Origin of the sequence: Micromonospora sp. CB01531, from assembly GCF_001905095.1 — a bacterium.
Classification (GTDB): Bacteria; Actinomycetota; Actinomycetes; order Mycobacteriales; family Micromonosporaceae; genus Micromonospora.
The window spans coordinates 1-49814 of the sequence record NZ_LWLS01000100.1 but is presented as its reverse complement, the minus strand read 5'-3'; the positions used below and the strand labels follow the sequence as shown (position 1 = coordinate 49814).

General features: G+C 69.8%; 31 protein-coding genes and 1 pseudogene. 18 read left to right on the top strand and 14 right to left on the bottom strand.

The window, feature by feature from the left end:
- From A6A27_RS30735 to A6A27_RS30720, 4 genes are all read left to right on the top strand, one after another.
- The coding region (locus A6A27_RS30735) for an amino acid adenylation domain-containing protein (protein ID WP_143194259.1) at positions 1–3430 on the top strand (3430 nt) is incomplete at its 5' end.
- Positions 3427–4440 carry a 2,3-diaminopropionate biosynthesis protein SbnA gene (sbnA, locus tag A6A27_RS30730; RefSeq protein WP_073838139.1) on the top strand — a complete coding sequence of 338 codons (1014 nt, stop codon included), beginning with the start codon at positions 3427–3429 and terminating at the stop codon, positions 4438–4440. The genes A6A27_RS30735 and sbnA, both read left to right, overlap by 4 nt.
- A gap of 14 nt (positions 4441–4454) precedes the next feature.
- A complete protein-coding gene (sbnB, locus tag A6A27_RS30725) occupies positions 4455–5468 on the top strand; it encodes a 2,3-diaminopropionate biosynthesis protein SbnB (RefSeq protein WP_073838138.1) in 1014 nt (337 codons plus the stop codon).
- A 2-nt stretch (positions 5469–5470) separates the two neighbouring features.
- Entirely contained in the window at positions 5471–5662 is a 192-nt protein-coding gene (locus A6A27_RS30720) for an ATP-binding cassette domain-containing protein (RefSeq protein ID WP_073838137.1), read from the top strand.
- 83 nt (positions 5663–5745) lie between these two features.
- Here A6A27_RS30720 and argH read toward each other — a convergent pair whose 3' ends face one another.
- The gene (argH, locus tag A6A27_RS30715) at positions 5746–7221 is read right to left on the bottom strand and encodes an argininosuccinate lyase (RefSeq protein WP_083673000.1); all 1476 of its coding nucleotides are present in this window, start codon (positions 7219–7221) and stop codon (positions 5746–5748) included.
- 98 nt (positions 7222–7319) lie between these two features.
- On the opposite strand from argH, the gene A6A27_RS30710 reads away from it, so the two are divergent.
- The gene (locus A6A27_RS30710) at positions 7320–8456 is read left to right on the top strand and encodes an RNA-guided endonuclease InsQ/TnpB family protein (RefSeq protein WP_073838143.1); all 1137 of its coding nucleotides are present in this window, start codon (positions 7320–7322) and stop codon (positions 8454–8456) included.
- 124 nt (positions 8457–8580) lie between these two features.
- On the opposite strand, the gene A6A27_RS30705 is transcribed toward A6A27_RS30710, so the two are convergent.
- Genes A6A27_RS30705 through A6A27_RS30680 form a run of 6 tightly spaced genes read right to left on the bottom strand, consistent with a single transcriptional unit; the run spans position 8581 to position 17849 of the window.
- Entirely contained in the window at positions 8581–9783 is a 1203-nt protein-coding gene (locus tag A6A27_RS30705) for an ATP-grasp domain-containing protein (protein WP_073838136.1), read from the bottom strand.
- Positions 9780–10841 carry a pyridoxal-phosphate dependent enzyme gene (locus A6A27_RS46955; RefSeq protein ID WP_073838135.1) on the bottom strand — a complete coding sequence of 354 codons (1062 nt, stop codon included), beginning with the start codon at positions 10839–10841 and terminating at the stop codon, positions 9780–9782. The genes A6A27_RS30705 and A6A27_RS46955 overlap by 4 nt, the downstream gene beginning before the upstream one ends.
- The gene (locus tag A6A27_RS30695; RefSeq protein WP_083672999.1) at positions 10819–11772 is read right to left on the bottom strand and encodes a GHMP family kinase ATP-binding protein; all 954 of its coding nucleotides are present in this window, start codon (positions 11770–11772) and stop codon (positions 10819–10821) included. Before A6A27_RS30695 ends, A6A27_RS46955 begins: the two co-directional genes overlap by 23 nt.
- A complete protein-coding gene (locus tag A6A27_RS30690; RefSeq protein WP_073838134.1) occupies positions 11769–12353 on the bottom strand; it encodes an NADPH-dependent FMN reductase in 585 nt (194 codons plus the stop codon). The genes A6A27_RS30695 and A6A27_RS30690 overlap by 4 nt, the downstream gene beginning before the upstream one ends.
- 5 nt (positions 12354–12358) lie before the next feature.
- A complete protein-coding gene (locus tag A6A27_RS30685) occupies positions 12359–17632 on the bottom strand; it encodes a non-ribosomal peptide synthetase (protein WP_073838133.1) in 5274 nt (1757 codons plus the stop codon).
- Position 17633: 1 nt separating this feature from the next.
- Positions 17634–17849 carry an MbtH family protein gene (locus A6A27_RS30680; RefSeq protein ID WP_073838132.1) on the bottom strand — a complete coding sequence of 72 codons (216 nt, stop codon included), beginning with the start codon at positions 17847–17849 and terminating at the stop codon, positions 17634–17636.
- Between the two features lie 4 nt (positions 17850–17853).
- Between A6A27_RS30680 and asnB the strand changes: the two genes are divergently transcribed.
- Genes asnB through A6A27_RS30660 form a run of 4 tightly spaced genes read left to right on the top strand, consistent with a single transcriptional unit; the run spans position 17854 to position 24817 of the window.
- Positions 17854–19932 (top strand): asparagine synthase (glutamine-hydrolyzing), encoded by a 2079-nt coding sequence (gene asnB / locus A6A27_RS30675; RefSeq protein ID WP_338013323.1) that lies wholly within the window; start codon positions 17854–17856, stop codon positions 19930–19932.
- Positions 19933–19974: 42 nt separating this feature from the next.
- Positions 19975–21819, top strand: coding sequence for a non-ribosomal peptide synthetase (locus tag A6A27_RS30670; RefSeq protein ID WP_073838130.1), 1845 nt, complete (start codon positions 19975–19977; stop codon positions 21817–21819).
- Positions 21816–24083 (top strand): 7-cyano-7-deazaguanine synthase, encoded by a 2268-nt coding sequence (locus A6A27_RS30665; RefSeq protein ID WP_143194256.1) that lies wholly within the window; start codon positions 21816–21818, stop codon positions 24081–24083. The genes A6A27_RS30670 and A6A27_RS30665 overlap by 4 nt, the downstream gene beginning before the upstream one ends.
- Positions 24080–24817: an aspartate/glutamate racemase family protein gene (locus A6A27_RS30660; RefSeq protein WP_073838128.1), complete on the top strand. Its 738-nt coding sequence runs from the start codon at positions 24080–24082 to the stop codon at positions 24815–24817. Before A6A27_RS30665 ends, A6A27_RS30660 begins: the two co-directional genes overlap by 4 nt.
- On the opposite strand, the gene A6A27_RS30655 is transcribed toward A6A27_RS30660, so the two are convergent.
- Positions 24789–26516, bottom strand: a complete 1728-nt coding sequence (locus A6A27_RS30655; RefSeq protein ID WP_073838127.1) for an acyl-CoA dehydrogenase family protein — start codon at positions 26514–26516, stop codon at positions 24789–24791. The genes A6A27_RS30660 and A6A27_RS30655 overlap by 29 nt on opposite strands.
- Positions 26517–26795 carry an acyl carrier protein gene (locus tag A6A27_RS30650; RefSeq protein WP_073838126.1) on the bottom strand — a complete coding sequence of 93 codons (279 nt, stop codon included), beginning with the start codon at positions 26793–26795 and terminating at the stop codon, positions 26517–26519.
- Between the two features lie 189 nt (positions 26796–26984).
- On the opposite strand from A6A27_RS30650, the gene A6A27_RS30645 reads away from it, so the two are divergent.
- The 3 genes from A6A27_RS30645 to A6A27_RS30635 are packed head-to-tail and all read left to right on the top strand — an operon-like array spanning position 26985 to position 33601.
- A complete protein-coding gene (locus A6A27_RS30645) occupies positions 26985–28229 on the top strand; it encodes an LLM class flavin-dependent oxidoreductase (protein ID WP_073838125.1) in 1245 nt (414 codons plus the stop codon).
- Between the two features lie 7 nt (positions 28230–28236).
- Positions 28237–32787 (top strand): non-ribosomal peptide synthetase, encoded by a 4551-nt coding sequence (locus tag A6A27_RS30640; protein ID WP_073838124.1) that lies wholly within the window; start codon positions 28237–28239, stop codon positions 32785–32787.
- Positions 32788–32794: 7 nt separating this feature from the next.
- Positions 32795–33601 (top strand): CPBP family intramembrane glutamic endopeptidase, encoded by an 807-nt coding sequence (locus tag A6A27_RS30635; RefSeq protein WP_083672996.1) that lies wholly within the window; start codon positions 32795–32797, stop codon positions 33599–33601.
- Positions 33602–33921: 320 nt separating this feature from the next.
- On the opposite strand, the gene A6A27_RS30630 is transcribed toward A6A27_RS30635, so the two are convergent.
- The gene (locus A6A27_RS30630; protein ID WP_198940518.1) at positions 33922–34956 is read right to left on the bottom strand and encodes a nuclease-related domain-containing protein; all 1035 of its coding nucleotides are present in this window, start codon (positions 34954–34956) and stop codon (positions 33922–33924) included.
- Between the two features lie 179 nt (positions 34957–35135).
- On the opposite strand from A6A27_RS30630, the pseudogene A6A27_RS43615 reads away from it, so the two are divergent.
- Positions 35136–35258: pseudogene (locus A6A27_RS43615) on the top strand (IS3 family transposase); the annotation flags it as partial.
- Positions 35259–35536: 278 nt separating this feature from the next.
- Here the strand turns inward: A6A27_RS43615 and mraY are convergent.
- A complete protein-coding gene (gene mraY / locus A6A27_RS30620; RefSeq protein WP_073838122.1) occupies positions 35537–36640 on the bottom strand; it encodes a phospho-N-acetylmuramoyl-pentapeptide-transferase in 1104 nt (367 codons plus the stop codon).
- Positions 36637–36759 (bottom strand): hypothetical protein, encoded by a 123-nt coding sequence (locus A6A27_RS46950; RefSeq protein ID WP_274534604.1) that lies wholly within the window; start codon positions 36757–36759, stop codon positions 36637–36639. Before A6A27_RS46950 ends, mraY begins: the two co-directional genes overlap by 4 nt.
- A gap of 237 nt (positions 36760–36996) precedes the next feature.
- On the opposite strand from A6A27_RS46950, the gene A6A27_RS30615 reads away from it, so the two are divergent.
- The 3 genes from A6A27_RS30615 (at position 36997) to A6A27_RS30600 (ending at position 39071) form a co-directional block, all read left to right on the top strand.
- Entirely contained in the window at positions 36997–37227 is a 231-nt protein-coding gene (locus A6A27_RS30615; RefSeq protein ID WP_073838121.1) for a hypothetical protein, read from the top strand.
- 147 nt (positions 37228–37374) lie between these two features.
- Positions 37375–37920, top strand: a complete 546-nt coding sequence (locus tag A6A27_RS30610) for a hypothetical protein (RefSeq protein ID WP_073838120.1) — start codon at positions 37375–37377, stop codon at positions 37918–37920.
- Between the two features lie 788 nt (positions 37921–38708).
- Positions 38709–39071 (top strand): hypothetical protein, encoded by a 363-nt coding sequence (locus A6A27_RS30600; protein WP_073838119.1) that lies wholly within the window; start codon positions 38709–38711, stop codon positions 39069–39071.
- A gap of 107 nt (positions 39072–39178) precedes the next feature.
- Here A6A27_RS30600 and A6A27_RS30595 read toward each other — a convergent pair whose 3' ends face one another.
- Positions 39179–44026, bottom strand: coding sequence for a glycosyl hydrolase 115 family protein (locus A6A27_RS30595; protein ID WP_073838118.1), 4848 nt, complete (start codon positions 44024–44026; stop codon positions 39179–39181).
- Between the two features lie 206 nt (positions 44027–44232).
- Between A6A27_RS30595 and A6A27_RS30590 the strand changes: the two genes are divergently transcribed.
- A complete protein-coding gene (locus A6A27_RS30590) occupies positions 44233–45222 on the top strand; it encodes a LacI family DNA-binding transcriptional regulator (RefSeq protein WP_073838117.1) in 990 nt (329 codons plus the stop codon).
- 473 nt (positions 45223–45695) lie between these two features.
- Here the strand turns inward: A6A27_RS30590 and A6A27_RS30585 are convergent, their stop codons facing one another.
- Complete coding sequence (locus tag A6A27_RS30585; protein ID WP_073838140.1) at positions 45696–46832, bottom strand: RNA-guided endonuclease InsQ/TnpB family protein; 1137 nt, start codon at positions 46830–46832, stop codon at positions 45696–45698.
- A 95-nt stretch (positions 46833–46927) separates the two neighbouring features.
- Between A6A27_RS30585 and A6A27_RS30580 the strand changes: the two genes are divergently transcribed.
- The gene (locus A6A27_RS30580; protein ID WP_083672993.1) at positions 46928–49150 is read left to right on the top strand and encodes a hypothetical protein; all 2223 of its coding nucleotides are present in this window, start codon (positions 46928–46930) and stop codon (positions 49148–49150) included.
- The last annotated feature ends 664 nt before the right edge of the window (positions 49151–49814 follow it).

The following is a 49814-nucleotide window of genomic DNA, read 5'->3' as shown; positions in this document are numbered from 1 at the left end:
CCACCAGATCCTCACCACCTGGAACAACACCACCGCCGAGCATCGCCCGGGCACGCTGACCGCACGTTTCGAGCAGCAAGCCGCGCGCACTCCATACGCCATCGCGGTCACCGACGCCGCCACCACGCTCACCTACCAACAACTCAACGACCGCGCCAATCAGCTTGCTCACCACCTCGGCGCAGGCCTCGACACCACCGTCGCCGTCGCAGTGCCCCGCAGCACCCAGCTGCTCATCACCCTGCTGGCCATCGGCAAGACCGGGGCCGCCTACCTCCCCATCGACCCGGACCACCCCGCCACCCGCATCCAGCAGCTGCTCGCGGACGCCCGGCCCCGGCTGCTCATCACCACCACCGGCAACGGCGCGAAGGGCGTCCCCGTTCTCTACCTCGACGACCCGGAAACCGCTGCGGCCGTGGCCGCCCGGCCCACCACCAACCCGACGCCCGGAACCCACCCAGACCACACCGCGTACCTCATCTACACCTCCGGTTCCACCGGCCGACCCAAGGGCGTCATGGTGTCGCACCGGTCGATCGTCAACCGCCTCGACTGGATGCAGGCCGAATTCGGGCTCACGCCCGAGGACCGGGTTCTGCAGAAGACGCCGGCCGGCTTCGACGTCTCGGTGTGGGAGTTCTTCTGGCCGGTCCTCGTGGGCGCAACCCTCGTGATGGCCAAGCCGGACGGCCACCGCGAGCCCGACTACCTGGCCGCCCTGATCCAGCGTGAGCGGATCACGACCATCCATTTCGTACCGTCGATGCTCGCCACCTTCCTCCAGGAGCCGGCCACCACGGCCTGCCGCAGCCTCACGCGGGTCATCTGCAGCGGCGAGGCGCTGCCCACCCACCTGGCCGAGAAGTTCCACGCGACGCTGCAGGCCGGACTCTTCAACCTCTACGGGCCCACGGAGGCCGCGGTGGACGTCACCTTCGCCCCCTGCACCCCCGGCCGGCAAGGTGCCTCGGTGCCGATCGGCCGGCCGGTCTGGAACACCCAGGTGTACGTGCTGGACCGGCGCCTCCGGCCGCTGCCACCCGGCGTCCCCGGCGAGCTCTACCTGGCCGGCGTCCAACTCGCCCGCGGCTACCACAACCGCCCCGACCTCACCGCCGAACGCTTCACCGCCAACCCGCACGGCACCCCCGGCAGCCGCCTCTACCGCACCGGCGACCTCGCCCGCTGGCTCCCCGACGGCACCCTCGACTTCCTCGGCCGCGTCGACCACCAGGTCAAACTCCGCGGCATGCGAATCGAGCTCGGCGAGATCGAAAGCACGATCCTGGAGCACGAGGCAGTGGCCGAGGCCGTCGTGACGCTCGACGTCGACCAACGCGGCGAGCAGCGGCTGGTCGGCTACCTGGTGCCGGACGGGTCCAAGGCGGCCGCGGTCCGGGCGCTGTTAGCACTGGAGAAGGACGGCACCGCCGACGGCGTACCGCGCATGACCTTCCCGGACGGGATGTCGGTCTTCTACCGCAACCGGTCGGAAACCACGTTCTTGCGCGAGGAGATCTGGGAGAACGAGGAGTACCTGCGCAACGGCATCGTCATCGCGGAGGACGCGTGCGTGTTCGACGTCGGCGCGCACATCGGCATGTTCACGCTGTACGCCGCGGCGCGCGCCCCCAAGGGTGTGGTGCACGCCTTCGAGCCGATCCCGGACCTGTTCCACGTGCTCGCGCTCAACACCCGGTTGCACGGCGTCAACGCGCGGCTGCACCCGATGGGCCTGTCCGACGCCGACGGGACGGTGACGTTCGCCTACTACCCGGAGCTGTCCATCATGTCCGGGCGCTACGCGGACACCGACGAGGACCGGACGGTCGTCCAGGCGTACACGGAACAGACCTGGCAGGAGGTCACCGAGCCGGGAGTCGAGGGCCTGCGTGCGATGGTGGACGAGCTGGTCAGCGACCGGATGCGGCAGGAGATCGTGTCGACCCGGGTGCGCACGCTGTCCCAGATGATCCGCGAGACCAGGGTCGACCGCATCGACCTGTTGAAGGTCGACGCGGAGAAGAGCGAGGAGGACATCCTGCGCGGCATCGAGGACGCGCACTGGCCGATCATCGACCAGGTCGTCGCCGAGGTGCACGACGTGGACGGCCGCCTCGACGCGATCACCGAACTCCTCAAGGGGAAGGGCTTCCAGGTCACTTCCGGCGTTACCTCGGCGCTGCACCGCACCCGGCTGGTGACGCTGTACGCCGTCCGCGAGGTGCGCGGCGGCACCAATCCGCCACAGGCGACGCGATGGTCCGACCCGGACCGCCTGGTCGAGGACGTGCGCGGGCACCTGCGGGAGCAGCTGCCGCTGCCGATGGTCCCCGACGCCATGGTCGTGCTCGACGGGCTGCCGCTGTCGCACAACGGCAAGCTGGACCGGCGTGCCCTGCCCCACGCGGCCCGGGCGGACCGGGGACCGCGCCGTCCGCCGCGGACCGACCGCGAAGAGGCGCTGTGCCGGTTGTTCGGCCAGATCTTGGACGTGCCGGAGATCGGCATCGACGACGACTTCTTCGAGCTGGGCGGCCAGTCCTTGCTGGCGATCCGGCTGGTCAGCCGGGTGCGCGCCGAACTGGGTGGGGACGTGAGCATCCGGACTGTGTTCGAGTCGCCCACGGTCGCCGCGCTCGCCGAGCGGATCGGCGAGCGGACCGGCCGAGATGATGTCGCTGTGCTGCTGCCGATCCGGGCGTGGGGCAGCGAGCCGCCGCTGTTCTGCATCCATGAGCTGTACGGGCTGAGCTGGGCGTACCGCCGGCTCGCCGAGCACGTGCCGGCCGATGTTCCGGTGTACGGCCTGCAGGCCCGCGGGATCCTGGAGCCCGAACGGTTGCCCCGCTCGGTGGCGGAGATGGCGCTCGACTACGTGGAGCAGATCCGCTCGGTCGCGCCGCACGGGCCGTACCGTCTGCTGGGCTGGTCCTCCGGCGGCAATGTGGCACATGCCGTCGCCACGGCCCTACAACAAGAGGGTGAGCAGGTCAGCTTCCTGGCGCTGCTTGACTCGTACGTGCCCGACTGGCACCGCCGGCAGGGTGACGACGACGAGGACATGGTCCTGCGCCGGATCGTCGAATTCCTCGGGCGGGACGACGGCCGGCAGCGGGACCGGGAAGCTGTCCTGGCGCTGCTGCGGGAGGAATACGGCGGCTGGGAGCATCTCGGCGACTGGATCTTCCCGGCGTTCGTGGACGCCGCGATCAACACCCGCGCGATCGTCCGGGAGTCCAAGCCTGAGGTGTTCGAGGGTGACGTGCTGTTCTTCTCGGTCGAGGGTGACCAGCCGCACCTCGGCTGGGAGCCCTACGTGACCGGACAGGTCGAACAACACCCGGTCTCAGGCGCGCACAACGACATGATGGAGCAACCGGCGGTGGACCAGATCGGCGCCGTCCTCCGCCGGAGACTGCCATGACGAGCGGCAACCGGGACCGCAACGGGCTGATGCGGCACGTCGAGTCGCTGGCCGCGGCGATGATGCCGACACCGCTGGTCCCGCTGGCCGACGAGCGGCTGGACCTCTACGCCAAGCTGGAGTTCAGCAACTTCTCCGGCAGCGCCAAGGACCGGTCGGCCCTGTGGATCCTGCGGCAGGCGATCCTGCGCGAGCAGGTGACCCGGAAGTCGGTCCTGGTCGAGTCGTCCTCGGGCAATTTCGCCATCGCCCTTGCGTCGCTCTGCGCCTCGCTCGGTCTCGAGTTCGTCCCGGTGATCGACTCGAACGTCAACCGGAGCACCGAAAACTTTTTGCGGGCGCTCAGCAGCCGGGTGGAGCGGGTGCACGACATCGACGACACCGGCGGCTTCCTGAAGTCGCGGCTCCGACGGGTGCAGGACCTGCGCGCGGAACTGCCGGACTCTTACTGGCCCAACCAGTACGCGAACACCGACGGCGCGGACGCGCACTATCGCTTCACCGCATCCGAGTTGTGCGATGCGCTGGACCGCATCACCCACGTCTTCGTCGGTGTCGGTACGGCCGGCACCATCGCTGGTCTGTCCCGTCGTCTGAAGAAGACCGATCCGCGCGTACGCGTCATCGCCGTCGACGTCGAAGGATCGGTCATCTTCGGCGGCACCCCGGGCCGCCGGCGCATCCCCGGCATCGGCTCCAGCATCATCCCGCCGCTGCTGCAGCACGCGCTCATCGACGAGACCCTGCTGGTGTCCGAATACGCGAGCATCGTCGGCTGCATCCAGCTGTGGCAACGGCACGGCATCTTCGCCGGCGGGTCCAGCGGCAGCGTCTACGCGGCCGTCCAGCGCTACTTCGCCGGCTACCGCGGGCCCCGCCCGCGGGTGGTGTTCCTGTGCGCCGACCGCGGCAACGCCTATGCCGACACCGTCTTCAACCCACAGTGGGTCGCCGAGACCTATCCGGAGCGGATCGACGACGTGTTGATCTCCTCAACAGCATCAGTGTGATTGGAGGAGAGCGCATGCCCTACGCCCCGCCCGAAGCACTGCTCGTCGTCCGCGGCGCCGAAGTCGCCGAGCAGATCGAAGGGAACCGGGAGACGGTTCAGGACATCGTGCGTGAGGCCTACCTGACGCACGCCCGTGGCGACTCGTCGCTGCCGCACAGCAGCTTCCTGCGCTTCCCGGACCGGGAACGGGACCGAATCATCGCGCTGCCCGGTTACCTGGGCGGGCAGTTCCGGGTCTCGGGCGTGAAGTGGATCGCCAGCTTTCCCGGCAACATCACGCACGGATTGGCGCGGGCGTCGGCCGTCCTGTTGCTCAACGACGCCAGGACCGGGTTCCCGTACGCGTGCCTCGAGTCCTCGCTCATCTCGGCCGCCCGCACCGCCGGGTCCGCCACGCTGGCCGCCGAGGAACTGATCGGCGGGCGGCGTGCCGGGCGGGTGGGATTCGTCGGCACCGGCTTGATCGCCGAGCACATCCGGCGCTTTCTCACCGAGCTCGGCTGGGAGATCGGCGGGTACCGGCTGTTCGACACCGACCCGGCGGCGGCCGAGCGGTTCGCGCAGACGCTGCGCGAGACCGGCGCACCCGACGTCAGGGCCGTCGGCGACGTCCGCGAGGCGTTCTCCGCGTGCGACCTGGTGATCCTCGCGACCGTCGCGGGCACGCCGCACCTCGCCGACCCGCAGCTCCTCCGGCACGCCCCTGTCGTGCTGCACGTCTCGCTCCGCGACCTCGACCCGGCGCTGATCGCCGCGGCGCAGAACGTCACCGACGACATCGGGCACGTCGTGCGCGAGCGGACCTCGCTGCACCTCGCGGCGGAGCGGTTCGGACACCAGGACTTCATCGACGGCACGCTCGCCGATGTGCTGACGGGCGGCTTCACCCGGGACCCGGTGCGAGCCGTCGTCTTCTCCCCGTTCGGGCTGGGCGTGCTCGACCTGGCCGTCGGCAAGCACGTCTACGACCGGGTGGCCGGACTCGGCGGAGGAAGCCCGGTGGCCGGCTTCTTCCCCGTGCGTTAGCCATGGACGAGCCGTTCCTTGACATCAACTCCCTTACCCGTACGTACCGGAGCAAGGGTGGTGCCCTGGTGCACGCCAACGTCGACATCGACCTGGCCGTCGCGCCGGGTCAGGTGTTCGGCCTGCTCGGCGCCAACGGCGCGGGCAAGACCACCATGGTCATGCAAATCCTGGGGCTGCTCACATGCCGCTGACCGTCGATCTCGTCGTTCTCACCGGGATGGCGCTGCTCGGCCTGATCGGGTCGGCCCGCTGGTTACGCTGGCGGCTGTGAGTCTTACGCCGTCGGCGTGCCGGTGACGATCCCCTGCACGGCGGCGGCCAGCCGCTCCTCTCCCGCTCTCCATCCCGCCGTCCAGCCGAGTAGGCGGCGCCGGTGGGCCACCGCGCGCTCACCGGCCTCGGCGATCGCCCGGGCTCGGGACCGGGGACCCGGGCCGCCGCCGTACTCGGCCGCGGCGCACACCTCCGCCGGTTCCGTCGGCACGTCCTCGATGCGGTCCTTCAGCGCCTCACCCATCGACGACGCCTCCGCGTCTAGGACGAGCCGCACGGCCCGGCCCACCTCGTGGTGGGCGCGCCGGAACGGGACGCCGCTGCGCACCAGCTCCTCGGCGATCGCCGTCGCGACGGTCATGCCGTCCCGGGCGCGCCGCTGCATGGCCGCGGGGTTCACTGTGGTCCGGGAGAACACCTTGACCAGGATCGCGGCGGCGTCGCTGCTCTCGCGCAGCGCGTCCCATATCGGCTTGATTCCCTCGGTGCCCACCGAGATCGAGTTGGTGTACGGTTCGTTGCGCATCGCCGCGGCCGCGGTCACGAACGCCCCGAGCGCCGCCGAGGACTTGCCGCGTACGTTTTCAAGGACGAACGGATTGCGTTTCTGCGGCATCATGGAACTCGAGCCCACCAGGTCATCGGGCACCGTCAGCAGGTCGAACTCCTGTGACGACCAGAGCAGCAGGTCGGTCGCGGCCCGGCTCAGCAGCACACCCAGCGTCGCAGCCGCGGCCACGATTCGCAGCACCACGTCCCGCGCGGCTACCGCGTCGATCGAGTTGCGCAGTGGGCCGGCGAAGCCGAGCAGCTCGGCGGTCCGATCCGCGTCGATCGGGATCGAGGTGCCACCGACGGCACCGGCACCTAGCGAGCTGTACGCCAGCCCCTCGCCCGCTGCCAGCAGCGCGTCCACCTCCCGGGCCAGACCGCCGGCCAGGCCGGTCAGGTAATGCCCGTACGTGATGGGGGTCGCCGGCTGGAAATGGGTGTAGGCCGGCATGACGCACTCGCCGTACCGCCGGCTGCGGTTGATCAGGACGAGTTCCAGCCGGATCAGGCGGTGGATCAGCTCGGCCAGCGGCTCGCGCAAGCCGAGCCGCAGGCAGGTGGCGTTGAGGTCGTTGCGCGAGCGGCCGGTGTGCAGCAGGCCGCCCACCCCCTCGCCCAGCGTCTCGATCAGGTGGCCCTCGTAGGCAAGGTACAGGCCGCGCGGCGCGGGCCGGCCCTCGATCGGCCGGAAGTCCTGCCGGCGCAAATCGGTGACGGCCGCCAGCAAGGCCGCGGCCGCGGCCCGCCCGACGATGCCCCGCTCGGCGAGCATGACCACGTGCGCCAGGTCCACCCGGGCGATGCGGTCCAGCTCGGCCTTCCACGGCGCGGTGACTTTCCAGCGGGGTTCCAGCAGCATGCGCTGAAGCTCGGGGTCCAGGCCGGTGGTCAGCCGTCCGGTGTCCGCCCCTCCTGTCGCCGTCATCGGATTTGCGGCGTGGAAACCCGGCCGTTTACGGCCGGGAGGAAACGCCGCTTCCTCCCTTCGGATGATTGTCTTACGTGGACGGTAAAATGTGGGGCGTGGGTGAGGTGGTGAAGCGGGCGTACAAGTACCGCTTTTATCCGTCTCCTGAACAGGCCGAACAGTTGTCCCGGACGTTCGGGTGTGTGCGTCTGGTGTACAACCGGGCGTTGGAGGCGCGGACCCGGGCGTGGGCGGTTGACCGGCAACGCACCACCTATGTGCAGTCGTCGGGGTGGCTGACGGGGTGGAAACGCACCGATGACCTGGCGTTCCTGAATGAAGTGTCCTCGGTGCCGTTGCAGCAGACGTTGCGGCATCTGCAGGCGGGGTTCGTGGCGTTCTGGGACAAGCGGTCCCGGTATCCGAGGTTCAAGTCCAAGCGCAAGTCCCGGGCGTCGGCGGAGTACACCCGCTCCGCGTTCCGGTGGCGTGACGGCCGGCTCACGTTGGCGAAGATGAACGCGCCGCTGAACATCGTGTGGTCGCGGCCCCTGCCCGAAGGGGCGGAACCCTCCACGGTCACGGTGTCCCGGGACGCCGCCGGCCGCTGGTTCGTGTCCATCCTGGTGGAGGACCCGGCCGTGAAGCCGCTGCCGCCCGCCGCGGCCGAGGTTGGCGTGGACGCGGGCATCACCAGTCTGCTCACCCTGTCCCACCCGATGCCCGGAATCAGCGACGAGGAAGGCAAGGTGGCCAACCCGCGGTACGGGCAGGCCGACCGGCGCAAGCTGGCCAAGGCGCAGCGGAACCTGGCCCGCAAACAGAAGGGCTCCAACAACCGGGCCAAAGCCCGAATGAAGTTGGCCCGCATCCATGCCCGTGTCGCCGACCGGCGGCGGGACCATCTGCACAAGCTGACCACTCGACTCGTCCGTGAGACTCAAACGGTCGCGATCGAAGACCTCAGCGTGCGGAACATGCTCCGCAACCGCCGCCTCGCTCGTGTCATCTCCGACGCGGCCTGGGGCCAGTTCCGCAGCATGCTGGAGTACAAAGCCCAGTGGTACGGGCGTGAGGTGATCCCCGTCGACCGGTGGCTGCCCTCGTCCAAAACCTGCTCGATGTGCGGGCGGATCAACACCACCCTCGCCCTCAACGTGCGCGCCTGGACGTGCCCGGGTTGCGGGGCCGAGCACGACCGGGACATCAACGCTGCTAAGAACATTCTCGCCGCCGGGCTGGCGGAGAGGTAAAACGCCTGCGGAGCTGATGTAAGACCTCAAGGGAAACCTCCCGGAAAGGCAGTCGGCGATGAAACAGGAAACCTCACGGGCGACCGTGAGAATCCCGGCCCTTCAGGGCCGGGAGGATGTCAAGTCAGGGTTCCTTCCGGATCTCCGGTGTGAGCTTGTGCAGCGCCGCCTCGGCGGCCGCGCCGGACTGCGCGACGACGTGGCCGATGCGGTCGCGGAAGTCGCCGTTGCGGGCCAGCAGGGCACCCGGCTCGCGGTAGATCTGCACCTCGACGACGCCGAGGATCGCCGCGGCGTCCTCGACGCCGTGCACGGCGACCAGCTCGCCCTCGGCGTCTGGGATGAGGAAACGGATCGAGCTGGGTCGCGGTGCGACGTCCTGGGACAGGCGCGGCGCCAGGCCGGCGAACCCGCGGACGGTCTCCAGCACCAGGTCCAGGCCGGTCGCCTCCTGCACCAGGCGGGGAATCCAGCCGCCCGCCAGCCGCGGGTTGACCTCGATGAGCACCGGGCCGTCCGGGCCGAGGCGCAGCTCCACATGCGCCGGGCCGAAGGACAGCCCGAGCCGCAACACCGCCCGCTGGGCGGCGTCTCGCAAAGCGTCCTCGTCGGGCGGGGAAAGCGTCGCCGGAAAGTCGTGGCCGGTCTCCACGAAGGACGGCGGTGCGCCGAGATGCTTGCGCGTCAAGCCGACCGGGACACCGCCGAAGAGCTCGACGGAGAACTCCGTCCCTGGGACGTATTGCTCCAGCAGGATCCGCTGCGGCAGCGGCCGGCCGCGCTCGTCGACCCGCTCGCCCAGCAGCTTGCCCGCGTACCGGACGGCCTCCTCCGCGGTGCCGCACAGGCGCACGCCGCGGCTGCCGCTGCCGGAGACCGGCTTGACGACGACCGGCGTGCCGAGCCGGTCAACCGCGGCCGCCGCTTCGTCCACACCCGAGATGCCGGCGAAGCGCGGGACCTGAACGCCAGCGGCGTGCAGCCGCTCGCGCTGCCGTTCCTTGTCCCGGGTGACCTCGACCGCGGCCGGGTCGGCGCCGGGCAGCCCGAACCGGCCCGCGGCCGCGGCGGCGATGCCCACGTAGTACTCCGAGCTGGTGCCTACCCCGGCCAGATCGCCGGCCAGGTTCGCGCACGCGCGTACCACGTCGTCGAGGTCGTCGGTCCGGGCCGCGACGACGTCCGGCTCGTCGTCTCCCCAGTGATAGCGGGACGCGTTCTCGGTGAGCAGCACGGGCCTCAGGCCGCTCGCCCGGGCGCGTCGGACGAAGAGCCGTCCGGTGCCGGAGGTGTTGCTCTCCACCAGGACGAGGATGCGGTCGCTCATCGCGTGCCCACCGCCGCCCGTAGGTCGACGACCTCGTCGCGGGTGCGCCGCCGCCAGGCGTACCGGCTCCAGCGGTCCTCCAGGTCGCCCGGATGGGCGATCTCCGTCGGTTCGCGGGGCGTCTCGACGCCGGCCAGCCCCTCCCGCCGCAGCCACGCGTCGTGGAAGACGGTCCGCTGGTAGCGGTGCCCCTCGTCGGGCATCACGGCCAGCACCGTGCCGCCCGGGTTGTGCCGCGTCCACCACTGCCCCACCTGGTAGGCGGCACCGCTGGTCGGGCCCATGAAAAGCGTGTGGTCGGCGTGCAGCCGCCGGGTCATGGCGAACGCGTCCCCGGCCGGCACCCAATGCACTTCGTCGAACAGTGAATGGTCCAGCACCTTCGGCAGCAGCCCGTTGCCTAGGCCGCGGAGCCGGCGCCGGCCGTTCGGCGCGCCGAACAGGACGCTGCCGGGGGTGTCGACGCCGATCAGCACGAGATCGGGCCAGAGCAGCCGGAGGAAACCGGCGATGCCGGTCGAGGAGCTGCCCGAGCCGACCGGGCAGATCAGTGCGTCCACCTGCGGGAACGACTCGGTGATCAGCTCGGCGACCCGGCCGTACGCGTTGGCGTGCATGGTGTTGTCGTACTGGCCGGGGGTGAATGGCGAGCGGTGCCGCGCCCGGATGCGTTCCACCCGGTCGAGGCGCGCCTGCTGGATCCCACCGGTTCGGGCGGCCTGTCCGCTGACGATGCTCACCCGGGCGCCGAGCGCCTCCAGCCGGCGCCGCAGGTGGCTGTCGATGGCGGTGTCGCCGACCAGGATCAGCGGTAGCCCGAGCCGGCGGCACACCATGGCCAGCCCCAGCCCGTACGTGCCGGAGGTGGTCTCGATGACCGTGCTGCGCTCGGTCAGCTGCCCCTGTTCCAGGGCCCGCTGCAGCACGAACTGCGCGGGCAGGAGCTTCATGAGCTGGAAGGCGGCGGCGTACAGGTCGCCGGAGAGGTGGATGAGCCGCGGCAGGACGGCCGAATCCACGACGTCCGTGAAGGGCTTACGAATCCGGAAGGCGCTCATCGTCCCCGTCCGTGAAGAACTCCCAGGTGTGGGAGATACCGATGCGGAGGAGCTCACGCCGGGCCCGGTCGGTCTTGCCGGCGAGATTCGGGTCCGCGGCGTCGAAGAGCAGGCCGGCCACGCTGCCGCTGTGCGCCACCTCGATGCCGGCCGCCCGGGTCTCCTCGGTCACCTGGAGCAGCCGCGGGAAGTGCTCGATCGGCAGGAACCGCTGGTTCAGCCGGGCGCTCGCGGTGGCCGCCCGGCCCAGCGCCGCCACGTCGCCCTCGGCCGCGCCCCGGCGCAGCATGCCCCGCAGCGCGCGGAAGCTCTCGATCTCCCACCGGCTGTACCGGGCCGGCGCGAGTGCCAGGGTGTCGATCGGCTCGGGGCGGGCGACGAAGCCGATCACCTTTATCCGCGGCATGCGCACCTTGAAGTCCTCCAGGATCAGGCCCTCCCGGTGGGCGAACAGCAGCATGCGGTCATACATCAGCGGGTCCGCCGCGCGCTCGGCTTCGACCGCGATGCGTGCGATCCGGTCGGTGGGCAGGGTGCCGCCGAACGCGCTCAGCACGGCCCGGATCGTGGCGGTGACGTCGCTGGTGGACGACCCCATGCCGAAGCCGGTAGGGATGTTGCTCTGCACCGACACGGCCCCGCCGGCCTTTTCGCCCAGGATGTCGGCGGTGGCGCGGGCGGCCAGCAACGCCTTGGTCTTCCACGGCGGATGCACCGTCCACTCCGGAGTTTCCTCGGTGACGACGACGCTCGCCTCGGTGCTCATGATCGGGCAGGGCAGCGTGACCAGTCCCCGGTGCAGGGAACCGGCGAATTCGAAGACACCCTGCAGAAGCTCGCCGTGGTGGCCGTGTGCGGTCCCCCACCCCCGGCGGTCGCTGTCGCCGGGAAGGAGCAGGGTGCCCTGCGCCTCGTCCTGCTGGCTGCTCAATTGCCTACCCGTCTCTCTCCAGCGCCGGCGCGGCGTGCCAGCGCGAATTCCACCACCTGCCGGCTCACCATGGCGAGCTGGTGCTCAACGGCCGGGCTCGGTATCCCCTGGCACAGCGCCGACGCGCGGTCCACCGCCACGCCCAGCGGGGTCGGCCAGCCGCGCAGGGAGTGCACCGTGTCGCGCAGGGAACGCATCGTGTTGACTGGGCCCTGCGTACCCGCACCGACGGCGACACAGCCGACCGCTTTGTCGGTAAGGTACGGATTGGCGTGGTCCCGGAGTCCTTCCAGGTAGTCGATGGCGTTCTTCAGCAGTCCCGAGAGCGAGCCGTGATGGGAGGGCGATCCCAGCAGTACCCCGTCGGCCGCGGCCACCGAGGCGAGGAGCTCGCCGACCGCCGCCGCGTCGCGGGCGTCGGCCGGCGAACCGTACAGCGGAAGCCGCAACTGCTCGCCCCGGAAGAAGCACACGTCCGCGCCCAGCAGCTCGGCGTGCGTCGCCGCCACCCGCAGCAGGCTCTCCGTGGACGACTGCGGCGCCTGGCTTCCGCACAGGGCCACCACGCGGATTACGCCCATGTCGCTCACCGCATGCGCCGCAGCGGGGGCCGGGTGGTCTGCGCCGCGCCGGCCAGGGCTTGCGCCACGCCGGCAACGGTCGGGTCCATCATCACGTCCCGCAGGTTCAGCTCGACGCCCAGCTCGCTGCGGATCCGGCTGAGCAAGCGGACGGCCAGCAGGGAGTGCCCGCCGAGGTCGAAGAAGTTGTCGTCGTCGGTGACCGACGGCACCTCCAGGACCTCGGCGAAGAGTTTGCGTAGGATCGTCTCCCGCCCGCCGGCCGAGGCCGGCCCCGCCGCGCCCGGCTCCGGCGGGGTGGGCAGCGCGTTCGTGTCCACCGTGCCTGCGGCGGTCAGCGGCAGCGCGTCCAGCAGCACCAGTCGCCGGGGGACGAGGTAGTCGGGCAGCCGTTCGCTCCATGCCCGCCGGATGGCGTGGACTACGGCGCCGGACTGCCTGGGCACCACGTAGGCCAGCAGGCCGTCCTCGTCGGCCACCACGACGGCCTGGGACAGCAGGTCGCCGTCCGCCAGTCGGGCCGCGATCTCCGCCGGGTGCACCGGCACCCCGTCGATCACAACCTGGTCCTCGACCCGGCCTGCGACGTGCAACTCTCCCTGCCGCGTCCATTTGGCCAGGTTCCCAGTACGCCGCAGACGCGTGCCCGGGGGTCCGAACGGGTTGGCCACCGTGTCCGCCGCCGGCCCGTCCGCGCTGACGTACAGCTCGCCGAGCACGCCGTACGGCACCGGCTGCAGCGCTTCGTCGAGCACGAACGACTGCCTGGCGTTGCCGGCCGCCATCAGATCGTGCCGGTCCTGCTCGCCGAGCACCGGCAGACGGCCGACCGGCAACGACGGGTCCGCGGCGGCCGCGGTGAGCAGCCGCTCCCAGGCGGCGACGAAGAATTCGATGGTCTCCCGGTCGAAGAGTTCGTCGGCGTACTGGATGAAGCCTTGCAGTCCCCGCTCGCTGCCGTCGTCGCCGAAGCGCTCGTTCACCTCGATGACCAGGTCGAACCGGGAGATCGGATTGAAGATCTCTTCGTCAGTGATTCCCAGGCCCGCGTAGTCGACCTTCGCGACGTTCTGCAGGACGAGCATGACCTGGAAGAACGGGTGGCGGGCCAGGGAGCGGTTGGGGTTGAGGGCCTCGACGAGGTAGTCGAAGGGCAGGTCCTGGTGGGTGTAGGCGTCGAGGTTGGTGGCGCGGGTCTGCTGCAGCAGCTCGGTGAAGGTGGGGTTGTCCGCCGTGCTGGTGCGCAGCACGAGGGTGTTGACGAAGAAGCCGATCAGCTTGTCCAGGGCGGGGTCGGTGCGTCCGGCGGTGGGTGCGCCGATCGGGATGTCGGTGCCGGCGCCGAGGCGGGTCAGCAGGGCGGCCAGTCCGGCGTGGATGACCATGAACAGCGTGGCGTCGTGCCGCCGGGCCAGGCGGGTGAGGTCCCGATGCAGGGCGGCCGGCATGGTGAAGTGCGTGGTGGCGCCGTGATGGCTGGCGATGGCCGGCCGGGGCCGGTCGGTGGGCAGGACAAGGTGGTCCGGTAGCCCTTCGAGCTTCTGGCGCCAGTAAGCGAGTTGCTCGTCGCGTACGGTGCCGAGCAGCTTCTGCTGCCAGAGCGTGTAGTCGATGTACTGGACCGGCAGGGGCGCCCAGCCGGGGGCCTGTCCCTGCCGGCGAGCCTGATAGGCGGTCGTGAGGTCCTCGGCGAGGGGCGCGAAGGACCAGCCGTCGCCCGCGATGTGGTGCAGGGTCAGCAGCAGCACGTGTTGCCGGTCATTCAGAGTGAACAGATCCGCGCGCAGCGGTAGCTCACGGTCCAGGTGGAACGGCCGGCGCGCGGCGGCGGCGAGGTCGTCGGGCAACCGCGGCGCGGTGCTGTCGTGCCGCTGCAGCGGCACGGAGAAGTCTTCGAGGACGTGCTGGGTGGGTTCGCCGTCGACCGGCCGGATCAGGGTGCGCAGGCTTTCGTGCCGGCCGATCAGGTCGGCCAGGGCGGCGTGCAGGGCGTCGTGGTCGATCGGGCCGTCGAACCGCAGCGCATTGGGCAGGTTGTAGGTGGCACTCGGACCTTCGAGCTCGGCCAGGAACCACAGACGGCGCTGCGCGTAGGACAGCGGGGGTCCAGCCGGCCGCGACTCGGCGGTCAGCGCGGGCCGGCTTCCGCCGGTTGCCTCGGTGAGGCGGGCAGCGAGGGCGGCGATGGTGGGTGCCTCGAAGATGGCCCGGGTGGGCAGCTCGGTGTTCAGGGTGGCCCGGATCCGGCTGACCAGCCGGGTAGCGAGCAGCGAATGCCCGCCGAGCTGGAAGAAGTTGTCGTCGATCGTCACGCCGGCGGTGCCGAGGACGTCGGCGAAAAGGTCCGCGAGCGTCTTCTCCGTCGCGGTGCGCGGCGCCCTCCCGCTGCTGCCGGCGGGGCTCTGCGGCACGGGCAGGGCCTTGCGGTCGATCTTCCCGTTCGGGGAGACCGGCAGGCTGTCCAGCACCACGAACACGGCCGGCACCATGTGCGGCGGCAGCAGGGACTCCGCCGTCTTGTGCGCGTCCTGCGGGTCGACCGGCCCGGCCAGGTAGGCCGCCAACCGCTCGTGGCCGGCCGTGTCGGCGCGCAGCATCACCACCGCGTCGCGGGTGCCTGGCGTGGTCCGCAGCGCCGCCTCGATCTCCCCCAGTTCGACCCGCCGCCCGCGGATCTTCACCTGGTGGTCGGTCCGGCCGAGGAACTCGAGCTGTCCGTCGGGAAGTCTGCGTACGAGGTCGCCGGTGCGGTACAGGCGCGCGCCGGCCCGGCCGGAGAACGGATCCGGCACGAACGCCAGCGCCGTGCCGACCGGATTGTCGAGATAGCCGAGTCCCACGCCCTGCCCGCCGACGTACAGCTCGCCCGCCGTGCCCGCCGGGGCCGGCTGGAGCGTCTGGTCCAGCACGTAGAGCTCGGTGTTGCGGACCGCCCGGCCGATCGGCGCGACCACGCCGGCGACGTCCGCCGCGCTTCGGATGAACCCGTGCGTCACGTCATCCGAGCACTCGGTGGGCCCGTACGCGTTAACCATCGGCACGCCGGGGAAATGCCGGAACCAGCGCCGGCACAGGTCGGCGGAGAGGGCCTCGCCGGTGACCAGCAGCCAGCGGAGCGTCTCCAGTCCGGGCAGCGTCGCGCCGTCGTCCCAGGCGTCCAGCGCGGCGCGCAGCAGCGACGGCACCACCTCCAGTACTGTGACCCGCTCCCGGTCGGTCTGCCGGAACAGCGCCACCGGGTCGAGGGCGGTGTCGTCGTCGACGACCAGGACGCAGCCGCCGACGGTAAGCGCCGCGAGCATCTGCCACACCGAGACGTCGAAGGTCAGCGGGGCGTTTTGCACCACGATGTCGGCGGCGACCAGGTCGAGGTCCTCGTTCTTGGCCGCCAGATGGTTGACCATGCCGAGGTGATGGACGAGGGCGCCCTTGGGCAGGCCGGTACTGCCGGAGGTGTAAAGCAGATACGCCGCCTGATCCGGCCGGACCGGGGGCGGCTCGATGCCGGCCGGCTTGGCAGCCTCGCCGAGGACGACGACTCGCACCCCCGCAGCCGCGGAGATCTCCGCGGCGGTCTCGGCGTGCTCGGGGCCGGCGAGCAGGACATCCGCCCGGCTCGACTGCAGCAGCGACGCGTTGCGGGCGGCCGGGGCGCGGGTGTCGAGCGGCAGGAAGGCGTGGCCGGCCCCGTGCGTGCCGAGCACCCCGACGATGACGTTGACGCCGCGCTCGGCGTAGATGGCGCATCTGCCGCCCGGCGGGATGCCGAGGGACAACAGCTGACGGGACAGCGCGCCGGCTCGGCCGACGAGCTCCGCATAGGTGATGCGGACGTCGTCCGCGATCACCGCTGGTGCCTCGCCGTGGGCCGCCGCCTGCTCGTGCACCCGCTCCAGCAGGCTGCTCATGGCGTCGGGCCGGTGCGCCCCGGTCAGCTCGGTGATGAGCCGTGCCCGCTCGTCGGGACCCAGTATCGACAGCCGGCCCAGCGCGCGCTCGGGGTGGCCGGCGATCTGCTCCAGGAGCCGGATGAGCCGGTCGCCGATGGTCTTGGCCTCGGCCGCGGCGAACAGGTCCGGCCGGTAGTCGATTTGCAGCTGCCAGTCGGGGAACGGGATGGCAACGAGCCGGAGCGGGACGTGGGCCGCGTCGTGCACGTCGGCACCGGCCAGCGACAGCCCCGCGCCGAGGTTCTTGAACTTCGCCAGGTCCAGCGGGTAGTTCTCGACGATCACCACCGTGTCGTAGAGCTGGCTCAGGCCGGCCGTCCGCTGAATATCGGTCAGGCCCAGGTGCTGGTGGGGCAGCAACTCGGCCTGCTGCTCCTGCAGCTCGGCGAGCAGCTCGACCACCGGGCGCGACGCCCGCGGGCGAGCCCGGACCGGCACGACGTTGATGAACGAGCCGATCATCTCCTCGGCGCCGGCCACCTCGTCGGACCGGCCGCTGACCGTGGCGCCGAAGCACACGTCGTCCCGGCCGGTGAGGCGCGCCAGCAGGATCGCCCAGGCGCCCTGGATGATCGTGTTCGCGGTGAGGCCGTGCCCCTTCGCCAGCCGGGTCATCGCCGCCGCCAACTCGGCCGGCAGCACGATCGTGTGCTTGTGCGGCATGACCGGCAGCCGGGCCGGGTCGGCCGGGGCGACCAGCGTCGGCTCGGTCAGCCCGGCCAGGGCCGCCCGCCATGCCTCCCGGGCCTTCTCGGCGTCCTGCCGGACCAGCCAGGCGAGGTGGTCGCGGTGCGGCACCGGGGCCGGCAGCGCGTCGGCGTCGCCGCGCCGCTCGTACAGCCGGAAGAGCTCCTGCAGCAGCACCGGCATCGACCAGCCGTCCAGCAGGATGTGGTGGTTCGTGAGCAGCAGGCGCCACTGGTCGTCCGCGCTGCGGATGAGGGTGAAGCGAATCGACGCGGGCTGCGCCAGGTCGAAGCGCCGGTCCAGCTCCGCCGCGGTCAGCCGGGCCACCTCGACGTCCCGGCGCTCGGCGGGCAGCTCCCGGAGGTCCTCGAAGCGCCATGAGGCGGCCACGCCCTCGACGATCAGCTGCACCGACTGGCCGTTGTCGCGCTGGCGGAAGGCGGCGCGCAAGGCCGCGTTGCGCCGCACCAGAGCGTCCGCGGCGGCACGCATCGCGGCCGGGTCCAGGTCTCCAGCCAGGTCGAGGGAGTACTGGACGTGGTACACGTCCGGGCCCTCCCGGTCGTAAAGGGCGTGGAACAGCACGCCCTCCTGGAAGGGCGTCAGTGGCAGGATGTCCACCACTCGGACCCGGTCCGCCACGTCACGCCTGCCGTTCCATTGCTTGGACCAGGCTCCTCGGCCGCATGTCGGTCCAGTTCTCGGACACGTAGGTCAGGCAGGCGGCGCGGTCAGCCTCGCCGAACACCACGGTCCAGCCGGCCGGCACGTCTACGAATGTCGGCCACAGGGAATGCTGACCCTCGTCGTTCACGAGAACCACAAAGGGCACGCCCTCGTCGTCGAAAGGATTCGTCACGGCGATGCTCCCGGTCCGTCTCGAATGGATTCCGGTACTGGCTTCCGGCAGGCTAACAATCGCTCCTAACACTCGACTTAGCTGCGGCTTAAGCGGCTGCATGGTGGTCGGCAAAGGATGTCTTCAGGCCGGTTCGGGCCCGATGACTGAATACCGCACCGGCCCGCATGATGTATGCGGCCATCAGCCCCGAGGAAAGTGCGGAGCCATGTGCGGAATCGCTGGGTATCTGGACCTCCGCGGGGACCACCCCGTCGACCAGGAGGTTCTGTCGGCGATGACGGCCACGCTGGAGCACCGGGGCCCGGACAGTGCCGGGCGGTTCACCGACCCGGGGATCGGACTGGGCTTCCGGCGGCTGAGCATCATCGACCTCGCGACCGGCGCTCAGCCGATCACCAACGAGGACGGCAGCGTGGTACTCGTCTGCAACGGCGAGATCTTCAACCACCGGGAGCTCCGGGACGGGCTGACCGCCCGCGGGCACACCTTCCGCACCGGAAGCGACGTCGAAGTTCTGGTCCACCTGTACGAGGAGCGCGGGACGGGGCTGCTCGACGTGATTCGCGGGCAGTTCGCCTTCGCGATCTACGACCGGGCGCGGCGCCGGCTCTTCCTGGCCCGGGACCACGTCGGGATCCTGCCGCTGTTCTACGCGCGGACCGCCGGCCATTTCGTCTTCGGCTCGGAGAACAAGACCGTCCTGAGCCACCCGGCCGTCCCGCGCGCGGTCGACCTGGCGGGCCTCGACCAGGTGCTCACGTTTCCCGGGCTGGTCAGCCCGCGCACCATGTTCGCCGGCGTGCACAGCCTGGAGAGCGGCCACTATCTTCTGGTCCAGGACGGGCAGGTGCAGAAGGTCCGCTACTGGGACCTGGACTATCCCGAACTCGGCGAGGGGCCCGCGGAACGGCCCGAGGAGTTCTACGTCGAGCGGCTGCGCGGCCTGCTCGCGACGTCGGTGCAGCGGCGGCTGCTGGCCGACGTGCCGGTGGGGTTCTACCTGAGCGGCGGACTGGACTCGTCGCTCATCGGCGCCCTGGTCGGCGAGGTCTCGCCGCACACCCGGCGCCACTCCTTCTCGATCGCCTTCCGAGACGCCGGCATCGACGAGTCGCCCTTCCAGCGGCTGATGGCGGCCAAGCTCTCCTCGGTCCATCACGAGGAGATCTTCGGCGTCGCGGACGCCGCCGAGAGCTTCCGCCGGATGATCCGGCACGCCGAGTGCCCGGTGAAGGAGACCTACAACACCTGCTCGCTGTCCCTGTCGGCGGCGGTGCGACGCGCGGGGGTCCGGGTCATCCTCACCGGGGAGGGCGCCGATGAGCTGTTCGGCGGCTATCCCGGCTACCGCTTCGACCAGATCGACCGCACCGGCCTGCCGTACCGTCGCGGCGTCCTCGACCTGCTGGAGGCCGAGGCCCGGCAGCACCTGTGGGGCGACGAGAAGGTCTTTTACGAACGCGACTACCTGGCCTGGAGCGACACCAAGCTGGAGCTGTACTCGGCGGAGGCGGCGGCCGAATTCGACACCTTCGAGTGCCTGGCCCTGCCGCTCGTCGACCATGAGATGCTGCGCAACCGGCATCCGCTGCACCAGCGGTCCTACCTGGACTTCAAGTTGCGGCTCTCCGACCACCTGCTGGCCGACCACGGCGACCGGATGGGGCTCGCCAACGCCGTCGAGGCGCGCTACCCGTTCCTCGATCTGGACGTCATCGACTTCGCCCGGACCCTTCCGCCGCGCCTGATGGTGACCCCGCAGGGCGGCGAGAAGCACCTGCTCCGGCAGGCGGCGCACGGGCTGGTGCCCACCGAGATCATTCAGCGGGAGAAATTCGGCTTCCGGGCGCCCAGCAGCCCCTGGCTGTTGCGCCAGCATCCGGAATGGGCGAACGACCTGCTGTCACACGCCCGCATCAAACGACAGGGCTACTTCAATCCTGACACCGTCGAGCGGCTCAAATCCCAATACCTGAGCGCCGATTTCGACGTGCATCCGCATGTGGGCGACGACCTGCTGCTGGTCGTCCTCAGCTTCGGGGTGCTGCTCGATGAGTTCGACCTGCCCGACCACCATTGATTCCCGGCATTTGGCATGGCCGTAACGGAGGAAGGAAAGAGGATGGCTTTCGAGGCGATCCATGCGCTGGTCCGCACAGCGGCCGAGCGGTCGCCGGGACGCCGTGCGGTGTCGTCCCCCGAACGCACACTGACCTACGCGGCGCTGGAGAACGCGGCGAACCGGCTTGCCGGCCGGCTGAGCGCGGCGGGCGTCGGGCCCGGCCACCTCGTCCCGGTGCTCACCGCGAACCGGGACGAGACGATCATCGCCATCCTGGCCGTCCTGAAGATCGGTGCCGTCTTCGTCCCCGTCGACCTGGCGGCGCCCGAGGCGCGCAACGGCGGCATCCTCGCCGGCACGGCCGCCGGGCACGCGATCGTGCAGGGCGCGGCGGCCGAGGAGTTCTGCGGTACGCACCTGCCGGGCGCCCGCCTGCTGTGCGCCGACGTGGGCGACCCGGATCAGGACACGCTCGACGCGGAGGCGGTCCGGCACATCCCGGCGGCCGACGACCCGTGCTATGTCATGCACACCTCAGGCTCCACCGGCCGGCCGAAGGGCATCGTGGGCCGGCTCGGCGCCATCGACCACTACATCCGCTGGGAGACCGCGCTGCTCGGCGCGCAGGACGGCTGGCGGGTCAGCCACCTCACCTCGCCTGCCTTCGACGCCATGCTGCGGGACCTGTTCGTCCCGCTCGCCAACGGCGGGACGGTGGTCATTCCGCCGCCGGACCTGCTCCTCGACCCGCCCGGCCTGCTCCGCTGGATCGATGCGGAGCGCATCCAGCTGGTGCACTGCGTCCCGTCTATCTTTCGCGGCCTTGCCTCGGTGGACGGGCTCGAGCTGCAGCACCTGAGCTGCATCGCGATGTCCGGCGAGCGGCTGTCCCCCGCCGACGCGGCCCGGTGGTTCGAGCGGTACGGCGAGCGGGTCCGCCTGCTCAACCTGTACGGCCCGTCGGAGACGACGATGACGAAGACCTACCGCTTCGTCACTGCTGAGGACACGCAGGCCGCCTCGATCCCGATCGGCCGGCCCATGCCGGAGACGGAGGTGCTGCTCCTCGACGCGGCCGGGCGGCCCTGCCGGGAGGGGCGGATGGGCGAGATCTACTTGCGGACGCCGCACCGGTCGCTCGGCTACCGCGACCTACCCGAGGAGACGGCCGCCGCGTTCGTCACCAACCCGCTGACTGGGGACCCGGCGGACGTGGTCTACCGCACCGGCGACTTCGGCCGTCTGCTGGCGACCGGCGAACTGGAGTACATCGGCCGCAAGGACCACCAGGTCAAGGTCGGTGGCGTCCGAATCGAACTGGGCGAGGTGGAGAGCGTGCTGCGCACCCACCCGGCCGTACGGGACGCGGCGGTGGTGGTGCATGAGCAGCCCGATGGGGCGTCCTCGCTGTGCGCCTTCCTTGAGCTGTCCAGCCCGTCGGACAACGACGAGATCCGCCGGCACGTCGCGCAGCGGCTGCTGCCCAGCGCCGTACCCGCCGTGCTGGTGCCGCTCGACCAGCTCCCGCGGACCATCAGCGGGAAGATCGACCGGCGCGCCCTGCCGGTTCCGGTGGTTCCGGCCGCCCAGAACGACCAAGAGGTCGTGCCGCCGCGCACGCCGACCGAGAAGGCCCTCGCCCGGCTGTGGGAGGAGCTGCTTCCGGTGGCGGAGGTGGGCGTCCGGCAGGACTTCTTCGACATGGGCGGGCACTCGCTGCTGGTCATGACCATGCTCTCCCGGCTGCGCGCGGAGTTCGGCGTGGAGGTGCACCTCCAGGCGTTCCTCACCGCGCCCACCATCGAGGCGCTGGCCGGGCAGCTCGAGGAGGCCCTGGCGAGCGAGCCCGATCAGTCCGAGGAACTACTCGACGCGCTGACCGACGTTGCGGGGGGTGCGCGATGACGCAGATGGAGCCGGCGACGCTGCAGCAGGGACAGGCGCGGGTTCTCGAGCAGGAGGTCGAGACGGCGATCCTGGCGCACGAGAACGTCGCGGACTGCGCCGTCGTGTACCAGGGCTCCGCGCCGGCCGCCGCGGTGGCGCGGGCATGCGTGCGCTGCGGCATGGACGCCGCCTACCCCGGTGCGGACCTGGACGATCGCGGCACTTGTTACTTCTGCCGCCTCTACACCGGCAACGAAGCGGCGATCCACTCGTACTTCGGCGATGTCGACGGCTTCCTGCGGAAGGTGCGGGAGAAGACCGCGGGCGGCGCCCCGGAATACGACGTCCTGCTCCTGTTCAGCGGCGGCAAGGACAGCACGTACGTGCTGCACCGCCTGGTGGACCTGGGCTTGCGGGTGATGACGTTCACCTTCGACAACGGGTTCATCTCGCAGACCGCGCTACGCAATGTCGAGAACATCACCGCCAAGCTGCGCATCGAGCACGTCACCCTCGGCCGGGCGGACCAGAACCGGGTCTTCGTGGAGAGCCTCCGGCAGCACCAGAGCGTGTGCAACGGATGCTTTCGCTCGCTGCTGAGCCTGAGCACCGAACTGGCCGCGGAACGCAAGATCCCGGTCATCGTCACCGGCCTGTCCCGCGGCCAGATCATCGACGAGCGCCTGAGCTGGTTCTACCGGCGCGGCATCTTCGACCCGCGGGAGATCGAGGAGCAGCTGGCGGTCGGGCGACGGGTCTACCACCAGATCGGTGATCGGGTCGACCCGAACGCGGTCGAGGCGTCCGAGGTGGTCGACTTCTTCCGCTACAGCAACGTCACCAAGGGCGAGATACTGCGCTACCTGGCTGAGGAGGCGACCGCCTGGACGCAGCCCACCGACACCGGCTTCTGCAGCTCCAACTGCCTGATAAACGACGTCGGCGTGTACGTCCACAGTGCCGAGCGCGGCTACCACAACTACGAGTCGCCCACCCGCTGGGAGGTGCGGCTCGGCCACCTGGAGCGGGCAGCCGCGGACGAGGAGCTCCGCACGCCCGTGGACATCCCGCGGGTCCGGCGCATGCTCACCAAGATCGGCTATACCGATCCGGCCGACCGGCAGCGCCTCGGCCGCCGTCTCGTGGCCTACTACGTGGCGAGCGGGCCGGTCACCGCGGGTACGCTGCGAAGCTTTTCCGCGCGGACCCTGCCGGATTTCCTCGTTCCCGAGCAGTGGGTGGCGGTCGACCGCATCCCTCGCGACGGCGGTGTGCTGCAGCGGCAGGAACTGCCGTCCCCGGCCCCGGCCGCCGTCAAGCCGAAACCTGCTCAAGCATCCGCCGAGTCGTTCCCTCTAGCTCCCGCGCAGCAGCGGATCCTGGCGGAGAGCGGCACGCCCGGACGGGTCGCCCTGGTCGGGCTGCCGGACGACGCGGACCTCGCCAAGGTCCGCCGCGCGGTGCTGCGGCTCATGCTGCGCCACGACGCGCTCCGGCTGCGCTTCGTGCCGCCCGGCCCGGAGAGCCCGGACGGCGGGTGGACGCAGGTCGACGGCGGCATCGGGCGCATCGCCGTGCCGCGGGTCGACCTCACCGGGCGCCCCGAGCCGCGCGTCGACCTGCTGCCGACCTTGGCGGACCGGCTGCTCGCACAGCTGGACCCGGTGGCCGGCCCGGTGGTGCGCTGCGCGGTCGTCGAGACCGACGACGCACGCCTGCTTCTGTTCGCCGCGCACGCCCTGGTCCTCGACGTCCGCTCGTTCCGGCTGCTGCTGACCGATCTAGCCGACGTGTGGGACTGGCTCGACGACACGGCTCCCGAGCCGCCGCCGGCCGGATCGTTCCTCGCCCAGCTCGACCGGACATCTCCGCCCACCGTCCAGCCCGCGGAGATCACCGCCGTGCTGGCCGTGATCGGCGCTCCCCCGCTCACCGTCGACGTCGTCGACCACACGGCGGGGTCCAAGACCACGCTCGGCCCGTTTCTCGCCGTCGGGCCCGTCGCCGGGCCGGACAGCGCGCCCATCCGCCTGCATTACTTCGGGCCGTTCGGGGCGGAGGCCAGCCAGGCCGAGCCGTTCCAGCCCTCAGCCCTGCCGGGCCACGGCCTGACCGCGCTGCCGGCCGTATATCCGCTGGAGCTCGGCGTGAGCCTGATCGACGGACGACTCCGTCTGCACTGGACCGGCGAGCCGGCTGCCGGTGTCGATCCCGCCCAGATCGCGGCCCGGCTGGAGCGGACGGCCGGCAAACTCTCGGCCGGCGATTCCCCGGCCGCATGACGATCCGGCGAAACCTCGGCGTCCTCGGCGGGATGGGTCCGGCCGCGACGGCCGAGTTCCTCCGCCTGCTGGCCGCCGAATCACCGGCTACCAGCGATCAGGAGCACCCGCGTGTACTCCTGATCTCCGAGCCGGGCATCCCGGACCGCAGCGCAGCAGTGCTGGCCGGCCGGTTGGACCCGCTGGCCCCGATCCGGGCGGGCCTGCTGGATCTCGTGCGCTGGGGGGCAGACCTGCTGGCCGTCCCCTGCAACACGGCGCACGTCTTCATCGACCGGATCGGCGACGAGCTGCCGCTGCCCCTGGTGCACATCGTCGACGCGACGCTGCGGGAGGCCGTCCGGCGGGCGCCCGGCGGCGGCTGGCTCGCGGCCACCACTGGCACCGTGGCAAGCGGTCTCTACCAGCACCGGGCCCGCCGGCTGGGTTACCCGCTGCACGTGCCCGGCGCCGCGGCTCAGGCTGCCATTCAGCAGACAAGCGTCCTGGTCAAGGCCGGACGGACGGCCGAAGCCGGGCAGGTGTTCGCGGCGGCGACCCGCGGGCTGTGGCGCCAGCACCGGGTTCCGGTGCTGGCCGCCTGTACCGAACTGCCCATCGCGTACGAAGCCGCCGGCCTGCCCGCCGACGCCATGGTGTCCAGCCTCCAGGCTCTCGCGCTGGCGTGTCTCGACCGGCTGCGCGGCGAGTTGGACACGCCGACGCTCATCCGGCCGGGAGTGATGCCAGGGTGAACCAGTCCTTCTTCTCGGCGCCGTGCTCCAACTGCTGCGCCAGCTCCGCCTCGTGGCGCTCGTCGACCGCCACGGTCACGCCGAGGCGCTGCAGCAACCGCTGAAGCGACAGCACCAGCCACCCGCCGTCGGCGAAGGCACCGCCGAGGCGATCCCGATTGTCGAGCCAGATCAGCAGGCATGACACGGCGGCGTGGTGGGCGCAGTGCTCACCCGCGGCCGTGATGGCGGCGACCGAGCTTGACTGCCAGGACTCGGTGGCCGCGATGCGGTGGTGCAGGGCGGCGCGCAGCTCGCTCAGCCGGGCGCACAGGTCCAGAATCTCGGCGCCGGCCGCGGGCGGGCGCGGCCCCCGCAGCAGCGCCTCGGCGCGGCGGACGGCGAGTGGCCAGGCCGCGGTGATCTCGTCCAGGCCGCCGTTGGCCAGCCGCAGCCGTCGCCCGTCGGGGTGCCACGCCGCGGTGTTGTCGCCCAGGTCGAACAGCTGCCGCAGCAGATCCTGGGCCGCGTCGTCCGGCTCGCCGGCGCTGGCCACCACGGCGGGCAACTGCTCGGCGATCCAGTGCAGGTTCACGTGGGTGGTGCCCTCGAACACGCTCGCGATCGCATGGTCGCGCTGCAGCTTCTGGAAGGCGCCGGAGGCGACGCCCTCGCGCAGGTAGCTGCGGGCGCCCATCACCACGCCGACGTTGTGCACCGTCTTTTCGGCCGTGACCGGAACCAGGTACTTCGCGATCGCGGACCACAGGCTCAGCCGCTCCGGCGCGAGCACCAGCGCCCGGGAGATCGGCAGCGTCGTGCACTCACCGATGAAGAGGTTGACGTGCTCCTGTACGAGCTGGTGCCGGATGATCGGAATGGCGAAGATCCGATCGCCGTACAGGCGTCGGTCCATGGCGTAGCCGAGCCCCATGCGCAGCACCGCGTCCATCACGCCGAGCGACATCGCCGCGATGGCCGTCCGGGTGATCTGCAGGGTCTTGAGCACCTGGGTCACCCCGATGCCGGGCAGCCCGACCAACGCGTCGCCCGGCAGCACGGCGTCGTGGAACTCGACTCCGCTCAGGTCGTGCCCCTTGAGGCCGAGGGTGCGCACGAACGGCAGGTGGCGCACCGCGCCGTCGGAAAGCTGCTGCTTGTCCACCAGAGCCAGCGAGAGGTCGCGCTCGCCGGTGCGGGCCAGCACGGTGACGAACCGGGCCCGGGTGGCGTTGCCCACCGGCCACTTCGCCGCGTTCAGGCGGAAGCCTCCGTTCTCGCGGACCAGGGTCCCCTCGGTGGACAGCAGGTCGCTGCCGTGATCGGCCTCGGACACCCCGAAGCAGGCCAGCCCACCGGACAGCAGCTCGTCCGCGAGCTCCCGCTTCTGCCGCGCGCTGCCCCACAGCCACACCGGGTTCGCCGCCAGCAGGGTGGAGCCGTACATCACGGCGATCGTCGGGTTGCGCCGGGACAGGACCCGGCAGACGTGCAGCAGTTCGTCCAGGGTGCGCAGTCGGCCACCTTGCTCCACCGGCACGAGGAGTTCGTGGAACCCCCACTTCTCGATCGTCGAGCGGGCGTTCGGCGGCAGTTCCGAGGCCTCGTCACCGGCGACGATCTCGTCGTAGGAGAACGGCGTCCCGCCCGCGTAGGGGTCGCCCAGGTAATCGTCGAAGGCACCCGCCAGTACCTGGGCGGGGGACAACAATGCAGTCATCTATTCACCCTCGCGATTCGCCGGCAGAGCCTCGAGGTATTCGACGAGCTTGTTGACCGTGGGATAACCCCACGTCGCCTGCATGTAATCGATTTCTACGCCGAGTTTGGTCTCCAGGTCGGCCAGCAGACTGACGGCGTAGACGGAGTTCATGCCATAGTGTGTCAGCTCGGTGTCCGGATCGATGGTGTCCGCCGGCTGGTCCAGATAGAACGCGATCCGCTCCCGCAACCAGGACTGCAGCTCACTCGTGTTCCTGATGTCAAGGCTCTTTGTCATCGCTATTTTCCTCCGGACGCGGCACTGGGTATCGCGGGCGAGACTGTCAGGACAGTAACAGCAGGCCATAAAAGACACCTTAATCGGCGCTTAAGAGCGACCGGGACCGGCGGCAAACTCAGGTTCGGCAGGCCGCGAATTCCTCTTATCGTATTCCCCGGCGGCAGCATTCCTCTCGAAGGGGCGATCATGCGGTTCGGTCTGTTCTACGAGCTTCAGCTCCCTCGGCCGTGGCGGCCAGACTCAGAGCTGCGCATCGTGCACGACACGCTGACGCAGATCGAGCTGGCCGACCGGCTCGGCTTCGACTACGCGTGGGCCGTGGAGCATCACTTCCTCGAGGAGTACAGCCACTGCTCGGCGCCCGAGGTGCTGCTCGGCGCCGCGAGCCAGCGCACCGAGCGGATACGGCTCGGCCACGGCATCATGGTGCTCCCGCCGGGGATCAACGCACCGGCCCGGGTGGCCGAGCGGATCGGCATGCTCGACCTGCTGTGCAACGGCCGGGCCGAGTTCGGCACCGGCGAGTCCAGCACCGAGGTCGAGCTGGGCGCGTTCGGCATCGAGATGTCGGCCAAGCGAGCGCAATGGCGGGAGTCGATCGACGCGGTCACCCGCATGTTCGTCGAGGAGCCGTTTGCCGGCTACGACGGCACGTATGTGCAGATGCCGCCGCGCAACATCGTGCCGAAGCCGCTGCAGAAGCCGCATCCGCCGATGTGGACCGCGTGCAGCAAGCGGGAGAGCCTCACGCACGCCGCCCGGCACGGCCTCGGCGCCCTCACCTTCTCCTTCGTCGCACCAGACGAGGCCGAGAAGTGGATCGGCGACTACTACGCAACCATCGAGTCGGAGGAATGCGTGCCGGCCGGCTACTCGGTCAATCCCCAGGTCGCCATGACGCTCTACCTGATGTGCCACGAGGACGAGGCCACCGCGCGCGAGCGCGGGCTGGCCGACCACCGGTTCTTCGCCCGGTCGCTCGCCTACTACTGGGGTCTGGGCTCGCACGTGCCCGGGAAGAGCGACCTCGCTCGCGACCTCGGGCTCGACACGCCGCGGGACCAGGTCGACAAGGAGTTTCCCGCGGTGCTCGAGGGCGCGTACAGCGGCATCGGCACCCCGGAGCAGATCCGCAGGACGCTCCGCGAATACGAGGCGGCCGGTGTGGACCAGATCCTGCTGGTCGCCCAGTCCGGCCGGATCAAACACGAGCACATCTGCTCCTCGATGGAGCTGTTCGCCCGCGAGGTAATGCCGGAGTTCGCCGAGCGGCACGAAAGCGCGGAGCTGGCCAAGGCCAAGCGGCTGGCCCCGGCGATCGAGGCCGCACTGGCCCGCCGCACCGCCGCCCTCGAGGTGGACCCGGAATACCGGGTACCCCGTACCGCCATGCCGACCGCGCTGCCGCGTTCTGCGGTGCAGAAGGGCTGAGATACGCATGCAGTCACGGCTCCCGCTCTCGGCCGCGCAGTCCGGCGTGTGGACGGCGCAGTACCTGAACCCGGACGACCGCTCCTACACCGCCGGCCAGTATGTGGAGATCACCGGCCCGCTCGATCGGTCCGCCATGCACCGGGCCGTGCGCCGGGTGATGGAGGAGTCCGAGGCGATCCGGCTGCAGGTGTCCGTCGACGATGACGGCTTCCACCAGGTGGTCGCGCCGGCCCAGGACATGGACTTCCCGCACGTCGACCTGACCGGTACGGCTGAGCCCCGGCAGGCCGCGGTGGATTGGATGGCCGCCGACATCGACCGCCCGGCCGATCTCACCGGGCGGAACCTGTTCGCAACCGCCCTGCTCGCCCTCGGCGACGAGCACTGGATCTGGTACATGCGCGCGCACCACGTCGTCATCGACGGGTACGGCGCCGGCCTGCTCGCCCGCCGGGTCGCCGAGCTCTACACCGCCGACGTGACCGGGGCCCGCTGCCCCGAGGCATCCTGGGCGACCGTCGAGGAACTCCTGGAGGAGGAGGCCGGCTACCGCGGCTCGGCGGACTTCGAGCGTGACCGGACCTTCTGGAACGACCACCTCGCCGACCGGCCCGAGGTCGCCGGTTTCGCGGACACCGTGTCGCTGCCCGGCAACGGCCAGCTGCGCCTGACCCGCACGATCCCGCCGCCGGCCCTGGACTCGCTGACCGCCGCCGCGGGCCTGTCCAGCCAGGGCTGGCCGGGTGCGTTCTTCGCCGGGGTCGCCGCCTACCTGCACCGCACCACGGGCGCGCGCGACATCGTCTTGGGAATGACGGTGACCGCGCGGCGCACGCCCGCCGCCCTCCGGACGCCGTGCATGATCTCGAACGTCCTGCCGCTGCGGCTCACCGTCGAACCGGGCGCGACCGTCGTGGACCTGATCCGGGCCGTCGGCCTGCAGACTCAGCGGCTGGTCCGGCATCAGCGGTACAACCAGGAGTTCCTCCGGCGCGACCTGGGTTATCTCGACTCCGGGCGCCGCCTGTACGGGCCTGAGGTCAACGTCCTGCCGATCGACCAGCGGTTCGACTTCGCCGGGACGCCGGCAACGCTGCGCTACGTGTCGTACGGCCCGGTCGAGGACATCGCCTTCACCGCGCACCCGGGAGCCGGCCCGGACCTGGTGCTCGACCTCGCGGCCACGGCGGGCAGCTACACCGCGGACGACCTCGACCTGCACGCCGATCGCGTGCTGGCTTTCCTGGAACGGCTGGCCGCCGACCCGCACCGCCCGATCGCCGACACCGAGGTCCTGCTGCCCGCGGAGAGCAAGCGGGTGCTGGTCGACTGGAACGCCACCGACGAGGGCGAGTCCTTCGAAAACGTCGTCCAGCGCATCCGGAAGGTCGCCGCGGAGTCACCCCGGGCCGTCGCGGCAGTGGACGACCGGACCAGCCTGGACTACGCCGCGCTGGTCGGCTGGGGCAGCGCGATCTCCGGCAAGCTGCGGCAGGCGGGCGCCGGACCGGAGGTGCTCGTCGGCGTGCTGACCGGCCGAGGAGTGCAGGTCGTCGCGTCTATGCTGGGCATCTGGGGCGCGGGCGCGGCGTACGTCCCGCTGGATGTGGATGCCGCACCGACCCGGAACGCCTCGCTCGTCCACGACAACGGGATCGGTCTTCTGCTCGTGGAGCCTGAGCACGCCGGGCTGGCGGAGGCGATCGCCGCCGCTGCGGACCGGCCGATCGAGATCGTGGTTCTCGAAGAGGACCGCGACGCCCCGAACAACCTCGGTCCGCTGGCCGGGGACGACGACTATCTCGCCTACGTCTACTTCACCTCCGGCTCCACCGGCCGGCCGAAGGGCGCGATGGTCTCCCAGCACGGGATGATCAATCACCTTGTGGCGAAGGTCCGCGACCTCGGCATGACCGCCGCCGATTCGGTGGCGCACAATGCGCCGCTCACCTTCGACGTCTCGGTGTGGCAGATGGTCGCGCCGCTGCTGGTCGGTGGCCACACCCGGATCGTCGGCAACGAGATGGCCGCCGACCCGCTCGCGCTGTTCCAGCTGATCGCCGCCGAGAAGGTCACCATCCTCGAGGTGGTGCCGTCCTTCATGCGCGCGACGCTCGCCGCGTGGAGCGGCGGCGGGCCGGCCACCGCCGCGCCAGACCTGCCGGCCTTCCGCTGGTACATCGTGAACGGCGAAGTCCTGCCGCCGGAGATGTGCGTGCGCTGGTTCGCCCTCCATCCGAATGCCAACATCATCAACGCGTACGGCGCCACCGAGTGCTCCGACGACGTCTCGCACGCCGTGCTCACCAAGGATTCCCCGTACGACGTGGCCCGGGTGCCGGTCGGCCGCCCGCTGCGCAACACCCGCCTGTACGTGCTGGACGACAATTTGCGGCCGGTGCCGCTCGGTATGCCGGGCGAGCTCTACATCGGCGGCATCGGGGTGGGCCGCGGCTACCTGACCGATCCGATGCGGACCTGCACGAAGTTCCTCCCCGACCCGTTCGCCGGCGATACCGGCGCCCGGATGTACCGGTCCGGCGACCGGGTGCGCTACTTCCCCGACGGGCAACTCGACTTCCTCGGCCGCCGCGACTTCCAGCTGAAAATCCGCGGACAACGGATCGAGCCCGGCGAGGTGGACGCGGTCCTGCGCGGCGCGCCGGGCGTGACCGACGCCGTGGTCGTCGCGGTAGACGGCCCGGCCGGGCAGAAGGTCCTGATCGGCTACGTCGTCGGCGGCTCCGATCTTCAGGCCCTGCGCGCATACGCCGCCGACCAACTGCCCGACTACGCCGTACCGACCGTGCTCGTCCCGCTGGACGCCCTGCCGCTGAACCAGAACGGCAAGGTGGACCGCAAGGCGCTGCCGCCGGTGGACCTGGCCTCCGGGTCCGGTGGCCGCGCGCCGGCCACGCCCCAGGAGAACGACCTGTGCCGAATCTTCGGCGACGTCCTGGGCATCGCCCGGATCGGCGCCGACGACGACTTCTTCGTGCTCGGCGGCGACAGCATCCTGGCCATCCAGGTGGCCGCACGGGCCCGCAACTCGGGCATGCTGCTGACCCCCAGAGACGTGTTCCGGCATCGGACGCCCGCCCTGCTGGCCGGCGCGGCGTCGACCGCGGCGCCTGAGAACGCGGGCGGAGCCGCGCCGGACGACGGCACCGGCCGGGTCCCGGCCACGCCGGTCATGCACTGGCTGCGCGAGATCGGCGGCGACGTGCAGGGCTTCCACCAGAGCTTGGTGGTGAAGGTACCGCCGCTCGGCGAGGAGCAGCTGGTCGCCGCGGTCCAGGCGGTCCTCGACGGGCACGACGCACTGCGGGCGCGCCTAGTCAGCAGCGGCGACGGCACGGTGTGGGGCCTGTCCGTCCCGCCGGTCGGAGCGGTTGACGCCCGCAACGGCGTACGGCGGGTGACCGGTGGAGATCTGAGCAGCGAGTTCGTTCAAGCCCGCGATCGGCTGAATCCCGCGGCGGGGCGGATGCTGGAGGTGGTCTGGTTCGCCGACGCGGGGCAGTTGCTGCTGGTCGCCCACCACCTGGCGGTGGACGCCGTGTCATGGCACATTCTGCTAGCCGACCTGGCCGCCGCCGGGCAGGCCACCGTGGACCGGCCCGCGACATCCGTCAAGCGCTGGGCCGAGCAGCTGGTGCTGGCGGCCCAGGACCCCGCGCTGGCGGACACCCTGGAGGTCTGGACCGGCATGCTGGTGCCGGACGCGCCCACGCTGGCCAACCGCCCCCTCGATGCGGAACGGGACCGGGCCGGCAAGGTGGGATCGCTGGTGCGCACCCTTGGCGCCGATGAGACCGAGGCACTCCTCGACCGGGCCGCCCAGGCGTTCGGCGCTGACGCGCAGGATATGCTCATCACCGGCCTGGCAATGGCGCTCGCCGAGGTCACCGGCAGCCGCACCGGCGTACCGATCGACCTCGAGGGCCACGGCCGCGAGGACGTCGTACCCGGCCTGGACCTGATCCGCACCGTCGGATGGTTCACCAGCATCTATCCGGTGCGCTTCGACCTGGCCGGCGACCTCCCCCCTGGCGTCCGCGCGGTCGAGTCGCTCAAGCGGGTGAAGGAGCAACTGCGCGCGCTGCCCCTCCGGGGCGTCGGGTACGGGCTGCTGCGCTACCTCAACCCGGTGACCCGCCCGGTGCTGGCCGCGTTGCCGGCCCCCGAGGTCCGGTTCAACTACCTCGGCCGGTTCCGGATGGCCAGAGGCGGCGACGATTACTGGCTGACCGACGAGAGCTCCTTCGCGCTGACCGATCAGCCGCCGCAGATGCCGCTGACCCACGCCCTGGACGTCGTGGCGATCGTCCAGATGGAACCGGGCGGTCCCCGCCTGTCCCTCCGCATGACCTGGCCGGAAGAGGTCCTCGACGAGGGAACGGCCGGCGAGATCGCAGACCGCTGGCTCGCCATCCTTCACGAGCTGGCTGACTATGTCACCCGGACCGGGGCCAACGGACTCACCCCTTCGGACGTGGCGCTGGTCGAACTGAAACAATGGGAGATTGAGGAGTTCGAGGCGCAATTCGGATAGGAGAACGATGCCCGATTCGATGACCATGCCGGTGGTGGCATCCTCCTCCCGCACCGAGCGCACGCTGACCCTGGGCACCGCCCTCGCCATCGCCGTGGTCCTCGTGCCGGAGAGCCCCGCCCTCACCCTGGCCGGCGGCATCGCCCTGCTGCTCATCACGCTGCTCGCGGCCCTGCGGCCGTCGCCCGCCGTGCTCCGCCTGGTGATCTGCTGCGACCTGGTCGCATTCCTGTTCTCCCTGTACGTGTTCGCGGGCTTCCCGCCAGCGCTGGTCACGACGCTGTTCGTGGTCGCGCCGGCGTTGGCGGGCTGGGTGCTGCACCGGCGCGGCCTGCTGCGTCCGATTGCGCCGTGGCTGAGGTGGGGTCCGCTGACGCCCGGCGGGATCGCGCTCTTCATCGCCGTCGTCGTCACCAGCGTCCTCGGGCTGTTCCTCTGGACCCTCATCGACGACCCCAACCTCTCGGAGTTCCTTGGCCAGTTGCAGCACGCCTCCCCGTGGCAAGCGTTCGCCGCGATCCTGGGATTCGCCCTGGTCAATTCGGCCTGGGAGGAGCTGCTGTTCCGTGGCGTTCTGCAGACCGAACTCATCAACACCTGGGGCATCCACCTGGCACTGGTGATCGAGTCGGTGGCGTTCGGCATCTCGCACGCCAACGGCATCCCTTCCGGGCCGCTCGGCATCGTGATGGCCGGGGTGTGGGGCTACCTGCTCAGCGTGATCCGGCTGCGGACCGGCGGCATCGGCTATCCGTTCGCCGCCCACGTGGTCGCCAACACCACGATCGGCCTCCTGGTCTATCTACAGATCTGATGCAGCCGCTGCGCGGTTAACGATATGTGGTTTTGGAGTTCCAAGGCCGGCAGCAGCGGCCATCCAACCATGACCCCGCCGTTGTCATCTCGACGAACAGGCCCGTACGGCGCCGACGACGACTCGCCGGGGTGATCAACGAGTACCACCGGGCAGCCTGACGCGAATATCCAAAATGCCAGGTCGCGGCATCAAGCGAGTTTGGCACAGTACGCCACGCACTGCGATTGGAGCACAACCCACGGCACTCGATGCGTGGTGCCGCGTGTTGCGGTCCGGTGGGTTGCTGTAGTTGCGTGCGGTACCGGCGCGGCTGCGGCTCAGGACTGCGGTCGGTCGGCCTTGGTCGTCTGCCAGGCTGTTGATCGTCGGGCCGCCTCGTACACCGCCTCAATTGCGGTCGCGTCGAGCACCTCGGGACGGGCTTGCAGCCACTTGACCAACCGCATCCGGCTGACGACGTGGACGTCGGTGGGTGCCTGCTTGATGACGAGCTCGTCGGCGCCTACCGGGACGACCACCCCGGTGACGACCACCGGCCGCCCGGTTGCCCCGGTCAGGAGCTTGCTCGCCCGTTCGGCCTCGTGTCGGCTGTTGCGAAGATACGGCTGGCGCTGCCCGTTGACCATGAACGTGTTCCCACCGACCCACACCTTCGCACCCCGATGGTGCTTGGCGTTGAGCGAGTAGACGGCGCCTGGCCCGATCACGAGATGGTCGATGTCACTGCCGCGATCCCCGACCGGGATCGCGTGCAGCACCCGCCAGCGAGGATCACGCTTGATCAGCTTGGCGAGCTGGCCGGCGACCTTCTCCTCACCATCGGCACCGACCCGCCAGGCCCGCTCATCGGTATGCACCCCCAGCACCCGCGCCACAAACGTCCGCACCGGCGCCGCCTGCCGCAGTGCGACAGCCTGCTCGCGAGCCTCGGCACCGGCACGGCGCAGCGCCAAGTCCTCCCAATCCTCCACGGCCGCCGCGGGCTCCTCGCCGCCGACCGCAGGCGAGGTCTGCCGCCCACTCGGCCCGATGCCCTCCGGTGGCTTCCCGACATCGATCACAGCAGGTTCGCGCAGCTGAACAGCAGCCAACGGATCGTCGGACGTCGGCTCGGCGATGGCCGGCGCAGCTGCGACGGGCTGAGTCACCATCACCTCCCCGGCAGTGAGCGATGCGCTCTCCCGCCAGTGCGCGGTCGCGGCCACCACGGCATCCCGGTCAGCGGTTGCCTCCACGTGCATCTCTCCGGACACGAGATCGTGCCAGCCAACCCGCACGCCATCGACTGTGGACACGTACAACCGGTCCTTGCCGTACCTACGCCACCGCGTCACCGTCAGTTTGGGCTCCACTCCCGAATGATGCCGCCGTCTGGGCACCGGCGTAAGCGCCAGAAGGCATAACCATCAAGTCCAGCCGGGTGCACCGCCTTGGCGACTCGGGCGGCCACTGCCTCGCCGGACCGGCTGCGACCCCCGTCGGGGGGAGCCGGGCACAAGCTGCCAGCCCGCACCGGAAGGCACCGCTTTACTGGGACGACGCCTTCCTGGTCAATGCCGCCCTGGACATCCACGCCGATGATCCGGCGTTCGGGTACCGGTTCATCGCCGACGAACTACCCGCCCACGGCATCACCACCAGCCCGAATCGGGTTGACTTGCCCGATCACTTTGGTGTGAACGTCGATCTCGCCTGTCGCCAGTTCACAGCCGATACCACGTGATGTCGTCGCGTGCGCTCCAGCCGCTGCCGGAGGTCGCCCCGTGATGGATGACGCCAGACCTCTTGCTGACTTCTTGCTGACACAGCACCGAGGGGTCTGGCCGCGACCGGCTTAGGCAATGCTGCTGCCAGACGCTGGCACCCCCGAGGGGAACCAGGCTGCCCGGCGGATCACCGTCGGTGGCACGACGCAGGCCCGTCGCGTGGCTCTTATCCAACGACCGCCAAGAAATCCGAGTAGAACAGGCCCAGGCCGACCGCCACGCAGACGCCGGCCACGATCCAAAACCGGACCACAATATTGACCTCGCTCCATCCGGCCAACTCGAAGTGGTGGTGCAACGGCACCATCCGGAAGACACGTCTACCGGTGGTCCGGAACGAGACGATCTGGATCACCCAGGTCGTCGTGATGATGACGAAGAGCCCGCCGATCATGATCGAAAGCAGCGTGGTGCGGGTTGCCACCGCGAGCCCGCCGATCAGGCCGCCGAGCCCGAGCGAGCCCACGTCACCCATGAAGATCCGCGCCGGGGACGTGTTCCACCACAGGAAGCCCACGCAGGCGGCGGCCGCCGCCGCCGCGATCATGGCGATCTCCAGGGGATCCCGGACCTGGTAGCAGTAGTCGTTCACGCGGGCGTACGCGTCGTCGGCGCACCAGTGCCGGTACTGCCAGAAGCCGATAAGCGCGTACGCGCTGAGCACCAGGATCGACGCGCCGGTGGCCAGGCCGTCGAGGCCGTCGGTGAGGTTCACGCCATTCGACATCGCCATGATCACGAAGACGAACACCATGACCGCGCCGACCTTGCCGACGTTCAGCCAGCTGATGTCGCGGATGAGCGAGATGTGCTCGCTGGCCACGGTCTGGCCGTTGGTGCTCGGCACGTAGAGCGCGGCGATGCCGAACCCGCCGCCGACGATCGCCTGGCCGAGCAGCTTGCCTTTGGCGGAAAGTCCGTCGGAGTTGCGCCAGCGCACCTTGAGGAAGTCGTCGAAGAAGCCGACCGCGCCGCAGAAGACGAACAACCCGAGCAGCACCAGGGCCGTCATGGTCGGCCCCTCCTGCGCGATCTGCCGCTCGGGCAGGGTGGTCAGGGCGATATGCCCGGCGACGTAGGCGAAGACGGTCGCCACGATGAAGACGACGCCGCCCATCGTGGGCGTGCCCTTCTTGCCCTGGTTGCTGGCGAGCCCGATGGATCGAATCGGCTGGCCGGCCTTGAGCGCGGTGAAGACGCGAATCGCCACCGGCGTGCCGAACAGGGAGACGATGAACGCGACCGCGGCCGCGACGATGACCGCCCTCACGGGCGAACCTCCACGAGATCCGGATTTCTCACGGCGTCCCCACCGAGCTTCCAGATCAGCGCCTGACGTAGCCACCTGAGCTGGCCGTGCAGATAGTCCTTAGCGAAGTCGTCGATCATGAGACACGAGCTTGCCATCCGACGGCGAGCGGAGCAGCCCTGGACCTCACAGCGCCGTGGTTCGTAACTCGCCGACACGAATCCGACGACGATCTTGCAGCGCCAGGCCCGAGGTTCAACTTGTGTCCGAAGCGGCGGAGATAGCCCAAACGACGCGATCCCTTGTCTACTGTGGTGCGCGATGCAAGCTGTCCAGGAGCGGTACACGGCCGAGCGTCATGGCGTTCAGGGTGAGGTATGCCGGACTTGGTACGCCGCCGCGGCATCCTCCCCCTAGACCGGCGGCGGCTGCGCATCGACAACGTCCACCCGTGGTTCGTCGCCGACACCATCCGGTACTACGTCGACCACCCACAGCACCGGGCCGCGATCGGCGAACCAGCCGAATATCAACGGCTGTGGCATGCGTTGACGTCTGCGCCCATTGGCCCCGAACAGGGCACGCTTCCTAGGCCCACCCTCAAGTAAATGCCGGGACGGGTTCGTCAAGCATGTGGTGGGACTAATGGCCGGCAGCCGGCGGCCGGTGGTCGGCACAGCGAGGGCTCCCGGCAGGACCCGGCGTGGTTTAGGGTCACGCCCGTGAATGGGAAGCATGCCCGACGGTGGGCGCTGGTGCTCGTGCCGCTGCTCCTGGTGGCCTCCGGCGTCTTCGTCCTGCGGTGGCTGTCAGTGCCCAACCCTCGGAAGCTGCCCGAGCCATTTCGGGAGCAGCTCGCATCGCGGGTGGTGGACGCACTCGAGCACGACCCGGCCTTTCGCACGGAAGTCATCCGCGAGCCGGGCCCATGGCCGGTCTGCGTTGCCTCGGTGTTCGGGGTGACGCCGGACTCGGCTGACGCCGTCGACGAGGTCGACACGATCTACACACACGTGTTCTGCAAGTGGCTGAGCGAGGCAGACGTCGCGAAGGGACCTGATACCGACCTCAGCCGGCTCGGCGGCGTGTCGATGCCGATCGCCGTGCGGCTGGGACCGCCTGTCAGCTATCAGGAACCGAAAGATGGGGAAGGGGTATACCCGGACAGCATTCGGCGGATCTTCCCGAAACCTCTCCAAGCTGCTGCTTTCTCCGGACCTGCCCCGTCAATTGGCGACGCGCTAGACGAACGGATCAGGCACCTGATTTCCTCGCCGGTACCCTCGCCCTCCCACTCCTAGGCCTGTGTCGAAGTCGGTCACAGCCATTCGTCGATGGCGGCGAGGTGGATGGTGGCCTCGTAGCGGACGGCCAGCTTTGTCGAATCGGGTGGCCACGGCGCGGTTTCGTTTGAGTCGGTTGATGCCGCACTCCACGGGACTGTGTTGGTTCAACTCGCTGATCGCGTCGGGCGCGAACCGCAGCATGTTGCCGTAGTCGACGTAGCAACGTTCCGCCGGCCAATCTCCGACGGGCCTCTTCGGTCGCCGCCGCACTGGTCTGGAGCCACCGACGAATTCGCCTTCGGTCCATGCCCGGGGAAGGCGTACCGACTCAGCGACCGACTTGCCCTCGGCGAACGACCGTAGGTCAAGGATCGGGATCCGAAGCGTGACGAACATCGAACCGACCATAATCGATGCATGATCTTCCCCGTCGCTCGAAGACCAGGGAAGGCGGTTGGCGCTACGAACGACTCCGGCCTTGGCCGGAGTGCCAACTCAGACTCCGGTTTTGAGTTCAATCCTGAGTTCCAACCAGGGCCGGAAGCGAGCTGCCCGTCCTGTGCGTGCAGCCCACTACGGCCCGCACCCACCTCGCGCTGCCTTCGGTCTACCACGCGGACTCACTGGCACAGCCGTCACCCGCGCCTGGGTCGCTACACACCCGTTGCTGACCGCTGCAAACCGCTGCCCTCTTGGCAAAGTGAAAGTTTTCGACTGGTGAGCAGCAGGGCCTTGAAACTTGTTTTCGTAGGGGGCTACCCTCCGATGAAGATCGACCATCGTTCACCTGGAGGTACGGGACCATGCGCAAGCTGATGTCAGCGCTCGGCGCGGGGGCGCTGCTGACGGCCGGGCTGTTCGTCGGCGCCGCTCCGGCACAGGCGGCGACCTGCACCCTGGTGCAGTCCGAGATCTACAACGGGGCCAACATCATCTCCTGGGCACAAGGCTTGGAGGGCTGCTCCGGCGACGTCTACTGGGAAATCCAGTCGGGCGACAGCGGCACCTGGCAGGTAGCGCAGAGCGGCACCACTCACTACGACAACACGGTCACGAGCTACTACGGCGACGTCGATCTGCCCTGCTACCTGCGGGTCTACGTGAAGTTCGGCAGCCAGGAGAAGCTGACCCAGCCGGCGCGCAACAACAACTGCGGCGTGGGCTGAGGCGGGACGCGCTCCGCACTTGACGAGACGGCCGGACCTGGAAGGTTCGGCCGTCTCGGTCGGTAGCGAGGGCAGGATCTGATGGTGCTCTGCTCGATGTCAGAGCGTCATGAAGCGCTCGTTCTCCGGCCGCTGGGGGCCTGGAAGCCGGTGAGGCCGGGTGTGTCGTTCGTGGTCAGGGCGATCTGGTTGAGCACCAGCCCCGCCTCGCGAGGTGCCAGCGTGATCGTGTGCTCACCCGGCTTGAGTGCCAATGCGGCCGCAGCGACGCTCGTGCTGCCGTACCAGGTTTCGAAGCCGGTCTCCGGCCCGGACTTGTTCGACTGGTATCGCCATTGCCCGTCGACGAGCACGTGGTAGGAGTCGGCGTCGGCGTTGGGGTTGCTCGAGTTGACGAACAGGTAGTACGTGCCGCCGGTCTGGATGTCGACGGTGAAGTCGAGCCGCGGTGGTGCTCCCGCCGCGGAGCTGCCGTTGACCTTCTGCGTCGGGCCGGCCTTGAACAACGCCTCGGCCTGGGCCGCAGAGGTCGCCAGCCACTGCGCTTTCGCGCTGGCGTCGGCCGGCGGGACGACCTGCAGGCCGTTACGAGCCAGCGCCCACGCGTGCGTCCCGTTGTTGCTGTCTGTCGCACGAGCGGAAGCGCTCTTCTCCAGCGCGTCCGCCGGATCGATGACCACCCGGCCGTCCTGTTCCAGGTAGGCACCGGCCGGCGCACCTTCGCCTCTGCTCACCGTGACGGGCACCACCCAGGTCTCACCACGGCCGTTGGTGATGGAGACCTTGGCCGTCCCAGCCCTGTGCCCGGTGAGCCTGGCCTCGCCGGCCTGTACGGCGACCGTGACGGCGGTCTCGTTGTCGGACGTCGCGGCCGCGGCGGCCGCCACGCCCTCGACCGTGCTCGTCCGGCCCACCGATGCCTGGATCGCCGGCAGCCGGTGGCCCCGGCCGCTGGGTGTGAGGAATCCGGAGAAGCCCGGCGCGCTGTTCGTGGTCAGGGCGATCTGGTTGAGTACGATCCCGGCCTCACGAGGCGCGAGCGTGATCGTGTGCTCGCCCGGCTTGAGCGCCAGCGCGGCACCCGTGACGCTCGTGCTGCCGTACCAGGTCTCGAACCCGGTCTCCGGTGCGCTCTTGCCCGACTGGTATCGCCACTGTCCGTCGACGACCAGGTGGTAGGAGTCGGCGTCGGCGTTCGGGTTGCTCGAGTTCACGAACAGGTAGTACGTGCCGCCGGTCTGGATGTCGACGGTGAAGTCGAGCCGCGGTGGGGCTCCCGCCGCGGAACTCCCGTTGACCTTCTGCGTCGGGCCGGCCGTGAACAACGCCTCGGCCTGGGCAGCAGAGGTCGCCAGCCACTGCGCTTTCGCGCTGGCGTCGGCCGGCGGGACGACCTGCAGGCCGTTGCGAGCCAACGCCCACGCGTGCGTTCCGTTGTTGCTGTCGGTCGCGTGGGCGGAGGCAGTGTCCTCGAGCGCGTCGGCCGCATCAAGGACGACCAGGCCGTCCTGCTCCAGGTACGGGCCGACCGGCGCACCGTCGCCCCTGCCCACCGTGACGGTCAGCACCCAGGCCTCACCGCCACCGGCGGTGATGGAGATCTCGGCTCGCCCGGCCCTGCGCCCGGTGATGGTCACCGCACCGTCCTTGACCGCGGCCGACACGGCGGTCTCGTTGTCCGACTCCGCGGCCACCACGCCCGTCACACCCTCGACCCTGCTCGTCCGGCCCACCGACGTCTCGATGGCAGGCAGCCGGCGAAGCTGCGGCATTACGCCGGGAAGTGCCGCCACGGTCGCCGTCTGGGGTGCGGCGATGTTGTTCGGGCTCTCGGGCGGGCCGACCAGGCCGTCACCGACCGCGCCGTCGCGAGTCTCGATGATGATCCGGTCGAAGAGGATCGCGGTGTCCGAGCGGTAGACCATCAGGTCGTGCCAGCCCGGCGTGGTCACCTCGACGGTGAAGGTCAGGGGTTCGATCCCGTGCATGATGTTGAATCCCCAGGGGCTGGTGCTCGTACCGGCGACGGAGTTGCCGCGCAGCAGGCTGGGGACCTGGTCGTCGAGCCCGACGGCCGTGCGCGCGGTGCGCGGCGTGCCGTTGTCCTCGGTGCCTTCGTTCAGCGTCGGAATTCGGTAGAAGGTTCTGGTGAACCTCCCGGTGGAGGTGAAATGGACCCGGTATCTCAGGCGGGCGGTCGTCTCGAAGCCGGAGTCGACCCGGGGCGCGATCTCCGGGAAGCTGCCCATCGATGCCCCGCGCTGGCCCACGCCTTCAAGGGGGGCCCACCGGCTCCCGTCGGCGCCGGGCAGGTTCTCGGAGAAGTGCTCGGCCTCGAGGGCCACGTATCCGTTGGCCTCCAGGTGCGCCGGCTCGGCGACCCGGCGCAGGTCCACGGCGGCCCGCGCCGCGTCGACTGTGAACGTCGCGACCTGGTCGCCGACCTTAGCGCCGCCGGCGGCGTTGAAGACCCGGATCGTTCCCGTCGTGGCCGGGTGGTCCTTGGCGACCGTCACCGTGACTCGTTGCTCTGTCGCGGTCGTGCCCGAGCGCTGAGAAAGGGTGATCCACGCAGCGTCCGCCTCGGCGACCCACTCCTGCGGCTTGGCTACGTCGTCGCGGGAGAACACGTCGAAGAACCGCTGGTCGTCGGGCGCGCCTGAGTTGAACGTCAGCGTGCCGCGGCCGGGCTGTTTGCTCCCCTCGGCGGCGGCGCCCACCGCATCGGTCGGTGCGGCCACCCGGGCATACCGGTCGTTGGTGAGCATGACGGTGCCCTCGTTCGGGAAGCCTTCGGGATGGCTGTGGCCGATGGCGTGGTCCCACTTGCCGTCGCTGATCGTGTTCCAGTAGTCCTCGTCGGCGAGGATGCGCTCACGGGCCTGCTTCGAGAGCAGCTCGTAGCTGCCCGCGCTGGCGTAGCGGCCTTGGGCGGCAGCGAGCTGGTTCTTCCAGAAGTAGCCGATCTGCTCGGCCATGTTGCGGTAGGACCGGACCCGGTGGAGCACCTGCTGATAGAACGCGGAGCGATAGCGCGGGTCGAGCTTCGCGGAGACGCCCTCGAGAATCCTCACCAGTTCGTTGGACTCGTTGATGTAGCGCTGGAGCTCATCGCCGTCGGAGGTAGCGCTGAACGGGAAGACCTGACCGGCGTGGATCCTTCCTGAGTTCGCGTTGGACGAGTTGATCTCCCCCCAGAACTCAGCGCGCTTGGTGTTCTCGAGCGCGTCGAACCTTTTCAGCGCGTCGGCGACCACGGCAGCGTTGTTGCCCCTCAGCCGGAAGTCTCGCTGCACGTGCTCGGTGAGGAACCTGCTCCCGATGGTCGTGTCGTCATAGCCCTGGACGTCCCACGCGAGCTTGGCGAACAGGTCGAGCTTGATCTCGCCGGGCTTGATGTCCCCGACGTTGAGGATCCAGTAGCGCCCCGCACCGGAATTCCACGCCCGACGCAGCTGCTGCACCATCAAGGACATCGGCGTCGAGTTCAGCCACAGGTAGCTCTTCGGCTCACCCCAGTAGGAGACGTGGTAGTAGACGCCGTTCCCGCCGGACCGGGCGGCTTCGGTCCGCGTGGGCACCTGCCGCAGATAGCCCTGGTTGTCCTCGGCCCACATCAGGGTCACGTCGGCGGGGATGTGGTCCTTCAGCCCGGCGTTGTAGAGATCGTTCATCTCCTTGTAGGGGATGAACACCTGCGGCACAGCGTCGGCGCTGCCGTAGACCGCTGCGATCAGCCTGCGCTGCTCGCGAATGACGTCGGCCTCCATCTCGACCTTGTCCTTGAACCCGTACGGGTTACCGGGGGTGAACACCGGATCGCTGTCGTGCACGCCGCGGATACCCAGGGCAAGAATGTTCTCGAAGTCGGCGTTGGCGACCACCCGCTGGCGCCAGTACTCCAGGATCGCGGGCTTGTTGATCGAATAGTCGAAGGCCGCCACGGCGTCCGCGCCCTTGATGTGGAGCGCGTCCTTGTTGCGGTCGTACCACTGTCGCCACTCGCCCTCGTTGTTGCGCAGCATCAGCTCCGCGTGAGACGACGATGCGACCACACCGAACACTGCCGCCTCGCGCGCGTTGATCGGTGTCCCCGTGTCGTACCTCCCGGTGTCGGTGACCGCGTTGAACGCCCTCGAGGCCAGGTGCATCGCCGGCCACAGCGTGTTCAGCCTCAGCCGCAGCATCAGCTCGAAGACGTGCCGGTAAAAGTTGACATCAGGCGTGCCGTTGCCGGTGGGGAACTTCCTCTTCGCCCACGCGACGGTGCGTTCCTCATCGTTGATGAAGAATCCGCGGTACTTGACGTCCGGCCCGTCGTCGACCCGGGTCTTGCCCTTGACGTCGATGTCGTCGCGCTGCTTGACCGGCACGTCGCTGTACCAGTACCACGGAGAGACGCCGATCTCCTCGGAGATCGAGTAGATCCCGTAGATCGTCCCGCGGGCATCGCTGCCGGCGATCACCAATGCGTTGTCGACCCCGGGGACCGGGTTCTTGATGGTCTTGGTCGCGTACGCCTCCCACTTGCCCTTGATCCCGGCGGCCTCGTCGAACTTGCCGGCCGCGACGATCTCGTCGACCAGCCGGCTCTGACCGATCTGGCCGACGATGATCGCGTTCTGCTGACCCGCGGCCTCGGTCAGCAGGGCCGGCAGCTTGCTCCGGTCGGCCTTCGCCAACCGCGCCTCCTTGGCCGACTCGTCGTCGACGAACAGGGCCTGCACCTCACCGGGATCGATCGCCCCGGTCACCATGGCGACGTCCTGCCGCAGGTCCTGAACCGCGCGGCGCACCTGCGTGTAGTCCCGATCGGCGTGATCGCCGCCGTAGGACGGGTCGATCAGGATCGGCGAGGTCGTGTGACCGTTGAAGATGGTGAAGCCACCCGACGATGCGTGCGCCGGCGTCACCTCCACCGACGTCAGGGACGCGGCCAGCACAACGCCGGTCACGACAGCCGCGGACCACCGCCTCGCCCGACCCGCGAAACTGCGCTCGTCGTGCTGCACACCTCGACCTCTTAGCCCGGGCTGCGACATCCCTCGCTCCTCTCGTCCGACACGGTCACCGTGCGGCCGGCACGGTCGCAACCTAGGAACCAGGCGACAACTTCTGCAAGGTGTTGCCAGAATTGCCATCGTCGTGGCTAGATGCGTTCGTGGAGCCCACCATCTTCGACGTCGCGCAAGCTGCCGGCGTAGCCGCGTCGACGGTCTCCCGGGCGTTCAACAAGCCCGGCCGGGTCAACGAAGCGACGCGACAGCGGATAGTCGCTGCCGCCGCACAGCTCGGCTACCAGCACAGACCGCAGAACCGCGCACTTCCGGGTCCACGCCACCGCACCATCGCCATGGTGCTGTCCGACATCACCAATCCCCACTTCTTCGAACTGATCCGCGGCGCGGAGCAGCGCGCGAAGGCGTCCGACGTCACTCTCGTGATCGTCAACGCCGAGGAATCCCGGCGCATCGAGGAAAACCAGATCCGCGACCTGGCCGCCGGCGTGGACGGGTTCCTGCTGGCCTCCAGCCGACTCCACGACGAGGTCCTGCGCGACCTCGCCAAACTGCACCGGATCGTCCTGTTCAACCGAGAGCTGCCCGGGTTGACCAGCGTCACGTTCGACACCGCCGCCGGCTGTCAGCAGATCCTGGAACACCTGGCCTCGCTCGGGCACCAGAGCTTCACCTACTGCGCCGGGCCACCCAGCTCCTGGATGGGTGCGGCGCGCTGGGCGGCACTGAGCGCCGGGGCCGAAGCGCACGGTCTGACGGCACACCGGATCGGTCCGTACACCCCCAACGTCGCCAACGGCGGGGCCGCCGCCGACGGAGCACTACGCACCGATGTGACGGCGGTCGTAGCCCACAACGACCTCCTGGCGATCGGCATCATCCGACGCCTCACCCAGCGCGGTGTTCGCGTCCCGGCCGACATCAGCGTGATCGGCTTCGACGACATCTTCGCCGCCGACTTCGTCCATCCCTCGTTGACCACCCTGGCTGGGCCCGGCTCGCACGCCGGTCGGCTCGCGGTAGAGCTCGTGATCGAGCAGTTCGCCGCACGACAGGGCGACGGCGAGGCGATCCGCCTGCCGACCGAGCTGGTGCTTCGCGAGTCGTCCGGCCCAGCGGAACACCGCGCCTGAGCAGCGCGGGCGCCGGCGCGGCGAACGCGACAAGCGCCTGCCGACCACCAATGCCAACGGAAACCTCGACGCCTTCCTCGACGTGGCCGTACCAGAAAGGCAAGCCGGCCTCCTGATGACCGTGCGGCAGCTGGGTGACCACCAGCCCGACCAGTGCCGCGCGGGCCCCGCGAGCATGCTCGCGAAGTCCGCTGCGTGGTCGGGGGTGGGTGGCCGGATCCGGCCGAGTTCGCCGGCAAGGGTTGTAGCCGCCACCGGTGCCTTTGTAGCGTGACCCGGGTCCTTGAACCGATTCACGTTCGCCCCGAACCGCGAGGCATCGTCCCCGCCCCGAGGAGAGGCGCACAGTTGACATCCTCCCGGCCCTGAAAGGGGCTGGGATTCTCACGGTCGCCCGTGAGGTTTCCTGTTTCATCGCCGACTGCCTTTCCGGGAGGTTTCCCTTGAGGTCTTACATCAGCTCCGCAGGCGTTTTACCTCTCCGCCAGCCCGGCGGCGAGAATGTTCTTAGCAGCGTTGATGTCCCGGTCGTGCTCGGCCCCGCAACCCGGGCACGTCCAGGCGCGCACGTTGAGGGCGAGGGTGGTGTTGATCCGCCCGCACCCGGAGCAGGTTTTGGACGAGGGCAGCCACCGGTCGACGGGGATCACCTCACGCCCGTACCAGGTGGCCTTGTACTCCAGCAGGCTGCGGAACTGACCCCAGGCCGCGTCGGAGATGACACGAGCGAGGCGGCGGTTGCGGAGCATGTTCCGCACGCTGAGGTCTTCGATCGCGACCGTTTGAGTCTCACGGACGAGTCGAGTGGTCAGCTTGTGCAGATGGTCCCGCCGCCGGTCGGCGACACGGGCATGAATCCGGGCCACCGTCATCCGAGCCTTGGCCCGGTTGTTGGAGCCGTCCTGTTTGCGGGCCAGGTTCCGCTGCGCCTTGGCCAGCTTGCGCCGGTCGACCTGCCCGTACCGCAGGTTGGCCACCTTGCCTTCCTCGTCGCTGATTCCGGGAATCGGGTGGGACAGGGTGAGCAGACTGGTGATGCCCGCATCCACACCAACCTCCGCCGCTGCGGGCGGCAGCGGCTTCACGGCCGGGTCCTCCACGAGCAGGGACACGAACCAGCGGCCGGCAGCGTCACGGGACACGGTGACCGTGGACGGTTCCGCCCCTTCGGGCAGGGGCCGCGACCACACGATGTTCAGCGGGGCGTTCATCTTCGCCAGGGTGAGCTGACCGTCACGCCACCGGAAGGCGGAGCGGGTGTATTCGGCCGACGCCCGGGACTTGCGCTTGGACTTGAACCTCGGATACCGGGACCGCTTGTCCCAGAACGCCACGAACCCGGCCTGCAGATGCCGCAGCGTCTGCTGCAACGGCACCGACGACACCTCATTCAGAAACGCCAACTCCTCGGTGCGCTTCCACTCGGTCAGCCACGCCGACGACTGCACATAGGTGGTGCGCCGGCGGTCAACCGCCCACGCCCGGGTCCGCACCTCCAACGCCCGGTTGTAGACCAGACGCACACACCCGAACGTCCGGGACAACTGTTCGGCCTGTTCAGGAGACGGATAAAAGCGGTACTTGTACGCCCGCTTCACCACCTCACCCACGCCCCACATTTTACCGTCCACGTAAGACATTCATCCGAAGGGAGGAGGCGTTTCCTCCCGGCCCTGAACGGCCGGGTTTCCACGCCGCAGATCCGATGACCGAAGAACGCAGAATCAGCCGACGCACTGTCCTGCGGGGAGCCGGCGCGCTCGCCGCCGCTCCGTTGATGGCCCAGGTCCTCGCCGCGGAGGCCGCAGCGGCGCAGGCGGCCCCGCAGCCCGGACCGGGCATCGACCGGCGGGCGGTGGTCTCCCGCCACCCGGTCGTCCGGTACGCCAGCGACCGGGAACTGCCCGTCCAGGTGGGCAACGGCCGGTTCGCCTTCGGCGCCGACGTCACCGGCCTGCAGACGTTCGTCCCGTTCTCCACCCTGTCCGACTGGGGCTGGCACAGCGACGCCCTGCCGCCGGGGAAGACCATCGCCGACTACAAGGGCACGGTCTGGGACACCTACGGCCGGCCGGTCTACTACTGGACCGACGACAAGAACGAGCCGGAGCTGCACAACTGGCTGCGTGGCAACCCGCACCGGATCAACCTGGGCCGGATCGGCCTGCGCCTGCTCAGGGCCGACGGCACCGAGGCCACCGAGGCCGACCTCACCGACACGGTGCAGCGGCTGGACACCTGGACCGGGGTGCTGCACAGCAGCTTCCGGCTGGACGGGCATCCGGTCACCGTGGAGACCTCCTGCCACCCCGGCATCGACGCGGTCGGCGTCCGGATCACCTCGCCCCTGGTGGCGCTCGGCCGGCTCACGGCGTTCCTCGACTTCCCCTACGCGACCGCCGCCGGGCAGGACAAGTTCTCCGCCCCGTACGTCGGCTTCTGGGACCGGCCGCAGGCACACACCACCACCCTGTCCTCCCGCGGCGCCGCTGGCGCGGTGATCGCGCACGTCCTGGACGAGACCGAGTACCAGGTCGCACTCGCCTTCACCGCCGGCGCGACGGTGACCCGGGAGGACCCGGCGCGGCACCGCTACCGGATCACCGGCGGGCGCTCCGAGCGGCTCGACCTCACCTGCCACTTCGCACCGGAGGTGGACCGGGCGGCCCCACCAGCCGCAGAGGTGTCGGCGCAGAGCGCGTCCTGGTGGCCCCGCTTCTGGCAGACGGGAGGGGCGGTCGACCTGTCCGGCAGCAGCGATCCCCGGTGGCGGGAACTGGAGCGGCGGATCGTGCTCAGCCAGTACCACCTGGCCGTCAACGAGGCGGGCAATGAGCCGCCGCAGGAGTCGGGCCTGGTGAACAACGGCTGGTACGGGAAGTTCCACATGGAGATGTACTGGTGGCACGCCGCGCACTACGCGCTCTGGGACCGGTGGCCGCTGCTGGACCGCAGCACCGAAATCTACTCCCGGTTCCTGCCGCGCGCCCGGCAGCTCGCCGCCGAGCAGGGTTTCCGGGGCGCCCGGTGGCCGAAGATGACCACTGCTGTCGGTGACGCGACCGGACGCGAGTCGCCGAACGTGCCGACCGCCCTGCTGCTCTGGCAGCAGCCGCACCCAATCTTCCTGGCCGAACTCGACTACCAGGCCCACCCGATCCGCCGGACGCTGCTCAAGTGGCAGACGGTGATCTTCGATAGCGCCGAGTTCATGGCGTCGTTCGCCCACGATGACGGCACCGGCCGCTACGTGCTAGGGCCGCCGCTGATGTGCGCCAACGAGCGCAACCCCGCCGGGGCCACCACGAACCCGACCTTTGAGCTGTCGTACTGGCGGTTCGGGCTTCGGATCGCCCAGCAGTGGCGCGAACGCCTGGGTTTGGGCCGCGACGCGCGCTGGGACGACGTGCTCACCCGGCTGGCGCCGCTGCCGGTGCAGGACGGCCGGTACGTGCTCTACGAGGGTGTGCCGGACATGTGGACCCGGTTCAACACCAACCACCCCGACCCGGTCGCCCCGTACGGCATGCTGCCCGGCGACGGCGTGGATGTCGAGACGATGCGCGCGACCACCGCCAAGGTGTACGAGACGTGGCCGGTGACCGACCTGTACAGCTGGGACTTCCCGCTGCTGGCGATGAACGCCGCCCGCCTCGGGGACCCTGTACGGGCGGTGGACTTCCTGCTGCATGAGCGGCTCGGATTCACCGACACCGGGCTGCCGGCCAGTGGCAAGAAGGGGGTCCCTTCGCCATACTTCCCGGCCGCGGGCGGGCTGCTGTACGCGATCGCGATGATGTGCGCGGGCTGGGGTGACTCCCCAGACGTGCCGGGCGGGGCGACCGGGGTCGCCGGTGCCGACGGCACCGCACCCGGATTCCCGGAGGGCTGGGTGGTCCGGTGGGAGGGGCTTGCCCCGGCGTTGTGACGGACGGAACGGGGCGGGTGGCCGGCTTCGCCGGTCACCCGCCCCGTTGTTGATTCCTCGATCGCCGGGCCCACTGCCCGCAGGTGTTCCCGGAAGGTCAGCGCCGATTCTCGGCCCGGGCGGCCAGATGTGCCCCGAGGCCGATCTGGGCGCGCGGCGGCTCCCCGGCACACCTCCGGTCGGCCCGCCGTCGCTCCGCGTCCCTGATCGACTCGGCGAGGTCGAACACCTCCCCCACCCGGTCGGCCCGGCACAACAGCGCGCCGTCCTCGTCGGCCAGCGCAACGTCGCCGGCGTCGACCGTTCACAGCCCACCCGTGCAGAGGTCAGAGCGCCCGCGGGCCGGGGTCGAGGCGCAGTGGGGCCGGTCGCCCGAATGTCGACGATGTCCCGGACGTGGGCGGTGGTCAGGTCGGCGAACCGCCGACGCAGCATCTGCGGGATCGAGCTTCGAGGACGAGGCGTCGCCTGGCCGCACGGATAGGGGCGCGAGACCATTCTCCCGGGGTGGCCGCGCGGTTCGCTGCGGCCACCCGGGGAGAATGGTCAGGGACTTCAAGGGGTGCCTGCATCCGCGGCCACGTGGTAGACGATCGTGTTGAGGTTGATTCCGTTGAACAGGTTCAGCGCGACCTAGCCTCGGCCCTTCGTTAAGGGCTGTCCA

Excerpts from the sequence above, each read along its gene's own strand:
- A6A27_RS30600 (WP_073838119.1), top strand. The coding sequence starts at position 38,709 with ATGCGCAAGCTGATGTCAGCGCTCGGCGCGGGGGCGCTGCTGACGGCC.
- A6A27_RS46955 (WP_073838135.1), bottom strand. The coding sequence starts at position 10,841 with ATGAGCGCCTTCCGGATTCGTAAGCCCTTCACGGACGTCGTGGATTCG.
- A6A27_RS30665 (WP_143194256.1), top strand. The coding sequence starts at position 21,816 with ATGACGCAGATGGAGCCGGCGACGCTGCAGCAGGGACAGGCGCGGGTT.
- A6A27_RS46950 (WP_274534604.1), bottom strand. The coding sequence starts at position 36,759 with ATGATCGACGACTTCGCTAAGGACTATCTGCACGGCCAGCTCAGGTGG.
- A6A27_RS30635 (WP_083672996.1), top strand. The coding sequence starts at position 32,795 with ATGCCCGATTCGATGACCATGCCGGTGGTGGCATCCTCCTCCCGCACC.
- sbnA (WP_073838139.1), top strand. The coding sequence starts at position 3,427 with ATGACGAGCGGCAACCGGGACCGCAACGGGCTGATGCGGCACGTCGAG.
- argH (WP_083673000.1), bottom strand. The coding sequence starts at position 7,221 with ATGACGGCGACAGGAGGGGCGGACACCGGACGGCTGACCACCGGCCTG.
- A6A27_RS30640 (WP_073838124.1), top strand. The coding sequence starts at position 28,237 with ATGCAGTCACGGCTCCCGCTCTCGGCCGCGCAGTCCGGCGTGTGGACG.
- A6A27_RS30660 (WP_073838128.1), top strand. The coding sequence starts at position 24,080 with ATGACGATCCGGCGAAACCTCGGCGTCCTCGGCGGGATGGGTCCGGCC.
- A6A27_RS30655 (WP_073838127.1), bottom strand. The coding sequence starts at position 26,516 with ATGACTGCATTGTTGTCCCCCGCCCAGGTACTGGCGGGTGCCTTCGAC.
- asnB (WP_338013323.1), top strand. The coding sequence starts at position 17,854 with ATGCTCCCGGTCCGTCTCGAATGGATTCCGGTACTGGCTTCCGGCAGG.
- A6A27_RS30720 (WP_073838137.1), top strand. The coding sequence starts at position 5,471 with ATGGACGAGCCGTTCCTTGACATCAACTCCCTTACCCGTACGTACCGG.
- A6A27_RS30690 (WP_073838134.1), bottom strand. The coding sequence starts at position 12,353 with ATGGGCGTAATCCGCGTGGTGGCCCTGTGCGGAAGCCAGGCGCCGCAG.
- A6A27_RS30645 (WP_073838125.1), top strand. The coding sequence starts at position 26,985 with ATGCGGTTCGGTCTGTTCTACGAGCTTCAGCTCCCTCGGCCGTGGCGG.
- A6A27_RS30670 (WP_073838130.1), top strand. The coding sequence starts at position 19,975 with ATGGCTTTCGAGGCGATCCATGCGCTGGTCCGCACAGCGGCCGAGCGG.
- A6A27_RS30705 (WP_073838136.1), bottom strand. The coding sequence starts at position 9,783 with ATGAGCGACCGCATCCTCGTCCTGGTGGAGAGCAACACCTCCGGCACC.
- sbnB (WP_073838138.1), top strand. The coding sequence starts at position 4,455 with ATGCCCTACGCCCCGCCCGAAGCACTGCTCGTCGTCCGCGGCGCCGAA.
- A6A27_RS30580 (WP_083672993.1), top strand. The coding sequence starts at position 46,928 with ATGACCGAAGAACGCAGAATCAGCCGACGCACTGTCCTGCGGGGAGCC.
- A6A27_RS30615 (WP_073838121.1), top strand. The coding sequence starts at position 36,997 with ATGCCGGACTTGGTACGCCGCCGCGGCATCCTCCCCCTAGACCGGCGG.
- A6A27_RS30650 (WP_073838126.1), bottom strand. The coding sequence starts at position 26,795 with ATGACAAAGAGCCTTGACATCAGGAACACGAGTGAGCTGCAGTCCTGG.